The sequence below is a fragment of the Nitrospirota bacterium genome, from assembly GCA_015233895.1.
Lineage (GTDB): Bacteria > Nitrospirota > Thermodesulfovibrionia > Thermodesulfovibrionales > Magnetobacteriaceae > Magnetomonas.
Genome location: JADFXG010000001.1, coordinates 1 through 57,671, shown reverse-complemented (window position 1 = coordinate 57,671; position 57,671 = coordinate 1). Strand labels below are relative to the sequence as shown.

The following is a 57,671-nucleotide window of genomic DNA, read 5'->3' as shown; positions in this document are numbered from 1 at the left end:
CGGCTCCAAATGTTCTGCCGGCCATAGCACCTATAAAAAGTGAAGGGGCAAAGATACCACCGGCAGAGCCTGAGCCAAGAGTCACACTTGTTGCAAACATCTTTAAGAACACAAGAGCCAGGCAAAGCAAAACAGTATATCGTCCGCTTAATACGTTTGTAATGTGTTCATAGCCATCACTCATTATCTGAGGAAAGAAGATCCCAATCGCTCCAACAAGTATCCCTCCAAGTACCGGCTTTAAATATGGGTTTACAGGGATGTCTTTGAAATAATCCTGGATGCTATAAAACACTTTTATAAAAAACACGGCAAGCACTCCGATAAAGATACCAAAGACAAGAAAGACCGGAGTTTCTGAAATGCCTATAAATACGTGCTGTGGAACTATAAAGATGTTAGACTCGCCAAAATGAGACTGAGAAACAGCAGTTGCCATTCCGGCAGATATTACTATTGCTCCAAAGGAAATCATTTCATAGTTACCGAGCAGGATTATTTCTATGGCAAACATAACGCCTGCTATGGGAGCATTAAATATGGCTGCTATTGCGCCTGCCGCCCCTGAGGCGATAAAAAGAGTCACCCTTTTTTCCGAAACTCCCAGCCATCTGCCAACTATTGAACCAATGCCGCCGCCTATTACCGCCGCAGGTCCCTCCACTCCGGCAGAACCTCCGGAACCAATCGTTATAGAGGGAGCCACTATGCGTAGTAATATGGTTTTTATACCGATTATGCCGCCTTTGACATTCACCTGCGCAAGAAAGTTCGGGAATGTATAGCCTCCGACCCTCCCGGGGAACTTTTTTTCCAGAGGAATCAACAACGCCCCGCCTATGGCTGGAATCAGTGGAAGCAGAAGTCTGCTGCTTAAGTTCTCTCCCACCCCAAGAAGCTGTCCTCCATCCATCAGCAAATACTCTTTCATTGTATCTAATATACTGCGAAATAAGATTACGGCTGTGGCACTTAATATCCCTATAAACATGGATATTAAAATTGTTGAGGTATGCTTATCCATTAAAAACCTTAAAACTCCTCTGCTCAGAAACCTTCTTACCTTATGGTTTATGTACCAAAAATTCCTTAAAAGAGTGAATGTGGTTTTTTTCATCTAAAGTAAAGCAACACTTTTTTTGTTATAAAGCGACACACTTAACCCTGCAATTGTAAAGGGTTCGTCACAGATTAAAATCTCAGATGATTCTGACCCTGCTCCTGCCCATTCAGCAGCAGCCGAACAGAAAAACCTCTCCCACGCCTCAAGTCCGTTTAAAGACATTTGTACGTTATCCTTATTAAAATTAAAAATGCACAACACACTGTTTGCGTCATCATTACTAAGATGTCTTCTTATAATCACTACTTTTTGTTTTTCACGGCCATCCACATATACATTTACTGAGTTAATACAAGAAAAAACAGGGATTTCTTTTCTTATCTTTATGAGCGCCTTATAAAATTCAAGCAGGATTTTGTGATTCCCCTCCTGCCGTTTTTCCCAGATGAGTTTAGAGCGTAAAAAGGTGCCAAGGTCCTGAGGGTCAGGCGGAGTGCCTTTTTTATGAAACTCTCTGTACTCTCTTTTTCTCCCCTTTCTGATATTTTCTATCAGAGCATTGCCGGAGAAATTTACAAAAAACTGAAATGGCGCATCCTCACCATACTCCTCTCCCATAAAGAGCATAGGGACGTAAGGAGAGAGAATCACCGTTGCCGCCGCTAATTTCAGAGCCTCAAAAGAGACAAGAGCGCTAAGTCTTTCACCCATCAGCCGGTTTCCAACCTGATCGTGGTTTTGAGAAAACACAACAAACTGCTCTCTGTGACAACCCCTTGCGCTGTTACCGTGGCTTCTTTTTCTGTAATTAGAGTATTCACCCGTGTAAGCATAACCCTCTCTCAGGGTCCTGGCAAGGTGGCCAACTGTTCCAAAATCAAGATAGTACCCTGATGTTTCTGCCGTTAGAAGGGTGTGAAGGCAGTGGTGGTAATCATCAGACCATTGAGCGTCTATCCCAAAGCCGCCAAGTGCGGCAGGTTTTATAATGTTTGAATCATTAAGGTCACTTTCGGCTATAAGGTAGTGTTTTTTTCTGTGCTGCCGTGAGTATGCATCAACTGCTTCTGCAAGCTGCTCTAAAAACGTTTTTGCCCCATAATCAAAAATTGCATGAACTGCATCAAGCCTCAGTGCATCAATATGGTAGCGGTCAAACCAGTAAATCGCGTTTTCAATAAAAAAAAGCTTAACGTTATCGCTCATGGGGCCGTCAAAGTTAATGGCGTTTCCCCATGGAGTACGGTATGTGTTGGTGAAATAAGACCCAAGTCCCCACAGATAATTTCCCTCCGGGCCAAGGTGATTGTACACAACATCAAGTATTACGGCGATGCCTTTTTTATGGCATTCATTAACCAGTTTTTTTAAGCCAGCGGGGCCGCCATAGGAGTTTTGTACCCCGTAGGGATAAACTCCGTCGTAACCCCAGTTGCGGCTGCCGGGAAATTGGGCAACAGGCATAAGCTCAATAGCGTTAATGCCGAGACTCAATAAGTCGTCAAGCTGTTCTGTGACAGCCTCAAATGTTCCGGCAGTGGTGAAAGTCCCGACGTGGAGTTCGTACATTATCATTTCTGATAAATCAATACCAGAAAAGGAGCTGTCCTCCCATATAAAATCCTCATGGCACACCACCTGAGACGGCTCGTGTACGCCACGAGGTTGATAATGTGAGGCAGGGTCGGGAATTTCACGGTCACTGTTTAGACGAAACTTATAGGTGGTGTCAGGTGAAATGTCATCAAGCGTTACACTCCAAAACCCACTGTTGTCTTTTTTCATAAGAAAATAACTTTCCAGCGGCATGCAAATTTTTAGTTCCACAGATTGGAAATCCGGCGCCCATAGAGAAAAATGACAGTTGCTGTCTTTGGAGTAATGAGCTCCGTTATTAAAAATAGGTTCTTTCATATTTCTACATAATCTACACAGGCCTTAGGCTTAGACATTGGCATTCCATTATCCTTGCAGTCACATTATAACGCCTGAATGGAGAGGAAAGTCAAGGTTGTTTCAAAGTGGCATTAAAGCAAAGGACTAAAAATTTGACAGATAAGTTTGTCATGGATTATAGTTTTTCTATGAATGGAGATGGGAATTATAAATTATCTTTATGATAAAGAGAACAGCTTGAATAATCGACTGATACTTTTGTGTTTCTTAGTTTTGTACTTTGTGGTGTTTCGTTATGTATTCATTCAGTTAAATGATTATTCAATAACCTGCAAGGTTTTCGGAGTTTACTCGTCAATACCGGCTAATGATTTACACGTTATAGCCTGTAGCATGGAATGTCTTAGAAAAGGCATGGATATCCAGAGTAAAGAGGTAAATGACCTCTGCGGCGGGTACTTTAACTACACGAGGTTTGCGCGTCTTTTAGTTTATACCGGTATAATGGACAGCCACACTAAAATAATAGCCATAGTTCTTATCATTTTGTATTTTTTCGTACTTTTCAGGTTTATCGGTGAAATTGACGTATTCGGGCTCATTGTTTACATCATATTGCTTTACTCACCAGCTCTGATGTTGCTGATTGAACGAGTGAATATTGATATGCCGATATTTATTGCATTATATATATCACTCTATTTTCTAAGAAGGAACAAGTCGGCAATATCAGCTTTAATAATATTATTTGTTTCTTTTATAAAATTATATCCTATATGCGCACTTTCTATGTATTTAAATAAAAACTTTAAAAATAACATTAAAATACTTATATTCACATTATTAGCCTATCTGCTTTATATTTTTCTAATTAGAGGCGAGTTTACTGCTATCTACAATCTTACCGGACGCGGACTTGAATATTCGTATGGTGCACAGATTTTTATTGATAGTATGTATCCTTTTCTAAAAGGCTGGGGAGTTACAAGATATGTCCCGTTTAGTTTAGAGCAGTTCCATGTTTTGTTTTTTCTGATGGCGTTGCTCATGGTATCATTAGGAGTATCAATGGGTCTAAGGCAACAGATCAATGATGAGGATACTGTACATATTGATGGACTGCGGGTTGGGGCAGGGATTTATATAGGGACTTTTCTCATAGGCAATAACTGGGTTTACAGATTATGTTTTCTATTATTCACAGTGCCTCAAATTCTTAAGTGGTGTAAAAAGCAAAAAGCCATGAGGAGCCTTTCAATTATAGCATTAATGTGTATTACTGTTTATATATACAATGACTATTGGGCTATTAGAATGCTTGTTAATTTCACATTGTTATTTTATGCCAAGGAGTTAGCAGCATGGTTTTTGCTTTTTTATTACAGTTATGCCTTTTCATTAACAATTCCCTTTTCAACAAGAAGTTTATTTAGCCCTGGGACTACCTTTAAAGCCACAGTATATGAGCCACCCCCTTAAGCGGTATAATCAGCCATTCGGGACGATTATTGAGTTCATAGCCCAATTCATAAACTGCCTTTTCAAGCATCAATACTCTGAGGAGATTTTCAAATTCCACTCGCCCTGAGGGTATAAACTCCATGGTTTTTACCCTGTTTAAGTATGAGCTAAGAAATATCCCGCTCATATAAAAGTACCACAGGTCTGCCCACGGGGTTAATTCCAGTATGTCTTTCTGCGTAAAAATTGCGGTTTTTAACAAAGTGCTGTAGGTGGCATAGTGTAGGGAGCGGATCATGCCTGCCAGGTCTCTTAAAGGAGATCTTTTTAATCTTCTGTCAGAAAGAGAGCGCAGAGGTTCACCCTCAAAGTCTATGATTACAAGTTCATTCCCCCTCCACAGCACCTGCCCCAGGTGGTAGTCGCCATGTATCCGTATTTTTGATGCTGTGATTTTCATCTCTACCATTAATTTAAAAAGCTGAAGCACTTCCTTTTCATGATTCAAAATATTTTCGGATTCTTCTTTAACAGGGTCAGGCAGGGTTTTTAAGTTTTTTCTGAGAAGTTCTAAATTCCTCTTAGCCATGCTGTGCATGGATTGATACAGTGAGCGCTGATAGAGGGTGCTGAAAGGCTCAGGTGTAAAGTCCGGGTTATCGTTGTGTAAGGCTAAGGTAAGGTGTAAATCTCCCGTGGTTTTGCCAAGCTTTGAAACCATCGCTAAAAACCTGATACCTATAAGGTCAACTAAAATTTTAGGAATGTTTTCATAGTTGCCATCGAGCAAACTTTTGTGCAGCACCTTGATTTCACCAGCATTGGGTTTTGAAGACAGAATGTCTTCATAAAACCTTGTTATATTGCCAACAGTATAGTTCCAGGCGTCTCCCTCGTTTTGGACATAACTCTGGAGATTTGCAATAAAAATCGGCTCTGACGACTGATTATGTTTATACTCCAGCGAGCCCATAAAAATGGGTATATTTTCAGCTATAGGGCTTTTATCGTTCTTTTCCGCTATAAAGCGTAACAGTTCGATATCTGGGTTTATACCCTCCTCAAGTTTTCTGAAAAGTTTCATGATAAGCTTCTTTTCATACAACAGTGAACTGTTGCTCTGGTCTGCTTTAAGCACCTGTGAGGACTCAATGTCGTAGTAACTGTCGCCATGATGTTTCATCCTTCTTTCATAAAAAGCGCTCAAGTGTCCGTTTAAGCCCTTGGCTGATTTCCTTTTTATGATAAATGACAGAATGGCACGCCTGAAGGCATCATCATAGGTGGCATCGTAAAGTATACCCTCACTGTGCTCAGTTGTAACATTTGCAATCACTGCAAATGGGTAATCATCCAACAGAGCTTTGGACGCAGGGGCGGTAGCATAAGAAACCGGCAGAAGGTAAATTTCCGGCAGTCCGTCTGTGTAGGTTACCCTAATTAATAAGATATGGGCAGGGGGTCCATCAAGAAAAACATCTTCTATAATTTCCACATCCTGAACCTTTTTTGCTTTACCGGCAAACCATCTGCAAGACATCAGGTATGAGGGCAGCACCTCTTTTTCAAGTAACTTTTTAGTTTTACAGGAAAAAACCTCTTCAAATTCAATGGTCATTTCCAATTACATGACCTTACTTTTATATGTTTATTTGGCAAACAATATGGAGGATTAAAAATGTTATTTACAGTGCTGCCTTAAAGTCATCGTCTGTAATTCTGGCATCCATTTCAAGATAAGTTCTTATAGCATCTTTAATGTTTTCCTGAGCATCTTCAAGGGTATCACCCTGGCTATGGCAACCCCGCAGAACAGGACAATGGGCATCATAACCGTACTCAGTTTTATTTATAATTACTGGAAACTCCATTTTTACACCCTCCGTTATCTGCCTGATAACACACAGCTATATATAAATTATACGTAATATATTCAAAAAAAAGAAACTTATCAGAGATAGCCAATATCCGTAATGTTCAAAAATTCTCTAACTCAGAGTGTTATAGAGAAATCGTGTTTAAGATGAGGATTGTGGTAAGGGTCTTTGAAAGACCTTACGTTCCATCTGCTTTGAAGTAAATCCACTTCATAAACAAATAAGGACTTATTTCGGTGTGTCTCATCAAGTGTTCCAACCGATATGGATTCATGATGGTAGAGCCTTGCGTGGGGTGTGTAAATGTTCGTATATCCCGCTTTCCAAATCTTCAGACAAAAATCAATATCATTAAAGGCAATCTTAAAGTCAGGATCAAAACCGTTAACCTCATCATAGACCGCTCTTCTAACCATAAGACAAGCACCGGTTACGGCCGTTACATCTCTTACTAAGTCTTTTGCATGATGAAATGGGGATCCCATAAGTATCTTATCATTGTAATGTTTACAAATGTGCGCGGCGCCTCCGGAAATTCCAACGACAACCCCCATGTGCTGAATTGTGTCATCCGGATACAAAAGCTTAGAGCCAACCACTCCTATCTTATCCATCATGGCATAACCAACCATATGCTCTAACCAGTTGCCGTTTATTACCTCCGTGTCGTTGTTCAAAAACAGAAGTACCTCGCCTGTTGAGTTATTTACGCCAAAATTGTTAGCATCCGAATAATTAAATTCCGGTCTCTCAAATTGAACTATCTTAAGTTTTGGATTGTCTTTAACACTGCCGTAAAAATTAAAAGTGCTCTCATCCACGCTCCCAGTGTCAACAACGATAATTTCATAGTTATCATAAGTGGTTTTCTCTAAAATTGAACTGACACACACGCTTATATATTCAACCTTGTCCTTTGTTGGAATTATGATTGAAATCTTTGGTTTTATTCTCAAGTGATGTCTCAGGCGGTAACATCCTAAAATGTCAGTAAATTCCACATCTGCATCGATGGAGTTTCTTTGTAGATATTGCGTCAGTGCAGTTTTAGCATTTTCGTAGGCATAGTGTTTACTTTCAGAAGCACTGGCAACTGAACCATGTATCATTCTCCAGTGGTATAGAATCTCAGGAATGTGCGCTATACGTTTTGGCGAGGTCTGCTCTATAAACCTTAAGGTCATGTCGTAGTCCTGAGAGCCGTCAAAACCCTCCCTGTAGCCTCCGATCTTATCCACAACAGATTTTCTGTAAGCACTCAGGTGTCCTGTAAACATCATGCTGAGAAATAAAAACAAAGACCAGTCAGGCTTAAAAAAAGGCACATCACGTCTCCCCTCCTCATCAAGCTTATCCTCATCGCTGTATATAAAATCAAGTTCAGGGTTATCGTTAAGCAGTTTTGCAAATTCTAAAAGGGCATGGGGTGCGAGCTCATCATCGTTATCCAAAGGAGCGATAAAATCACCGGTTGCAAGCCTTAGTGCTTCATTTGATGCTCCGGCTATATGCAGATTTTTCTTACCGTAAGAGATTTTTATCCGCTTGTCTTTTCCCTCCCAGCCTCTTAAGCACTCCAGAGTCTCAGCTGCCGTTGAAGCATCGTCATAGAGACACAACTCCCAGTTTTCATAAAGTTGATTTAAAACAGACTCTATGCACTTGTTTAGCCACTGCGGTTCTACGTTGTAAACGGGAGTTATTACTGAAAACTTTGGGTTATAGGAAAATCTCTTCATTTCATTCTGCGCCATTTTAACAGTAGGAATCTCCAGCTTGGAGAGATACTCAAAGTATGAATCACTCCGGGTTGCACACCGCTTTTCATTTATTAACCCGTCCTTTGATTTAGCCCTTACTGTAACCGTATGATTAACGTCATCCAGAGGGGTAAGGAGTCCTATATTAAATGAAAATCCACAATTCATCACATCCTCATACCCCTGAAAGCTCCTTGCAACATCTGGTCTTGAAAGCACTGGAACTACACGTCCGTAAACAATATCATCTACCAATATCTCAACATCTGAAATTCCATTGGGAAACACAGCCCATCCTACTACGTGGAGATGTCTGCTTGTAATACTGGCAGAGTCAATGAACAATAATCTTTCAAACAAATTTTCTCTGAGGTATTGTTCAAAAGTCTGCGAGACTTCTGTTATTTGCGAGAATTCCTTGACAAACCCGCCGTTTGTCAGCACCTTTAGTGTTGCTGTGTACGTACCCTTAGGCATACTTTCCTTTGGTTCCCTTAAAAGATACATGCCTGATTCCAATGTGTTGGTTTTGCAGGGAAAGTGCATTGCAACATCCATTCTTTCCAGTCCTAAAGTGAGTTTGTCTATAAATTCACCATTTATGTAAAGTTCAACATCTTTAATGCCGTCATTAGAAAATGCCCAGCCATTTACATACACCTTATCCGTGCATAATTCAGAGTCAAAATGAATATTTATTTCCGGCGTATTTGCTGAAGATGAAATGTACTGTCCGTAAGTTAAAGAGACATCCTTAAACTGTGAAGTTTCTTTTATATATCCGGAATTTGTCAAAATTCTCAGCGTTAAGCAGTGGCTGCCTTTGGAAAGCTTATTAGTAAGGTCTTTTAAAATACACATCCCGGACTTTAGTGCATTAATCTTACAAGGTAAAAGAGACTCAACATCCGGTCTTTCTAAACCAAATATGAGTTTGTCTGTAAATTCACCATCAATATAAAGATCCACGTTTTTAATGCCGTCATCAGAAAAAGCCCAGCCATTTATATACACCTTATCGATGCAGAGGTTGGATTCAAACTCTTCATACACTCCATGTGCAATTGCCGGTATCAGGTGGTAATATTGTTTAGCTGCCTGCTGCTCTATATTAATTTCCTTTATAAACTCACAACTGCTTACAGCCCTGAGTGTGACAACATGTTTACCGGCAGGAATCGGCTTCTCAAATTCCTTCATAAAACAAAAGCAGCCTTTTTCTATGTTTTCCATACACTGGTATGTTGACCTTACATCCGCACGAGTTGTAACAAAGTCAGCCTCACCTGCATACACCTTGTCAATGTAAACCTCAAGGGCCGCTATTCCGTTTTCAGACAACGCCCACCCATAAATATAAATAACGCCAGTGCCCAAAATCAGATTATCATAATGTAACATTATTTCCGGCGGGGAGTTTTTCACTACGGACTCATAGCGTTCGGTGATAGTTACAGTCTTACTGCAGCAAGTTATGACGCCATGCTCTGTGACGGCTCTTATTTCCAGAGTGTGAGTTCCCTGTGACAGATTGGTCTCTGTAGTGTCTCTGTAGCAAAATCCTGATAACAAACTGTTTTTATAGCCTGGAAACTTTCGGGAAACATCTCCCCTTGTTAATTTATATTTTGCGTTTCCAACAAGTGTGTCATCAATATATATCTGAATACTTTTAATATCGCAGGAGGAGAACGCCCATCCTGAGACACTTATATAATCCAGGTTAACTATGGTTTTTTCGCAATTAGCGTGTACAGTGAAATCAGTTTCTGATGTCTGTGATTCAATCTTTTCAGTCAGCTTGAATCGCGTTTTAATGGTTGAAAAGTCACCAGCTTTTGAAATAGCTGTGATTGAGGCAACATGCCGTCCTGGCTGCAAGGGCTCATCCAGGTGCTTAAAAAATGAAAACCCTCCTTCTTTACTATCTTCTATCTCAGGATAGGCCAAAGCCAGGTCTATTCGTGTTACCCCTAAAGCTGCAACACCGGTTAGTTTGCCGTCAATTGAAACTTCTACTCTGTCAACTGCGTCTTTGGATAGAGCCCAGCCCGTTATCTTTATTGTGTCAGATTCAAACAGCGCCTCATCACAGTAGACAATTACCTTCTTATAAAGGAGCACATCGAGGGCTTTTTTGACTGAAGGCAGCTTTTTGACTTTTTTTAGCAGCCCCTTCGCTTTTGCCTTCATCAGGTTATAAGGCATAGCTTTCAGTCAAAGAAAACATACTCTGTTCCTCCTTGTATAATATCAAACTCTGAAATAAGTAAAAAACGATGTGGAATAAGGGTAAGATGATACCCTTAGTTCCACAATCTGTTTAAACTATTTTTTTTTTGTTAAAGCAGCAACACCAGGAAGCACCTTACCCTCAAGAAGTTCCAAAGAGGCGCCGCCACCGGTTGATATAAACGATACCTTATCAGCTACCCCTGCCCGATTGACAGCCAACACGGAGTCACCGCCGCCGATTATACTGGTACCGCCTGAGGCTGCTACAGCTTTTGCCAGTGCAAAAGTTCCGGCAGAAAACGCCTCAATTTCAAACAAACCCATAGGGCCGTTCCAGACTATGGTTTTGGATGCCTTAACGGCATCGGCATAAATCTTTGAAGACTCAGGGCCGATGTCAAGAATTCGCCATCCTGCCGGTACATCTTTTACGGAGACCACTTTGGTCTGTGTCCCAGGTTCGGTGTTTTGTGCTATTACGCAGTCAACAGGCAGCAGTAATTCCACATTGTTGGCTTTCATCTTAGCCATAATGCTCTTTGCCGTGTCAAGCATTTCGTCTTCGCACAGTGAATCTCCGATTTCAAAGCCCTGTGCTTTAAAGAAAGTGTTAGCCATACCGCCGCCAACTATAATCTTATTGACTTTATTGCTAAGATGCTCCAGTACCCCTATCTTCCCTGATACTTTTGCGCCTCCCACTATGGCCGTAAATGGCCTTGTCGGATTCTCTACTGCATTTATAAGGTAGTCAAGCTCCTTTTTCATAAGGAATCCGGCTGCCGCCTTAGAAACGTGTTTTGTGATACCCTCTGTGGTGGCATGGGCTCTGTGGGCTGTGCCAAAGGCGTCATTTACATAGACATCGGCAAGCTTTGCCAATGATTTTGCAAACTCAGCGTCGTTTTTTTCCTCTTCAGCGTAAAACCTCACGTTTTCAAGGAGCAGCACATCGCCATCCTTAAGGGCTGACACCATTTTCTCAACCTCAGGGCCAATACAGTCCGGTGCAAATGCCACAGGTTTTCCGAGGATTTCCTGCAGGCGGACAGCCACCGGTTTGAGGCTGTACTTAGGGTTGGGTTTACCCTTGGGTCTGCCAAGGTGTGAGGCCAGGATAACCCTGGCTCCCATTTCAATTGCCTTTTTTATCGTTGGAACAGCGCTCCGAATTCTTGTGTCGTCCGTAATGGCTCCGGCATCGTCAAATGGAACGTTAAAATCCACTCTTATAAAGGTTCTTTTACCCTTCAGTTCTAAGTCGCTTATTACCAGTGTTTCAAGTGCCATCGCGCTTACCTCTTTGATACGAGGTACATAAGCAGGTCTTTTACACGGTTGCTATAACCCCACTCGTTGTCATACCATGAGATAACCTTCACCATATTGCCACCGATTACCTTTGTAAGAGCAGGGTCAAAGATAGAGGAATGTGGATTACCCTTGAAGTCTGCCGATACCAAAGGCTCGTCACAGTACTGAAGCACTCCCTTCATTGGGCCCTCTGCCGCTGCTTTAACGGTTGCATTTATGGATTCTATTGTAGCCTCTTTTTTTAGCTCCGCCACTAAGTCCACAACTGACACGTTAGGGGTCGGCACTCGCAGTGAAAAGCCGTCCAGTTTACCCTTTAAGTCAGGCAGAACAAGGCCGATTGCCTTAGCTGCGCCGGTGCTTGAGGGAATTATGGAAAGAGCCGCTGCTCTTGCCCTTCTGAGGTCTTTGTGTGGAAGGTCTAACAGTCTCTGATCGTTTGTGTAGGAGTGGACTGTGGTCATAAGACCCTTGACGATTCCAAATTCATTGTGGATTGCCTTAGCTATAGGAGAAAGGCAGTTTGTGGTGCAGGATGCGTTAGAGATAATCTTGTGCTTTGCCGGATCCAAAAGCTCGTTGTTAACGCCCATACATATAGTGATGTCCTCATCGGAGGCAGGGGCAGAGATAATAACCCAGCCGGCTCCTGCTGCCAGATGTTTTGAGGCGCCTTCTCTTTTTGTGAATAAGCCGGTTGACTCCACAACAATTTCCACACCAAAGCTCTTCCATGGAATATTGCCCGGATCCCTTTCAGCGGTAATCTTAGTGGCTTTGCCGTTTACCACGATAGAATCACCCTGCACTGATACGTCTGCCGTGAGATTTCCCACAACTGAGTCATATTTTAGCAAATGGGCAAGCGTCTTTGTGTCAGTTATATCGTTTACAGCCACTATTTCTATGTCAGGGTTACCCATACACGCCCTGTAGAAATTTCTGCCAATTCTACCAAAACCGTTTACGCCTACTTTAACTGCCATAAGTAAACCTCCAGATATGTAATAAATTATCAGGAGACGAAGTCTCCTCACTTTCTATATCCGGGGCCGGACTCTTTTAATGTCCGCCCAGATAATTGATAACTATTCCAGTGGGAATTTTCGGGTAAAAATAGGTGGATTTTGGGGGCATCCGCACTCCTTGTTTCGCCGAAAGTTCCACATCCTCAACCCTCGTGGGGTTCAAAAATATGGCGGCTTCAAACCTCCCGTCTCTTACGCTTTCCACCGTCTTTTCAACACTCATTTCATATGCAAACCCACCGGCATTATTATAGACCTTTCCAAACACTGTGTCATGCAGCACCATAACGTCTATACCACTGACGCCATCCGGTCTGACACCCTTATATGTAAGGGTATAGAATCCGCCGCCACCACCAAGGTAAAGCCCAAAAGAAAGTGCTTTGCCTCTTATATGAGCTGTTATGTCGGCACTCTGGCCAATGTGTTCTACGTCAAAATACTGTTTAAGATGCTCCAGATTCCCAGCCGTTATTCCGTTAACCATCCTGTGTGTAGGCAAAATAGTGATACCGCCATCTCTTATATTTGTTATAAGCATCAGTACGTAGTCAAAGCTTTGTAACTTCTCTGTGTGAGCACCGCTTTCCTCTCTCATAAGCCTTTGGTACTCAAGGGCTGTTTCATATCTGTGATGCCCGTCTGCAATATAAAAGCTTTCACCCTCAAGTGCATTGGTTATTTTTGCAACATCCGCCTCATTCTCTATAATCCAGCACCTGTGGGACATTTTCTTGTCAGAATCTGTGTACTCAAAATATGGGGCTGTTGCGTTATAAGCATTAAGGACGCCTATAAGAGCATTGTTACTGCTGTTATAAAGTGAAAATATTGGACTTGTGTTAGCTCCTGAGGAGTGCATCAGGTTAAGCCTGTCCTGTTTGGGTTTAGAGTGGGTCATTTCATGCGGGTAAACGCCAGCCCCAGGTTTAACCAGTTTAACGGCTGCAAAAATCCCGCGCATCGTATTTAGCAAACCCCCAAATTCGTAAGAAACCTCATACAAGAAATAAGCCGGCTTGTCTCTGAACTTCATAGTGCCGTCATCAATCCAGTCTTTGAGGGCTTTAGCGGCACGAATGTATTTATTGTTTTTATCGTTATCTCCGGGCTGTTCCTCTGCCCAGTCAACTCTGACTATGTTATAAGGGCTCTTGTTGTACAGACCTGCCTGCATCTCTGGCGTTATGATGTCATATGGCGGTGCAGTAACATCCGCAAGTGACACCCGCTGCGGGTCATACATAAGTCCTATAAATGGAGCTGTTCCAGTCATTTACCTTCCTAAAACTAAAATCAAATCTCGATAGCTTAACATTTTTGCTTTTATTAATTCAAATATATGTTAAGTTTATTTATGAAAATTTTATGTTCCTGACTAAAACAGCATCGGTACTTTTAAGTTAAAAGATGCCATCGTATAAATAAACATGGGTTAAATAAAATATTTTTAAAAATGTAGATGAATTTTATTGACAAGTTGTGATAAACTCAATGGTGGAGGGTATAAAGATTGAATAATACGTATAAAAATATATTTGTATGGCTGTTAATCGGTTCGCTTATGATAGTGCTTTTCAACATGCTGAGTTTTCAGAAGCCTCAGCAGGAGGAGATGATTCTTTCGGATTTTCTCGAAAAGCTTGACAGTGCGGCGGTAGATGAGGTTTCTATAAGGGAAAATGAAATCAACGGCAAACTCAAAGACGGCAAGAGTTTCCGTACATACACTATGGAGTACCCTGATCTGGTAAAAGAGTTAAGAGCCAAAAACGTTAAAATCACGGTAAAACCCCCAACGCAAAGCCCATGGTATGTGAATTTCTTTTTTTCGTGGGGACCGATAATTTTCCTTGCGCTTATCTGGGTGTTTTTTATGAGACAGATGCAGGTAGGGGGCAATAAGGCCATGTCGTTTGGTAAGTCGAGGGCACGCCTTGTCTCTGACAAATCCAACAAGGTGACCTTTAAAGATGTTGCCGGTGTGGAGGAGGCTAAAAACGAGGTACTGGAAATAATAGAGTTTTTAAGAGACCCTCAAAAGTTTACAAAACTCGGAGGCAGAATTCCGCGTGGAGTGCTTCTTGTGGGGCCCCCCGGAACCGGAAAGACTCTCCTTGCAAGAGCCATAGCAGGTGAGGCCGATGTCCCTTTTTATTCCATCTCAGGATCGGATTTTGTAGAGATGTTTGTTGGCGTTGGAGCTTCAAGAGTTAGGGATTTGTTTGAGCAGGCAAAAAAGAATGCGCCGTGTCTTATCTTTATAGATGAAATAGACGCCGTAGGGCGGCACCGTGGGGCAGGGTTAGGCGGCGGTCATGACGAAAGAGAGCAGACCCTTAACCAGTTGCTTGTGGAAATGGACGGCTTTGAAGGAAAAGAGGGACGGATTGTTATAGCGGCAACAAACAGACCGGATGTTCTTGACCCGGCACTCCTGAGACCGGGCAGATTTGACAGACAGGTGATAGTCTCTCATCCCGATGTACGGGGACGTGAGGAGATTCTAAAAGTGCACACAAAGACTATACCCATGTCACCGGATGTGGAATTAGCTGTGATAGCAAGAGGCACACCTGGGTTCACCGGAGCAGACCTGGCAAATCTTGTCAATGAAGCGGCACTTGTTGCGGCAAGAGCGTCAAAGGAGACTGTGGATATGGTTGACTTTGACCACGCTAAGGATAAGGTGCTTATGGGAGTGGAGCGAAAGAGCATGATAATTAATGACGAGGAAAAGCGAAACACCGCCTATCATGAGTCAGGACATGCGCTTGTAGCTAAACTTACGCCCGGAACCGACCCAGTTCATAAGGTCAGCATAATACCGCGAGGGCGCGCTCTTGGCGTTACCCAGCAGCTTCCCATAGATGACAGGTATACGTACTCTAAGGAGTTTTTGACAAACACGCTAAAAGTGCTTTTGGGCGGTCGTGCTGCCGAGGAGCTGGCCCTTAATCACATGACCACGGGGGCTGGCAATGATCTTGAAAGGGCTACCGATCTGTCCAGAAAAATGGTGACCGAATGGGGCATGTCGGATAAACTGGGGCCCCTGACCTTTGGTAAGAAAGAGGAACAGATTTTTCTTGGACGTGAAATTGCCAAGCACAGAGACTACAGCGAACGAACTGCCGAGTTGATAGACGAGGAGGTGCAGTCGCTTGTGTTTAACGCTTATCAGGAGAGTAAGGAGGTTTTAAGGGCAAATTATGACACTCTTGAGGCTATGGCCAAGCTGTTGCTTGAGAAAGAAACCATCGAAAACACAGAAATAGAACAACTTATAGAAGAGGTCAAGCTTAAAAGAAATCCCGGCCTTGAAACTAGTTCTTAAAAACCACACACTGGATTTATCGCACAAAACCCTCATAATGGGGGTACTCAATGTAACCCCTGATTCATTTTCCGATAGCGGTGTTTTTTTTGAAAAAAATCGCGCAATAGAGGGCGCTCTTAAAATGGTTGAAGACGGCGCCGATATTATAGATGTTGGAGGGGAGTCAACCCGTCCTGGTGCAGAACAAATCACAGTACATGAGGAGTTAAAGCGGGTAATTCCTGTTATAGAGGCAATCACTGAACACATAAGCGTACCGATTTCAGTTGATACTTATAAGGCAGCGGTGGCACATGAGGCGTTAAACGCAGGGGCCTCTATGGTTAACGACATAAGCGGCCTCAGATTTGACAATGATATGGCTAAAACCATTGCAGAAGCGCAGGGAGCAGTCTGTATCATGCACATATTGGGCACGCCAAAAAACATGCAGAATAACCCGCACTATGACGACATATTTGTTCAGATCGGAGAGTATCTCAATGAGGGAATTAATATGGCTAAGTCTGCCGGAATCTCTGATATCAGCATTGTGATAGACCCTGGTATAGGATTTGGTAAAACCCTTGACCATAATCTTCAGATTCTAAGAGGACTTGACAGATTTAAACAGCCTGGAAAACCGGTTATGGTTGGCACATCCCGTAAATCCTTTATCAGCATGATTCTTGGCGGACGCGCAGTTGACAAAAGACTTATGGGAACTGCCGCAACTGTAGCTATTTCAATTTTTAACGGTGCATCAATTGTACGGGTGCACGATGTTAAGGAGATAGCCGATGTGGTGCGTGTTTCTGATGCTATAGTGCGGGGGGAGAACCACTGATTTGAAAGCATACGTTTTGATGGGCCCAACCTGTGTAGGCAAGACCGAATCTTCGCTTTTACTTGCTGAGGCACTTAAGAGCGAAATCATAAGTGCCGACTCTATGCAGGTCTATAAGTACATGGATATTGGGACAGCCAAACCCTCTTTGGATAAGCTCCGTGCAGTGCCCCATCATATGATAGATGTGGCATTACCGACTGAGGAGTTCAGTGCCGGCAGGTTTGTGGCTGAGGCAGTGCCGATAATAGAAGAGCTTTGTAAAGGCGGGAAACATCCGGTGATAGCCGGAGGCACAGGGTTTTATATCAGGGCGCTGTCTGAGGGACTTTTTGAGGGCCCAGAGGCTGACTGGCAGTTGCGGCAGCAGTTAGACTCTGATGAGGCCAATTGTGAGGGGTTTCTGTATAATCTCCTGTGTTATATTGATCCCGTTACCGCTTTAAAAATAAAACAAGGCGACAAGAGACGAATAATACGGGCACTTGAGGTGATATTTAAACTGGGTGTGCCGATGTCGGAGGCTCAAAAAAATACAACCCCTTCAGTAAACTGCGGCTTTGTAAAAATCTGTTTGACACGGGAGCGCACAGAGCTCTACCGGATGATAGAGGACAGGGTGGATGTGATGGTGCACGATGGGCTTTTTGAAGAGGCGAGGGTACTTTTTGATATGCCGCTCTCTAAGACCACATCACGGGCAATTGGGTACAGGGAGGCATTTTCATATTTCAGAGGAGAGGTGGGGCGTGATGAGGCCGTATTAAACATAAAGCAGGCCACACGGCGCTATGCAAAGCGCCAAATGACATGGTTCCGGGCTGAGAAGGACATCAACTGGATTGATATAACAGGTATTTTTGATCCCAAAAAAATTTATGATAAAATTATTTCGTTGACAAGTACTAATTAGCTTGAATTACTTAGGCGAAATTCTTTATTGTATATAGGACAGCCTGTTATTTTTTAAAACCACATAAAGGAGACATAAGATGGGTGGCGTAAAAACGACAAGCCTGCAGGATGCTTTCCTAAATCAACTGAGGAAAGACAAGATGCCGGTTGTTGTATATTTGACAAACGGCGTGAGGCTAAAGGGAACAGTGAGAGCATTTGACAACTTTGTTATAATTTTGAAAGATGCCAGGCAGCAGTTGATTTACAAACATTCCATCTCGTCCATAGTGCCTGAGGATGACGTAAGCGTTAAATATGACGAGCCTCAGCAAGAGCAATAAGTCGAAATCCCCGCTGCCTACGGTTGACATAATCATAAGGTATCGGGAAGGGGTGGTGCTGATTAAAAGAAAGAATGAACCTCACGGGTGGGCTATCCCCGGCGGGTTTGTGGATTATGGGGAATCGCTTGAAACGGCGGCCTGCAGAGAGGCTAAAGAGGAGACTAGCCTTGATGTTAAACTTCTGCGGCAGTTTCATACCTACTCCGACCCGGAAAGAGACAAGCGGATGCACACGATAACGACTGTGTATGTGGCGGAGGCTCAGGGAGAGGCTCAGGCCGGAGACGATGCCGCAGAGTACGGTGTGTTTACGCCGTCCAACTTGCCAAATCCCATAGTGTTTGACCATAAGAGGATTCTTGCGGATTATTTCAATCAGGTATATTAATATTAGGAGGTTTTTTTAGATGATAAAGTTTATGCACAAACATGCTAAGTTTTTCTATGTGTTTTTCTTTTTGATTATTATATCGTTTATATTTTTCTATGTGGGGCCTATAGATAAGTCCTCATCGGTTGCGCTGATTGAAATCGGCGACAAGAAGATTTATTCAGAGGAGTACTGGAGAGTTTATGACAATATAAAGAACTACTACTCAAGCATCCTTAAGGATAAATTTAACTCCGAGATGGAAAAGACGCTGAATCTCAAAAAAGTTGCGCTTGATGCAATCGTGGAGCATGAGCTTATGCTTGAGGCGGCAAAGCAGCTTGGAATTAATGTGTCGGACAGAGAGGTGAGTGAGACGATACTACATGATCCGACCTTTAATAGGGATGGCGCCTTCAGACAGGATATATATATGAGATACATAGAGCTAAACCGCATGACGCCTGCTGTTTTTGAGGCAAAAAGACGTGAAGATTTAATAGTGTCCAAAGTAAGAGCGCTTATTGAACTCACTGCCGGAAAACTTGAGGAGCCCTCCGAGGATTTAAAAAATCAGGACAAGCAGAAAATCCTTGAAAAACTCTATGCCAACATGGACAGAGAAAGAAAAGCAAAACTCGTAAAGTCCTACATTGACGGACTTAAGAAAACGATACATTTTAAGGTCAAAGAAGATTTAATCGGGTAGGGGGGTGCATCAGAGCATTGAGAGTTGCATCCCGAAAGATAAAAAGATAAGGAATAATCCGCAGATGACGCAGATGAACACAGATGAAAGAAATATCAATCTGCGAAAATCTGCGTAATCTGCGGATAAATATTTTTTCTTTACCCCTTATTCATGATTTTGGATGTTAGTCAAAAATATAGCATAATTATATCATTGACTGCAACATGATATAATGAGGGCAAATATGAGCATGTTTGATGAAGAAACAATTAAAGAATTTCAATTCATTGACAAAATAATAGGAGAAGCAGTATTTGTTTGTTCATAAATGCATTTTTTAAAATCGTTATACTATTGATGCAAAAGCAGTTAAAACCTGCATAACGGATGAAATTCCCTTTAGTGCAAGACTTGCGCCAACGATAAGCCCAAAGACAGTTAAAGACCCTGAGGGAATGGATGTCAAACAAAATCAGCCTCTGTTGTCAAATAGAAATTGTGTCTTCCAACTTTACCATGTCCTAAACGATTATAATTTTGTAATCTCGACTTATAAAAAAATATTGAAAAAAGTACAGTGCATTATGTTAGAATTATCAGAGTCTGTAACTGATAAGCGACTGAATAAAGAAAGGAGCGAATAGATAATGAAGGTAATATTGAGAGAGGACATAAGTAATGTAGGTGATATGGGGATGATTGTAAATGTAGCCCGCGGGTATGCAAGAAACTATCTAATCCCTAAGAAATTTGCAGTTGAAGCAAACCCCAAGAACATGAAACTTTTGCAGCATGAGACGCGTATAATTGCGGAGAAAGTTAAAAAGTTGAAAGTAAGCGCCGAGGATTTTGCCAAAAAGATTGTGGCAACCGCGGTTAACATTTCAGCAAAAGCTGGTGAGGAGGGGAAGCTCTTCGGTTCAGTTACCAATAAGGACATTGCAGATGCACTTGAGGCAATGGGCTTTAGCATTGACAAGAGAAAAATCCTCCTTGATGCTCCCATAAAACGGACAGGTGAACACATAGTAAAAGTCAGAATACACCCCGAGGTGCAGGCTGATTTGAAAGTGGATGTAGTGCCGGAATAAAGCGCCTGAGAATATATTTTTACACATATACAGCCTCTTAATAGTGGATATTAGGAGGTTTTTTTGTTGGCAGGAGACATAATGAAAACAGAAGATAAAGCGCCAGATAAAGTACAACCACAAAACGTTGAGGCTGAAATGTTCGTTCTTGGCGCTATCATGCTTGACAACGAGGCTATATATAAAGTCCTGGATTTAATAACATCAGCGGATTTCTATAAAGATGAGCATCGCCGCATTTTCTCTGCAATTATCACCCTGCTTGATAAAACTGAACCTGTTGACTACGTAACAGTATCAAATTATCTTAGAAATAAAAAAGAAATGGAACTGGCAGGCGGGGAATCATATTTATCGTTGCTGCTAAACTCTGTACCAACTGCTGCTAACATTGTTTATCACGCTAAAATTCTGAGAGAAAAAGCCCTTATGAGAAACCTTATAAGAGCGTCAACAGATATAATCTCAAGAGTTTACACTCACGACGGTGAGGTGGATGAATTAGTGGATTTTGCAGAAAAATCCGTATTTGAGATAGCTGAGTTTAGAATCAAGCCGTCCTTTTCCTCTTTTAACGAAGTGTTAAAAGACAGCATGTCAATGATAGAGAAGCTCCATGACCGAAAAGAGACTATAACCGGTCTGCCCTCTGGGTTTAAGGACCTTGACGATTTAACAACCGGATTTCAGCCTGGAGATTTAATAATAATTGGAGGGCGTCCCTCGATGGGTAAAACCGCCTTTTGCTTAAACATAGCGCAGCACGTGGGAATCAACGTAAAGGAGCCGGTGGCTATTTTTAGTCTTGAGATGTCTAAAAAGCAGTTAGCTGTGAGGATGCTCTGTGCCGAGGCGATGGTGGACGCTAACCGGATAAGAAAAGCCCGTATGGAGAAAAGTGATTGGCCAAAACTCACTGCGGCAGCAGGCAGATTAGCTGATGCGCCGATATTCATAGATGATTCATCAGACATTGGAGCGCTTGAGATGCGCTCAAAGGCAAGGAGATTAAAAAAGGAGCGTGGGCTGGGGCTTGTTGTGGTTGACTATCTTCAGCTTATGAGGGGGCGCTCCGGGGTGGACAGAAGAGAACAGGAGATTTCAGAAATCTCACGCTCCTTAAAAGGGCTTGCCAAAGAGTTGGACTTACCAGTCATAGCGCTTAGCCAGCTTAACAGGCTTGTTGAGCAGCGCCGTCCTCCCATTCCCACACTTGCAGACTTACGCGAATCTGGAGCTATTGAACAGGATGCGGATGTTATACTTTTTCTATACCGTGAAGAGGTGTATAACCGTAACGACGAGGCGGTTAAGGGGAAGGTTGAACTACATATAGCTAAGCAGCGTAATGGTCCAGCCGGTGTCCATGTGAATTTGTCCTTTCTTGCGGCATACACCAAATTTGCCAATAACACTGAGGGCTTTTACGAGGAAACTGATGAGACATTCTAATACACTAATTAATGATGGAGGTGTGTGCTATGAAAAGATCGCCTGTTGTAGCTGGCCAGTTTTATAAGGGGGGTGCAGCGGCTTTAGAGGCCGAAGTCAGTGGTTACACAGCAGAGGTTAGCAAAAAAATCAGAGCCATAGGCATAATAAGTCCTCATGCCGGCCTTATGTACTCAGGAGCAGTAGCCGGGCTTGTTTACTCAAGGATAGAATTTCCTGACACTTTTATTTTGCTTGGACCAAATCACACCGGATTAGGCCAGAAGGCAGCAGTTATGAAAGAGGGCAGGTGGGAAATTCCAACAAATTCCTTTGAAATTGATACTGATATAGCTGCGGCAGTTTTAGATAGCACGCCTCTTTTTACTGAGGATATACAAGCACACCGGTATGAGCACTCACTTGAGGTGCAGTTACCGTTTATCGCGCATTTTTCAAAAACGGTAAAAATCGTTCCGGTTTGTTTTATGTACGCTTCTGCTGGCCAGTGTAAGGAGGCAGGCGAGGCACTTGCCAAAGTTATACAGAATTCAGGAAAATCCGTGACAATAGTTGCAAGCTCTGATATGAGCCACTACTTACCGGATGCCGTAACCAGACAAAAGGATAAGCTGGCAATGGAGAAAATCTTAGCGCTTGACCCGGCAGGACTCTATGATGTTGTAAAGAAAGAGGATATAACCATGTGCGGAGTGATACCGGCAACCGTGATGATGTATGCCGCACTTAAGCTGGGAGCTAAGAGCGCTGAGGTCGTTAAGTATGCCACATCGGGAGACGTAAGCGGAGACTATGAAAGAGTTGTAGGCTATGCCGGTGTCGTAATCAGATAGCCGTAATTTTAACTTATACACGCTGCGTTTAATATCCCTGTTAACATGGAAATTACACCGAGAAACATTCCTGTTGAAACCTGATTTGATGAAATATCATTAACGAGTGTTGGAAATACAAGTCTTACTGCTAAAAAGGAAATTACCTGAACAACAAGCGCCACACCTGCCCAGATAAACATATCAAGCAGGTCTGCGCTATGCGTTATGGCGCTTGCCATTGGCAGCACAAAACCTATCAAAGCTCCGCTAAAACTCAATGCTGCGGCAGTGTTTCCCTCATGTATCAGCTTAAACTCGTTGTAAGGTGTTATGCGCTTATAGATGATACTGAAGAGAAACAAAAAAACCACTGAAGAGATAAAATAACTCATAAAGGCTTTAAGTCCGTTAATTAACATTGTTGTTTTCTCCTTTTTGCTTAAATTGTCATGGTATGAAGTAGTGAGGAACAAATCTGCTTGTATTTTTAGTGATAGCAGAGTCGTCCTCTCTGATTCCAAGACCTGCGGGCTGTCCGTTTATGACCCATGAGCCGACAACCGCATGGTTTCCGGAAAACTCAGGGAGTGCCCTGATTTCCTGATATACAAATCCCTCCGAGCCATAGGTGCCATCCGTGGTTTCAGTCATGCTGCCCCCTCTGAACACTGACACATTGGCTCCTTCCCGGGAAAAAATCGGTTTCTTTACGTAGTTACCCCTTAAGCTCCGCGCACCGTGATATGTGGGGATTAGATTAGGATGGTTTGGGTACATTTCCCAAAGCAGGGCAAGCATCGCCTTGTTGGAAAGAACCATTTTCCAGGGTGGCTCATATAATCTTATAGTACCCTTTAACACATTCGGCCCAAACTCATCGGCAAGCAGCCATTCCCACGGATAGAGCTTAAACATGTGCTCTATGACCTCGCCACTTTGATCATAAAACATTCCATTGTCAGAGGAATATCCGATATCCTCTATGAATATGTGTCTGCCATCAATGCCCGTCTGAATTGCCACATCCTGCAGATACTGCACCGTCACAAGGTCCTCCTCGTAGTCTTTCACACAGCTAAAAAACATCGGAGCATTGACCGCCATTGCTCTTGACACAGCCTTAAAAGCGTCAAGAAGCTTTTCGTGAATTGAATTAAACTGATCATACTCTGGAAACAGCTCCTCCAGCCACATCCACTGTACAACGCTTGATTCAAAAAGAGACGTTGGTGTATCGGCGTTGTATTCAAGCAGACAGGGATTTCCGTCCTTGTCAAAAGAAAAATCAAATCGCCCGTAAATGGAAATCTGTTGATGTTTTAAAACTGTCTTTATATAATCTTCGTATGCCTCAGGGATATGGAGTCTCCTAAACAGGTTCTTGTCTGCTACAACTCTGACTGCCTCTATGCACATTTCGTGCAGAAGCAGAGTGACGCGTTCAATCTCATCTATCTCTTCAGTGGTAAACTCATAACAGACTCCCTCGTTCCAGTACGTGCCGTCGGCTGAGTGAAATGTAAAGCCGATTTCGTCCATATGTGTTTGCCAGTTATCTCGTTGCCGTACTATTTGCCGTTTCATGATACAGATGAGTGATGCGACGATGATGAGCCAAATCCACCGCGCACGATGTGGGAGGAGGAAAACGTGGAGGTTGAGTGAGTGGAACGTACGCCGAGACTTGACTGGGAAAAAACCATAGACTTACTCATCGGACTTGGTTTATCTGTGCCATGAGGGATGTACCACGAGTTACCATGATAGAAAAAATAGCTTGGTCCGTAGTAACCTCCGCCGGCAAGCCGTTGTTCACAATTATCTGCGCTGTCCCAGTCCCTGGCGCAATCCTCTTTAGTCTTGTATATTTCTCTATTTGTGTCTTTCCAGCCTGTCTCATCGCCGCAAGAGACGAGTGTCGCTGTGGTAATCAGCACCAATGAAATAAGCTTAGACCTTTTCATAACTATTAAGCTCCATAAATACGTAAACATTACATTATACAATAAATCCGGTTCTGCTACACAAAAATATTCGGTTCTGCTGTATTTTCAGGGTGGATGCACTTTCCATTAAAGCTCCTGCGTAAATAAATTTAGGAAAGTTACTAATTCTGCCAACGCCGAAACAGTGCAAAAAATAATCTAATTTTAACTGCTATGTACGCCTGTACACAAACCCATAAAATAGGTTATAATAGTCATGGTTTTTTAGTGGAATATTTTTTTATTTTTTTGCTAAAATTAATGTTAGACATAAGTAAACAGGCACAGGAGGTTTAAGAGCCAAATGAAGGATCGTGTAGCGTTGATAACTGGTTCAGCCAGAGGGATAGGAAAGGCTATAGCCGAGGTGTTGGCTCAAAGAGGGGCCAATGTGGTGATTTCTGACGTTAATCTTGAAGAGGCACAAAAGACTGCCGCTGAAATTGCCTCCCTTGGCGTAAAAACAATGGCCGTTAAATTTGATGTGTCTAATTCTAAAGAGGTCACTGAGGCATTTTCTACCATTATAGCTGAGTTTGGCCAACTTGATATACTTATCAACAATGCCGGTATCACCAAAGACTCTCTTATAATGAGAATGAAGGACGAGGACTGGGATGCCGTTATAAATGTAAACCTAAAGAGCGTGTTTTTGTGCTCTAAAGAGGCTCTTAAAACCATGTCTAAGCAGAGATATGGCAGAATTGTTAACATTGCCTCAATAGTTGCCTTTATCGGAAATGCCGGACAGGCTAACTACAGCGCCTCGAAGGCCGGTATCATAGGGCTTACGAAGACTACCGCTAAAGAGTATGCTAAAAGAAATATAACCGTTAATGCTGTGGCGCCCGGGTTTATTAAAACCGCAATGACTGAAGCGCTGCCGGATAAAGTGAAAGAGGATATGTTTAACGCTATCCCTATGGGACGCTTTGGCGAGGTCTCTGATGTTGCTAATGCAGTAGCATTTCTTGCCTCAGAGTCGGCTATGTATATTACCGGGAATGTCATACACGTAAATGGTGGAATGTATATGTAGATTCCACGCACACAGGTGAGTATAACGAACTGAAATTAATACATAAACAAACGGAGGTTAATTTAATGTCAGTAAATGTAGAGGAAAAAGTAAAAGAGATAATATCCAAGCAGCTGGGCGTGGACATGGCTCAAATAAAACCGGAGGCTTCGTTTGTAGAAGACCTCGGGGCAGACTCACTGGATACCGTGGAGCTTGTAATGGCCTTTGAGGAGGCTTTTTCAGTTCAAATACCGGATGAAGATGCAGAGAAGATCACCAAAGTCGAGGATGCCGTCAACTACATAAAGAAAAAGCTTGGTCAATAGGTAAAGTTCGGTTAAATTTGCAGCCGCCGGAATTTACGTAAAAGGAGGCATATGGCAAAGGCAAGAGTTGTAGTAACAGGGCTTGGGCTGATATCCCCACTTGGTACAGGGGTGGAGAAATCCTGGGAGGCGCTTGTTGCCGGTAAATCCGGTATTGGGCGGATCACACGTTTTGATGACCCGGCTATTCCTGTACAAATTGCAGGTGAAGTAGATGACTTTAATCCTGAAGCCTACATCCATCCAAAGGAAATCAAAAAGATGGACAGATTTATCCACTTTGCCATCGGCGCTTCTGATATGGCGGTTAAAGATTCAGGGCTTAAAATAACTGAGGAAAACGCCGACAGAGCAGGTGTCTATATAGGTTCAGGCATTGGCGGTTTACCAGCTATTGAGCACTATTACAAGGGCTATCTCGATGGCGGTTATAAAAAAGTGTCTCCATTTTTTATCCCTATGTTGATAATTAACCTGGCTGCCGGAAATGTTTCTATGCTTACAGGAGCAAAGGGTCCTAACTCTGCTGTGGCAACAGCATGTGCCTCCGGTAATCACGCTATTGGGGATGCTTTTAAAATAATTCAGCGCGGGGATGCTGATGTTATGATAGCTGGCGGAGCAGAGTCAGTAATAACTCCCCTTTCAATATCAGGCTTTACAGTGATGAAAGCGCTCTCACGGAGAAACGATGAACCGCAAAAGGCCAGCCGTCCATTTGAACTAAATCGCGACGGATTTGTCATGGGTGAAGGGGCAGGGATACTCGTTCTCGAAAATCTGGAGCATGCAATTAAAAGAGATGCTAAAATATACGCCGAGATAGTTGGTTACGCTATGACAGGCGATGCCTACCACATAACCTCCCCTGCGCCTGAGGGCGAGGGAGCGCGCAGGTGTATGGCGGCTGCCGTTAAAGATGCCGGCGTACCGTATGAAAAAATTGACTATATAAATGCTCATGGAACATCCACTAAGTTTAACGATGAGCTTGAATCTATGGCGATAAAATATGTTTTTAAAGACCATGCCTATAAACTGATGGTAAGTTCTACAAAATCTATGACCGGACATCTGTTAGGGGCGTCAGGCGGAGTTGAGGCCGTGTTTTGTTCTCTCAGTTTACATAGAGGAATTGTACTTCCTACTATAAATCTTGATGAGCCAGACCCTGAGTGCGACCTTGATTATGTGCCACACACCACACGGGACGCTAAAATTGAATATGCCATGTCAAACTCATTTGGTTTTGGCGGCACTAACGCTTGCTTAGTATTTAAAAAGTTTTCTCAGGGTAGGACATAACCGGTTACAAATGCTTGAAGAGGCGCTAATCTATCATTTTGTAAACAAAAAACTCCTTGAAGAGGCCATAACTCACAGGTCATACTATCATGAGTGTTCGGACAAGAGCCGCAAGTATAATGAACGGATAGAGTTTCTCGGCGACTCTGTCCTGGGGCTTACCATAACAGAGGCGTTGTTTAATGAAGCCGCCATTTTCACTGAATCTGAGATGTCTAAGATGAAATCATATCTCGTATCAAAAAAGATGCTTCACCGGATAGCCACAGGGCTTAACCTCGGTAGTTACCTGAGACTTGGAAAAGGTGAGGAGATGACAGGGGGACGTGAAAAGGCGTCATTACTGGCAAACTCCATGGAGGCCATAATAGGAGCCGTATTTCTTGACTCTGACTATAACAAAGCTAAAGAGGTAGTCCTTAACCTTTATAAAAAGGAAATAGAAGAGCTTGTGGTTAAACAGCGGTGTTTTGACTATAAGACAGAACTTCAGGAGCTTGGCCAAAAACTTTACTCAGAGCTCCCGGAGTACGTGCTTGCAGATGAATGCGGCACTGACCACGATAAGTCCTTTACCTATGAGGTAAGGCTAAACGGCAGGTGTTTTGGTACGGGCGAGGGCAAAAACAAGAAATCGGCACAATCAGAAGCTGCCCGCACAGCCCTTGAGGCAATTAAGGATGTTGTTGTGCTGCTTCAAAAAAGAAATGAAAAAACCACAAACTTATAAAAACGCTGGGGTTGATATAGAGGCTGGGGATGCCTTCGTAAAACGTATCACCCCTCATGCGGCAAAAACTCTGCGGAAAGAGGTGCTTACAGGGATTGGGCCCTTTAGTGCACTGTTTAAACTTGACCTAAAAAAATATCACTCTCCGGTGCTGGTAAGCGGCACTGATGGTGTTGGCACTAAGTTAAAACTTGCCTTTATGACAGGCATTCATGACACTGTGGGCATAGATCTTGTTGCGATGTGTGTTAACGATGTGCTAACAACCTCAGCTGAGCCACTTTTTTTCCTTGATTATCTATCGGTGTCAAACTTGCAGCCGGAGGTGCTTGAGCAGGTTATAAAGGGGATAGCCGAGGGTTGTTTGCAGGCGGGATGTTCGTTAATTGGCGGAGAGACGGCAGAGATGCCGGGGTTCTATGAAAGCGGTGAATATGACATGGCGGGGTTTTGCGTTGGTGTTGTTAACTCCGATGAAATAACAGATGGTTCTGTTATCATGCCGAGCGACTCCATTATTGGGCTACCCTCAAGTGGCATCCACAGTAACGGGTATTCACTTGTCAGAAAAGTGTTTTTTGAAATTGCGGGCTTAAAAGTTGATTCATATGTAAAAGAGCTTGGAAAAACCATTGGTGAGGAGCTATTGACTCCTACGGCAATATATGTAAAGAGCATCCTTGAGCTTAAGACAACTGTGAAAATAAAAGGTATGGCGCATATAACCGGAGGCGGCATAACCGGAAACATTCCGCGGGTTTTGCCTGATGGATACGGCGCCCGTATTGATAAATCCACATGGCAGCGTCCTGCCGTGTTTGACCTTATAAAAGATATCGGCAATGTTCCTGAAGACGAAATGTACAGCACCTTTAACCAGGGGATAGGCTATGTGGTTGTAACATGTAAAGAGGACTCGGCAGCTGCTCTGAAAAAATTAAACGCTTTGGGACATAAGGCTTTTATTATAGGTGAGGTTGTAGAGGGCGAGAGAGTTAGTTATAGTAATTAAGGAGCAGCTTCAGGCCCCTTCAAAGACCTTACGAACGGTAATGAAATTGACTGAAAAAATAAGGACAGGCTCTAAAATAACTAAAAAATACGATAAGCCTATAACTCCTTATCAAAGAGTCTTAATGTCACCGCAAGTGCCACAAGAGAATAAGGACAGACTTCTCAATATACCGTACTAAACCCGGCAGAGCTCAAAAGAAACATTACACGGTTACAGGAAAAGCTTCAGGAACTCACTCTCTTGAAGGAGGAAGTCATTAAAAACAAAAATCTGACAAAAGCAAAAGCTTGACTAATACCAAAAACTCAGGTTCTAATAATAATGCTTACAGATAGATTATACTATGAGGCAACTATTATACTTTCGTATAGATTTTCTATTGAGGCAACACGCACAGCTCTGTAAAGGTAAAGTTGTCAACATCAAAAAGCCCTTTATCGCTGATTTTCAAGGATGGGATAACAATCAGGGCCATAAAAGAAAGGAGCATAAAGGGCGACCGCAAAGGACTGCCCATTTTCTCCTTTACTATGCTGCTGATATAGCTATACCTTTTGGCTGTCTCATAGCCGTTAGCATTGGTCATGATGCCTCCAAAAGGAAGCGGCATAATGTCCTCTTTGCCGCCACACACTGCAGCTATCCCGCCACGGCTTTCTAAGACTAAATTTACAGCCCGGCAGATGTCTGAATCACGCACCCCTATGGCAATTATGTTATGGGAGTCATGAGCTATAGATGAGGCGATAGCGCCGGTTTTTAGTCCAAAATTCTTTATAAATCCAACCGCTGGCGCTGCATTTTCATATCTGTTAACCACTGCTATTTTAAGTAAATCTCTGCTTGTGTCGGAAATTGCATATAACCCTTCTATTTTAGGTGTAACCAACTCCATCTTAGTGGTAATTTGCCCGTCCTCAACTACAATAGCTTTAATCGTTCCGGATTTAGCTTCTATAGCGAAATCCTTTTTTGATTTTACTTGTGTGCTGAAATTATTTAACGGCTTCGCTTGTACACTTTTTATCAGTGTTTTACCGTCTTTAGCTACAAGGTTTCCGTTTATATAAGTCTCAAGGACATTAAACTCCGTGAGGTTATCTACAACGATAAAATCAGCATAATCACCCTCTCTTAAAAGTCCGACATCAAGGCCATAGTGCTTAACAGGATTTAAAGAGGTAGCTCTCAGTATCCTCATTATATCGATGCCGTGTTTTATCGCCCTTTTAACCATATCATTAATGTGGCTTTTAACCAGGTCGTCTGGGTGTTTATCGTCACTACACAACATAACTGTATCCGGATGGGTACGAATAAGCGGGACAAGCTCATCAAAATTTCTGGCAGCAGAGCCCTCCCGGATATGGATTTTCATGCCATAAGAGAGCTTTTCCAACGCCTCCTCAATTGTGACACACTCGTGGTCTGTGCTTATGCCGGCATCAATGTATTTCTTGCAACTCTCACCTCTTAATCCTGGTGCATGGCCATCTATTGGTTTTCCATACGACTTAGCCAGATTCAGGATAGCTATGACATCGGGAGAATCATTAATTACGCCCGGGAAATTCATCATCTCACTGAGATATTTAATATTATCCGACATCAACAATTCTCTGATTTCATTAATCCCCAAAGAACTGCCAGCGGTTTCAAACGGGGTAGCAGGAACGCATGAAGGTGCTCCAAAGTAAAATTTAAACGGCACACTGTCTCCGTTTTCTATCATAAATCTCACCCCCTCAACTCCGCACACATTTGCTATCTCATGGGGGTCGGAGACTGTGGCGACCGTGCCACAAACGACGGCAAGACGGGCAAACTCAGAAGGAATCAACATTGAGCTCTCTATATGAATGTGTGAATCTATTAAGCCCGGGACAATGTATCTGTTGAAGGGCACATGTTCCCGTTTTATTGAAACAATCCGAGCGTTGTTGACTGTTATGGTTGCAGGATACACCGTTTCACTAAAAATATCCACAATTTTGCCGGAGATTTGCAAAACAGTATGCCTCCTTTATCTACTGCTGGTATTGTCTTTCAACCGGTTAATGTCTATCGAGTGTTCTTTAATCTTTAGTTGTAACCGTTGTCTGTGTATGTTCAAAAGTCTTGCAGCCTTAGAAATATTGCCACAGGCTGCTGCAAGAGCGTTAACGAGAAGGCTTCGTTCGTACTCCTCCATTGCGCTTTTCAATGGTTTTAACCCCTCAGTATGATTTTGGCTTATATGTGTTTTGCGAATAATCGGGGGCAGGTCATTTATGGTAATTTTATCGCCTATAGCAACAGCTACGGCGTATTCTATGAAGTTTTCGAGCTCTCGTATATTGCCCGGAAAGTCATAACCTAATAAAGCGTTCATTGCATCTGTAGTTATTTCGATTACGGATTTATTTTCGTATTTTGAGGATGCTTTTTTTAGAAAGTGCATAGCAAGAAGAGGTATATCGTCCCGTCTTTCCCTGAGGGGAGGTATGTGGATAGCAATAACGTTAAGCCTGTAGTACAGGTCTTCCCGGAATGAGCCCTCAGAGACAGCCTTTTTAATGTCGCGGTTTGTCGCGGCTATTACCCTTACGTTTGACTTTACCGGGCTATTGCTGCCGACTTTGTAAAACTCGCCGTCCTGAAGTGTCCTTAAAAGCTTTACCTGGAAATCAGGCATAGTTTCGCCTATCTCATCAAGAAAGAGGGTGCCCATGGAGGCCGCTTCAAAAAAGCCGTTCTTATCCCTTATAGCTCCTGTAAAAGCACCTTTTACGTGTCCAAAGAGTTCTGATTCTATCAAACTTTGCGATATGGCGCCGCAGTTTACAGCGACGAAACGGTTGTTGCACCTCTTTGAATTATAGTGTATTGCCCTTGCAACAAGCTCTTTGCCGGTGCCGCTCTCTCCGGTTATAAAGACGTTACTGTCACTTTCCTCGGTTTGTTTGATTATTTTGAAAATCTGCTCGATGCTGCTGCTTTTACCAACTATGTTTTCAAAAGAGCCGTGGAGCTCCCTGCGCAGCATGTTTATCTCCTCAGTCAGTTTAATTGTCTCAATAGCGTGTTTGCAGGTAATCCTGATCTTATCCAGAGACAGGGGTTTTGTTAAAAAGTCGTAAGCGCCGCCTTTTATAGCCTCCACGGCAGTCTCTATCGTCCCATATCCTGTTATGACAATAATTTGCGCATTGGGGAGCTTTTCTTTTACAAATCTGACAATTTCAATACCGCTCATATCCGGAAGCTTTAAATCCGTTACTATAAGCTTGAAATCCTGTTGAGAAATAAGTTCGGCAGCAGAATTGCCGGTTATGGCGGTTGTAACGTCATAGCCCTCTTTTGTTAAAACCAATTCTAAAAACCGGCATATGTCTTTTTCATCGTCTATTACGAGGGTTCTTATCATTATGCCGTTTTGCAGGCGCTTTTTAAGGTCTTAATCAGGACATCTATTTCGGGCGGCTTTCTCAGAATCTCAAAAACTCCAAGTTTTCTGGCTTCTTTCTCTTCTTTTTCCGAGCTGTAGCCGGTTAGTATGATTACAGGTACTGAGGAGAGGTTTTGCTTAATCCACTTAAATACTTCTAAACCGTCCATCCCGGGCATTTTCATGTCAAGAACTATTACCTGAGGTGTATAGCTTTTCAGCCGCTCAATGGCCTCAGCTCCGCAATAAGCAATCTCAACCACGTATCTTCTCATGGCAAGCCGCTGGGCAAGGATTTCCACAAAGGCTTTTTCATCGTCTATTAAAAACACCTTTAAGGCACCCATATTTCATGCCTCCTTTGTACTAATATGCCTGGGAATCAGTATTTCCACTGACTGTTCCAGCCACTGGATTTTATAACCTGTTTGTGAGAGAATAAAATCAATCAGAACATTATCTATACAAGCTACATCCAAAGGCAAAATAGTGACAGACACATCGTTGACGGAATATTTGGTTTTGATTTTTATTACGCTGTTTGGTTTAATTGCTGTTATGGTTTTGTAAAGAAAAAGAAATATCAAAAATTGAAACAACGATGGGTTCGTAAACACTGGTTTAAGGGTTGGTTCAAATTCTGTTTCAAGAATGACCCTGTTTTGTACCGCAGCCTTATGCAGTAAAGTAACAAGCTCTTCAAGTGCATCGTTTACTCCAAACAGAGTGTGCTCAGTATCCATTCTGTGGCCGAAATGATTTAGAAAACTTGTAAACTGAGATGAAGCTTTTATTTGAGACTTTGTTTTTTGTCCCAGTTCAAGAATCTGAACAGAATCTATTTCAGAGCTTTCCCCAGAAAACTCAATTATGTCACCCATAAGCCCTACCGACTCATTTATGATAGCCATGTGGTTTTTTATCTCATGAGTATAGAGGGATAGTATTTTGGCAATGAAGTGCAGGCGTTCATTCGTTAGTTCATGTTCTAAGTCTTTATTTTCCATTTCACATTCCTTTGAGAAGTTGGTGCTATTGCGGTATATTTATAGATAATTAGCCGATTTTACCGGCAAATCTATTGAAAATTCCGTCCACTTTCCTTCCTCGCTTTCTACGTGAATCTTACCACCTATTTTTTCCATTATACCATAAGATATGAAAAGTCCAAGCCCTGTGCCCTTACCACGCTCCTTAGTTGTAAAGAAAGGCTCGAATATATGTTGTATTTGTCCTGCAGGTATGCCCGGGCCGTTGTCTTTAATGGAAACATATACAGTTTCCTTGTCCTTAAAACCGGTTGATAATTCTATTATGCCGCCGTGTGAGACGGCATCCACAGCGTTATTGATTATGTTAAGCAATACCTGCTGAAGCTGCCCTTTGTCTGTTAATATGTGGGGCAGGTTTTCGTCGAAATTTTTAGCAAGATGAATGTCCCTGAAAAGGATTTCCTTTTCGAGGAAACTAACTACCTCATGTACGGTATCGTTTAGGTCAGTAGGTTCGTTGGTTACGTCAAGGTGGCGGGCAAATCCCAGCAGGCGATGGGTTATAGTGCGGCACCGGTTTACTGCATCCATTATACCATTTGTGAGGGTGATAAATTTATCCTTCATACGTGTGTTGTCGGTGAAAGACCGGGACTGTTCTTTCTCCCCCGATTCTAAGGACATTTCGAGCATATCTTTCATCAGTCCGGCGTTTTGGCTTATAATTGACATCGGGTTGTTGATTTCGTGAGCAACGCCTGCTGAAAGCCTGCCTATGGAGGCGAGTTTGCTGGATTGCTCTATCTCTAAAAATGCTATATCTCTTTTTTGGTCTGAATCCTTAATCCAGTTGACCATAACGTGAGCCATACGAAGCGTCACGGCAACAATAATCATAAGACACAGGACATATACTATAAGCAGTTCGCTCAGAAAAGATTTTGAAATCGTTGTATCCTCCCTGGACTTTACATGGGCAATGAGTATCCATGGGGAGTTTTTAATGTAGGTATATCCTAAAATTCCATTGGAGCCCGGTGTCTCCTCATCGGCCTGAAGAATCACCCCATGCTGGTTTAAAGGGATTTTACCTGTATAACGCATCAGTTCTTTTCCGTAAAATCTGGATGGTGTTTGCAAGATACCTTTGGTGTTAATTATAAAAACATCGTCGTTTTCCGTAAGGTTGACGTAGGATAAAAGTTGAACGAGTTTCTCCATATCTATTGTAGCCCTGAGCACCCAAAAGCCATTTTTACCAGGCAGGGTTTTTTTTACCGCAAAGGCAAAATGCGGTATTTTTCTGTACCCTTTGAATACATCGCTTATGTAGAAGTCTCTGACGTTTATTTTATAAAACCATTCCTGTTCTGAGTAATCATACCCTTTAAGTTTGTACGGCCCGGCGTATGACCTCATTATACCAAGCGAGTCAATAACACCAAGGTCAACGATAACGTCGCCAAAGTTCTTTTTGAAGTTCATAAAGCATTCATTAAATTTATCCTCCTGAAGGAGCTGTTCAAAGGAATATTCAGACGCTATAAAATAAAGAGCTGAAAGTTTCACATCCAAAAAATATTCCATGGAAAGCTTAGTGCTTTCAAGCTGCCAGGAAAGCTGGTTTTTAGTTTCCTCCTTTAAAACGTTTTTAAGCCACATACGGCCAACCACAATGACGATAAGAAGGAAAAAGGTGGAAATAACCGTCATAAGAAGTGTAATCGAGATTTTCATCCGTTTGTATCTGGCCTCACCAGATTCACCGGAATGGGAAAAATGCTTAAACACAGGGAGATTCTTAAAATAACCTCCAGGACTTTTTAACACAGTGGGCAGTCTTTCTCAGTACAGATGAGTATCTTTTTCACGGTAGATTTCCCTGTAGGCATCCTGCATGGTCTCTACGAGAAGTTCGATCTCAACCGGTTTTTCAAGATATGCAAAGGCGCCATATTTCATCGCATCGGCTTTATCCTGAGGTGTACCCTGTCCGGTAAGTATGATGACTTTAACGTGAGGGTGTTTACCTATTACCATCTTCAGCACTTCCATACCGTCCATTCCTGGCATTTTGAGATCAAGCACAAGTACGTCTGGCACCTCGGTGTCTAAGGAACTCATAGCATCCTCTCCGCTAAATACCGCAGAGGAACCTATTTCATGCAGAGAGAGCCGCTTGGAAAGGGTCAGAGCGAAATCCTTTTCGTCGTCAACTACGAGCACTTTAGAGAGCGTATCAAAATCAAACCTACTGTAATAGCCGCCGCTTTTAAAGTTCGGTCCAAAGGTGAAATCAATGTCACTTACACCGCTAATTGTAACTGCAATTTCTTTAAGCTCTTTTTTCAGTTTCTCAAGCCTTACCACGTTTTTCTCTATGGTTATAATTACTTTGCCATCTGTACATGCAACCCTAACGTCGTGCCCTTTTTGAGCAAGAGCAAGGTTAACCCTTGAAGCTAAAACAAAGTTATCTGCCGCCTTTTTCGATTTGTTGGTAAGGTGCAATGTTATTTTACCAAGATTTTCTGAAACCAGCTTCAATATTTCATCGGGTGAGATCTTATCTACCGGTATGAGCATGTCGTAAAGAGAGGCATCCCACGGTATCTTTTTGAAAAGATACTGAGTCCATGTGTTAATCTCATTATCATGTTTTGTAATGGTTTTGACAGCGTCTTTTTCTGAAAATTTTTCCTTCGACTCCATATTCTGCATCTTTGCTATTCTGTAGTTTATGTCTGCTATAAGGCAAACCCTTAAGACGTGGGTTATGTCCTGAGGAATAAGAAGAGCTGAAAACCCAGAATAAAGGATATTATCCTGTTTGAAGGTTTCAGCCAATACACTTTGTACATAAGCAAGATGGCGTTGCTTTTCATGTGTGAATTCGTTAAGTACTGCAGGAGCATGGTATAAATCCCTGATAAGCTTTTTCACCGGCACGTTAAAGCTCTCTGAGGTTCTCTGCAGTATTTCGTTTTCAGTTACGTAAACGAGGCCCAACTCTTTAACCAAATCATTTGAAATAACATCCTCGCCGCAAAATGTGCCGCTAAATAAAGCCACCACAGACATATTATCTCTCCTCAATAAACAATTTCCACTCCAAACCAGCCTGAAAGAGCATTCTTTTTAGGTCTGCCCTCAGTTCCGTAAATTACCATTTCCTAACAAAAAAGTCAACACGTTTACTGAAACACTTAGGGGTGTTTAAATGCTTATTTTGCTTGACAAAAAAGAAATCTTTAAACTACAATCACACCTGCGAGGATTGTTGTAAATTATTTTGCATAGGGAAGTGTTTTTATACAGGGCTGGTTTACAATTATAAAACAGTTTATCTGCATTTATAAGATTGCTTTGTATTATATTTCCATAAGATAGATTTAAAGCACGGGAGGTTTGTAATGCCAAAAATAGTACGAGTAGATATGGGAGGCGGTAAGACTGTTTTAATTGAGTCAAGTGATGAGGATTATGATTTGTCATTATTTGATTTTACTAAAGCCAATGGTGACGAACTCGAATCAAAAAGTTCTAAACCTAAATTAAAAATGGCTATTGATACCTTTAAAGATATTCAAGAAACAATACAGAACTTCACAAACTATACTATCAATGCTTTTAAAGAAGTGGCATTTGCAAATGTAAGTAAGGTTAAGTTAGAGTTTGGACTGAAACTTGCCGGTGAAGCGGGTATTCCACTCGTTACTAGCGGTTCAGCCGAAGGTACTATTAAAATAACCGTTGAATGTGATTTTCCTAAAAACGACAAAACATAACGATTAGTTAAGGTAATATCTATGAGCCGTAAAGCCCTTGTTGTTGGTATAAGCAACTATAAGAATAGTGCAGAGTTTAGAGAATTGGGTTCAGCTGCTAATGATGCACAAGTAATATATGAATTACTTTGTGGTAGTGGCTTTAACACTGTAACACCTTTACCCGCAGCTAAGGCTGATTCAGAAAGTCATTTTCAAGCTAAAGTTAAAAAAGACGGTGAAGTTAAAGCTAATGATCTCATAAGTGAAATGAAAGACTTATTCTGTGGTGAGAGTGCAAAGTCTACTGAAACAGCCTTATTATTTTTTTCAGGCCATGGCACTTCTGTCTATGATGTAGGGTATCTTGTGGTAACAGAAACGAATGGTGCTAATAAAGCTGTGCCATTTTCAACACTAATAGATATCTTAAATGATAGCCCTGTTCATAACAAAATAGTCTTTCTCGATTGTTGTTATAGTGGTTTAATAGCCTTGGAACTTCATAAGCATCAACTAACAGGGAATAATATCTTCATTATAGCAGCGTCAAATAAAAAAGCATTTGTAGATAAATCAGGTATACATGGGCTGTTGAGCGAAGCATTAATAGAGGGACTTGACCCTGTTAAGCAACAAAAAGAAGAGATAACCTTATCTTACCTTCAACATATTATAGAGAAAAAGATGGATGGTAAAATGCAGGAGCCTATTTTCTTAGGTTCAAAATCAAATTTAGTCATTACACGGGCTAAACTAAACAACACATATCCTAAACCAAATAACACTGATTTAAAAAAAAGTGTTGCACAGACACTACTTCCATACATGCCTGATCGCGATAAACAAGAAGGTAAAATAGAAAGAGCAATAAGAAATATTCAAAAATCAGATTCCAAACATCCTCTCTTATGTGTCACCCATGGTGATGAACAACAGTCCCACGATAAGTTTGTAGAGCGTCTGGAGGAGAGACTTAAAATGAGTATTGATTTGCCCAAGGGTAAAGTCAAAATTTATGTTTGGCCAGTTCCTTTACAAGAACCGTTTAAAGACTATGATAGTTTTTATAAAGTGTTGCTAAATGGTTTGAGCAAAGTAATAGTTAAACAAAGTTTGAAATCACCTGAAGAGATAAATGAAATACTGAACTGTTATGATATGGGTATCACTTATACAGTTTTTGATATTGATGGTTCACCGAGTGATAAAAAAGATGACTATCTCAAGATTTTGAAGTATTATGTAGAATTTTGGGGAAAATGGCCAAAAGAGAATCTCAAAACGTTATTTTTATCATGTTTATTATTTAAGTACAAGAGACAAAAGACAAGTTTTTTTAGTGGTATTTTCAAAAAAAATAAAACTGATAACATAGAAAATATAATAGAGACTAAATTAACAAAGCTGTGTTCAGAGTTTACAAAAGAATGTACTCTTGCAGACCCTGATTTCTTGTGTCTTGGAGGCTGTACTTTTAGTTTATTACCACCACTTACTGATGTCACGAAGGGTGAAGCAGAAGATTGGGCACGCAGTGAATATGTGAGGAATGATTATGATGTAGAGAATTCGAGACTGATAATTAGAAGAATCTATGACGAATGGGAAGCTAAACATAAATCTGACAAAATTCCCATGGAGCATCTTGCTAAGTTATTGAGAGAGAAAATACTCTAAAAATTTCTATTTTACCGGAGGTTTAAATTATGAGTTTTCCTTATTACAATGGCAACGGGCAAAAAAGAAGTGAACCTTATGGAGGGCTGCCAAAACCGCTGAAGCTTACAGAATTTCCGGATCCGGAAAATTATTTACCCGATGAGAAACTTAAAGACGCTTGCAATGCTGCTTTACTGCTTGGGCAGCCGCTTCTAATTACAGGTGAGCCGGGTACCGGTAAGACCATGTTTGCCTATAGTCTTGCAGCGGAGCTGGGCTTTGATGAACCTCTGAAGTTTGAAACTAAATCTACAAGTGTAGCCAAAGACTTATTCTACTCTTACGATACTTTAAGAAGATTTCATGACTCCCGCTCTAACGATAAAAACGTTGAAAGCGTCAAATACATCTCGTTCAATGCGCTTGGAGAGGCTATTCTCCGAACCAGAGAAAAAGACTATGTTCAGAAATACATTCCAGATTACTCCCAAGACAAAGCGAGCAGATCTGTTGTTTTGATAGATGAGGTGGATAAAGCTTCCAGGGATTTTCCTAATGATATATTAAATGAGTTAGAACATATGTATTTTAAAATTCCTGAATTAGAAAATTGTAAAATTGAGGCAGACCATAAACACCATCCAATAGTAATAATTACAAGCAATACTGAAAAGGATCTGCCCAACGCTTTTTTACGCCGCTGTGTTTATTACAACATTCCTTTTCCAAAATCTGATGTATTATCTGATATAATCTCGCTTCGTTTGGGACATCGAGTTAACACAAAAGACGAATTCTTTAGAATTGCATTGAGTGTTTTTAATAAATTACGTGAAGATCGCAACATTCACAAAAAGCCATCCACAGCAGAGCTCTTGGGTTGGATAGTGGCACTCAGAGAAATTATAGGAAACGGGAAAAACACATCCATAACAAAAGAGATAGTATTGAAAACTATCGGTATTGTTGTTAAAACAGAAAATGATCAGAAAAGGGCGGAGGAGGTTATAAAAGCAGGTTTCGAGCGGAAAGAGTCATGGTTAATACAACAACAGGAGAAATAGTATTAGATAGGTTTAATTTTGAAGAGCTTGTCAGTTTTATAGATGAGCTAAGAAAAGAAGGGTTTAATATTGGAATATCGCAGTACCTTGCAGTTCAGGACTTGATGCTGTCACTGGCTGCAATTGGGAAAGGAATTGGCTCAGTACATAAACTTGGAAATCTTATTGGCCCCATCCTCTGCTCCAAACCATCCGAACAGGACATTTTCCTCATTCGTTTTAATGATTGGATTAAACTAAAGGGACTCACAGAAAGAAAAGGACTTGCAGAGAAAATAATAGATACGAGAAGTGAAAAAACGCAATACTTAGAAAATGAATTAAAGAAATATCCTAAGTGGAAAAAATATACAGACTTAATACGTTTAATTCTTTCAATACTTTTGGTTATCTCTGCATTTTTATTGGGTTATTACTACTATGTAACCTATAACCCAGACTTGAGTATAGCTGACAAAACTACTACAAAAAGTGTCATAGTCAACGGCAGTAATACTAAAACAGAGTATACACAGACAAATGCACAGACAGTGCAAGTGAATGTAACAGGAATACCTTTTGAAAAACAACCTGAAAAGACTACGCAACTAAAGCTATCAATTTCTATGTATATGACATCCGCACCTCTCATCCTGGCTTTTTGCCTGGCTTTATCGTGGTATTTATTTATGTACTATCGTGCGCACATATTTCTTAAGCGTTTTGCAACGGAAAAAAAACATGATACTGACCGTTTCTCAATAAAAACTTCATTAAATGATTTATTCCCTGATGTACTGCGTTTTTTTGGTATAGCCGCTAAGCTCAGACGGCGAACGGAAATATCATCCATCGAACTTAAAATCGATAAAACAGTGGATGAGACAGTGCGAAATGGCGGTTACTTCACTCCGTTTTACGACACAAGACAGGTTTTGCCGGAATATCTGGTATTAATAGATCGTGTGCATTACGGCGACCATCAGGCAAAATTTATCGAGGAATTTATTGAGCAACTTGAGCGAAATCACGTATTTGTGACAGTATATCATTTTGACCGTGACCCGCGTTTATGTTTTTCTTACGATGGTAAAAAACCACCCGCTAAAATTTCCGAGCTTGCCACTCAACACAACCAGTCACGGCTAATAGTGTTTTCAGACATTATAGATTTTTTTAATCCATTGTCAGGAGACCTTGAACCGTGGGTTGAAACACTGTTAAACTGGAAAAAAGAAAAAGCGGTCTTCACTCCAAACCCACGTGAACTTTGGGGCTACAGGGAACATGAACTGTCTGAACATATGGAGGTTTACCATGCCTCACTCGATGGGTTAAATTCTTTCATCAAAAAGATTCTCAAATTTAACTACACCTTGCCTGTAACCGGCGAGAAAAAACTTTATCCTGAGGAACTGAAATATTTCCCGCAGCGGTGGTTAGAACGCATATCTCCAGAACAGTCTCTGGTAGATGAGGTTTTGGGTTCACTACGGATTTATCTTGGTAAAGATGGTTATCTCTGGCTGTGCGCATGTGCTGTTTACCCTGAGATAAACTGGGACTTAACCGTCTATCTTGGCAACAATATAACAGACAGCGGAGAACGAAAATTAATAGAGACAGATAATCGTCTTATGGATATTGTCAAACTGCCATGGTTTCGATACAGCTATATGCCTGACTGGTTACGGAAAATATTTATTTCTGAACTTGACCGGCAACAAGAAAAAAAAATCAGGAATGCAATTACTGCTTTGCTTTTAACAGCAGTCAGTGCAGATGATGTGGATGTTTCGACTTTTGAGATAGCAAAACAAAATGTTAATAGTCTCTCATATTTGTCAAAATATTTATATCACTTAATTAAAAGAGAAGCGTCGAAGGATTCTCCTCTTCATGACTACATATTTAAAACTTTTATGACAGGAAGATTGAAAACTAATCTGGCAATACGGCTTACCAAAGCATTAGAGAGGATATTGTCAAATAATAATTCTAAAGAAGTGAAAACATTCGTATTTAGCTGGACACTGACAAATACTCTTATATTACCTTTTGTGTTTTTGGCTTACACGATAATACTAAATAGCGGTAGTGTATTAAAAAATGATTATTTTTTATTTTCAGTTATTTTCTCCATAACTGTTACAGGCAGTTTATTTGTTGGTTGTAAACAATGGAAATTTTTGTTCGGGCATATACAACTATCCAGGTATTGGATACTTACTACTGTACTAAGTGTAAATTTGCTTTTAAGCATGGGATTATTTGTTGACAAGTTGTTAGTTGATTACGATGTAATTCCTTTCAGCTTTTTTATTATAGGTTTCGTTTTGTGGAGCATCTTGTGCGCTTGTCAGTGGTTAATCCTGAAAAAAAATATTTATTTCTCAAGGTTTTGGGTATTGTCAAGCACAATAACGGTTTCTGCAGCTTCAGCAATATTTTACTTTGTTGCAAAATATTTGTTTGAAGTATTATTATTCAGCCTCGGTGAGCCTTATAGAGAGATTTTATCTTTTTTTACGGCTTCATTTATTTTCTCAATTATATACGAGACTTTTACCGGATTTACATTAGCATTGTCATTACTTAAAAAGAAGGTGTAATGTAAGCGAAGATAAAATCCCTAATTACTTCAGCAATACGTAGTGTTGAGACTTTTAGATTAATTTGTAATTTTTCATGTTAATCGAACATTATGCCTTCCGTTTCCTTTTCTATAGCTTTTTCTCAGCTCTCCTTAATAAATCCTCTGTACGTTTTGTGGAGGGATGGTTACTTCCTAATTGTGTCTCATATATACTTAAAGCTTGTTTAAGCAATGGTATAACTTTCTCATAATTGCCAAGTGCAAAATAAGCGTCTCCCAGATTGTTAAGATCTCTTGCAACATTTGGGTGGTTATCACCTAAATTCTTTCTGTCAATGGCCAAAGACAGTCCAAAGTATTCAATAGCTTTCTTATATTCGCCCATAGCCCCCCAAGCCATTCCCAGATTGTTAAGATCTCTTGCAATGTTAGGGTGGTTATCGCCAAAATTCTTTTTGTCAATGGTTAAAGCCTGTTCAAGGTAGTAAAGAGACTTCTGATACTGCCCTAGAGAAACATAAGCCTCTCCCAGATTGTTAAGACTTATTGCAACATTAGGGTAGTTATCGCCAAGTTCATTTTTATATATTGCCAAAGCCTGCTCAAAGTAGTAAATCGCCTTCTGATACTGCCCTAGAGAAACATAAGCCATTCCCAGATTGTTAAGATCTCTTGCAATGTTAGGGTGGTTATCGCCAAAATTCTTTTTGTCAATTTTTAACGCCTGCTCATAATACTCAATCGCATTTTGATACTGACCTAAAGTGTCATACATAAATCCAGCTTCATTTAAATATAAAGTATTTTGAGGGTCTAATTCTACGGCCTTTTCATAATAATCGAGGGCTTCTTGATACTTGATTTCCAAACTCTTTAACTTGGCAAGCGAAAAGGTGTCTGATGCCGCTGCTTTAACTCTTGCTTCTGCCAATTCTTTACTTTTATTTTCCGCTTCTTTTAAATTATGTTCCATAGATAGCTTTAACAGCCGCTCGGCTTCAGGTAAATCACCGCTGTCCAATTTTGCTTTTGCTTGTGTCGCTAAGGTATCTATTTCAGGAGGTTTTGCTAATTGCTTTTCAAGTTCTTTATATTTCTTTGACAACTCTTGTAATTGTGCTTCCACTTCAGCAATATTTAGATATTTGTTTTGCAGTTGATTAGAAAGGGCTTTAACAAGATATCTGGCAGTTTGTATTGGGATATTGTACTTATTTGCTAGAATTTTTATGCTATCAGTGGATGTAACTGATACATTTCCATCGCCATTGATATTAACGTTATTTTTTTGAATTGTATCTACGGGTTGATTTGTAGTTATAGATGGTGTTGCTGTTGGTGTTGGTGATATTGTTGTCGGTGTTGCTGTTGTATCAGATGTTTGTGTTTGAGCTATTGGTGTAGGAAGCACACGATATAGTTGAGCAGTTGTTAAAGGAAGTGTAAATAATCTTTGCTCATAAAAACGTATTTTTGAATAATTAAACAAAAAAATGCTTGAAAAGACACAAGCAATGACGGCTATTGAATAAATAGCAATGTTATGTATTATCTGTCTGTTGTTTTTAATCACGTTAACGCTTGGCGCCAAAACACCATAAGATCAAATGGTGGTTCTATTCATTGCTGAACTTACGTGACAAGGCACTTTAACCGCAGATTCTTATAACCTCTTTTGCGATCTTGTCAAGGGGTAGTATTTTATCTACGCCGCCATGCTTAATTGCCTCGTTAGGCATTCCAAACACAACACAGGAGGCCTCATCCTGAGCAATATTAAATGCTCCGGATTCTTTCATCTCCATCATTCCGCGTGCTCCGTCATCGCCCATACCGGTCATAATAACCCCCACTGCGTTTTTACCGGCATAACGCGAGGCTGACCGAAACAGCACATCTACCGACGGTCTGTGTCTGCTGACAAGCGGGCCGTCCTTTACTTCAACATAGTACCGTGCACCGCTTCGCTTTATCATTGTGTGCTTGTTGCCGGGAGCAATCAGTGCCCGGCCACGTATTACTGAGTCGTTATCTGCAGCCTCTTTTACGTTTATTGTGCATATACTGTCCAAACGTTTTGCAAAGGCTGCCGTAAAATGCTCCGGCATATGTTGCACTATGACTATACCAGGGCAATCCATTGGGAAATCCTCTAAAAACACTTTTAATGCCTCTGTGCCACCCGTTGAGGCTCCCACTATAACCACTTTTTCCGTAGTTTGTATCATAGCCTGAGAGGGCGCTCTTGAAATCACAGCATCCGCTGTAAGCTTTGGCGCCACTTTTTGCTCTACAGCCGATATTTTTCTCAACCGGGACGATGCTGCTGCCTTTACTGTATCACATATCTGCACACGAGAGTCCTCCAAAAACTGTTTAGTGCCCACACGAGGCTTACTAATTATATCCACAGCTCCGAACTCAAGAGCCTTTAGCGCTGTCTCAGACCCTTTGTCCGTAAGTGATGAACACATCACAACCGGTATCGGATACTGAGTCATTATTTTTTTGAGGAACGTTATCCCATCCATCCGCGGCATTTCTACGTCAAGAGTGATTACATCCGGCGGAGCCTCATGTATCTTATTTACCGCAGCATACGGATCCGATGCAGTGCCTATAACCTCAATCATTGGATCTGAGGATAGTATTGTCAAAAGTGTCTGCCTTACCACTGCAGAGTCATCCACAATTAACACTTTTATTTTCTTTGCGAAACCTAAGGCCATATAAACTCCATTATATTTAATAAGCCATCTGCGTTTGGCTTGAAGTACATCTCTTTTTAATTTTTCTTAGTAACACCTCACCGTTATCTGTGAAAAAAAACATCTTTCTGCCTAAACTCCCCCCAATATCTTTTGCACTTATCTTAAAGCCTGCCTCATTAAGCACCTTTAGAGCAGCCTCTATGTTTTGGCTTCCCACACTCTGTCTTTTCCTTGCCGGAGGGAGAATGTTGACACAGCTGCCCTTAGAATAATCAAGCACATCACCGCCGCCAAATACCTTAGTTTCAATCTGTGACTTATCAACTCCGAATTTTTTAAACCAATCAATCATGTGTACTATGGAACATTCCACGTATTTCATTTTTTCCGGGCAGTTTCCACACTCAGAGCCGCAGTGAGGCAGCAAACCATGACACATTGCTGAGAGCCCTGATTGTGGATTATACATGGTTACGGAAACACACGATCCCAGTACCGTATGCACTGCTACGTGTTCAGTCCCCATATGGAGCTCGCCCGGTTTTAAAAACACTATCGGAAGCCGTATCTCGGATATTTTCAAGAGGCAACCCTATACACAGTAGGCGCCACCTGCACAAACGGTACGTTTAATCCGGCTATTGTTTCCGAGTGCCCCATAAACAGATAACCACCAGGAACCAAATAGCGGCTGAATTTGTTCAGAAGTTTCTCCTGCGTTTGTTTATCAAAATATATAACTACATTTCTGCAAAAAATTATATCCATCTCTTCTCTGAATCCAAAATCACCCTCCATAAAATTAAGACGGCGAAACTTTATCATAGACCTTAGTTCAGGCACTATTTTTACAATTTTCTTACTCCTGTCTTTGCTCCTTAACAGATACCGCTTTTTCATCTCAATTGGGATAGGAGCCACTTTTTCCTCTTCATACACGCCGCTTTGCGCTTTTTCAAGCACTCTTGAGGAAATATCCGTTGCTATTATTACATAACCGAAAGCTCCGTTGTATTGTTTAAGTCCATAATTATCAAGTACCATAGTAAGCGTGTAGGGCTCCTCTCCGGTTGAACACCCGGCACTCCAGACCATGAGTTTACGCCTTACGCCTGCCCCGTGAGTTCTGATAAGGGTTGGTAAAGCAGTAGAGGTCAGGTACTCGAAATGGTTGGGCTCTCTGAAAAAGTCAGTTTTATTTGTTGTTACAACATCGATAAAATTTATAATTTCGGCATCACGCCCCTTAGGGCTAAACACATACTCTATGTACTGATTGAAGGTGTTAAAGCCAAGTGCTTTTAGTCTTTTCTGGAGACGGGCCTCAAGCATGGTTTTTTTAATATCAGGCATCTTTATTCCGACCTCTGAGTGAACGAAATCACCCAGCCGCCGAAATTCCTTATCCGTCAGTGTAGCTCTTTGAAACTGATTATCTTCTGCTCTTTCAGCCACAGGCATCTATTATAATCTCCTCACAAATAAAGATAACATATAACTCATAATAGCCACTCGTAAACAAACATGACGGCTTCGTATTTTTACTGCCCAACCCCCCCAAAAACTACTTATCGGAAAGCATCTCTTTTTCAGTAGGCGTTTCTTTTTCAGAAAGCCTCTTTTTTATAGACTTTCCTATCTTAGCAATAGCATCTATTAAATCGTCTTTTGTAGCCATGTTAGCGATATCGTCTTTTGTTACCATGTTAGCGACAGCATTTTTCAAGTCGTCTTTTGTAGCCATTGTAGTTTCTATTTTATCCAACCGTTCTTCAATACTGCCAAGTTTTTGTTTTATGGCTGCCAATTCGCTTTCTATACGAATTTTAAATGCTTCCATATCTCTTACATGCAACAGTAACAGAGTAGCTAACTCACTATGCGGCTGAGTTGCATCTGCCCCGGATGATGCGGCAAGCGCCTCCTTTAACGTCTCAAGCACCACTTGACGGATATACGTTTTTACCTCAGGGCTTTCCAGCTCAACTGTAACCACAATCCAACCTCCAACCTTCTTTACTTCAGTAAGGTTTACCTCTCATTATATCATAATATATTAAAATGTTGTAAATTTATTTTTAGCAATTGTACAGTAGTTCAGGTTTTTTCTGACAAAAAACAAATTAGTTATGTTGACAAGATATTTGCTCTTGTGTTTAAATACGTGATGTTGAAAAAGGCAATACTTCCGGCAGCGGGCTTAGGCACAAGGTTTTTGCCTGTTACGAAAGCCTCGCCCAAAGAGATGCTCCCTATAGTAGATAAGCCGCTGATACAATATTCTGTTGAGGAATGTGTCAGGTGTAATATAGATGAGTTTATAATTATTACCGGTAGAAATAAGCGGGCTATTGAAGACCACTTTGACTATAACTGCGAACTTGAGGAAAATCTCAGGATAAAAGGCAAGGATGCAAACATACCGGAGTTGAATCTTCATACGGAACTGAATTTTGCTTTTATAAGACAGAGCAAGCCTCTTGGTTTAGGAGATGCAATAAACTGTGCCAGGGCTTTTGTTAAAGATGAGCCTTTTGCCGTGCTTTTAGGTGATGATATTATAGACCCTGAGGATACGCTTCTTGCCGATATGATAGCTATATATAACCAGTATAAATCGCCGGTGATAGCCCTGCAGGAGGTGCCGATTGATGAGGTCTCTATGTATGGTGTTATATCAGGGGAACTTGTTTCCGGACAGTTATACAAGATCAATGGCCTTGTAGAAAAGCCAAAAGTGGATGAGGCGCCGTCGAGGCTTGCCGTTATTGGGCGCTATATATTGACGCCGGATATTTTTGCCGAACTTGACATTATCCCTCCAGGACGCGGAGGTGAGTATCAGTTAACAGATGCTCTCAACCTCTTACTTAAAAAGCGCACCATTTATGGCTATCTTTTTAAAGGACAGCGGTACGATGCCGGAGATAAATTCGGTTTTCTAAAAGCTACAATAAGTCTTTCTCTAAAGCGCCCTGAATTTGCTGACAAACTAAAAAGTTACATAAAAGAATTAGCTTCAGGTTTCTAATTTTTATCTGTCTGTAATAGCTGTGCTCAGTAACTCCCAATGCAACAACGGATAACTTATGGATAACCAGTCATTAATGAAAAAGGCTCTCATGGAACTTAAAGATATGAGAGGCCGTTTAGAAAATATAGAGTACCAGCAGCGTGAGCCGATAGCTATTATAGGTGTAGGGTGCCGGCTGCCTGGCGGTGTTATCAACCCCGATACCTACTGGAAAATGCTTGAAAGTGGAACTGACGCCATAACTACTGTCCCAGCTAACCGATGGAATATTGATGATTATTATTCCTCCGACCCAGATGCTCCGGGCAAGATGTATTGCCGCTACGGCGGTTTTTTGGATTCCGTTGATACATTTGATGCACACCTTTTTGGCATTTCCCCAAAGGAGACGGTCAACATTGACCCCCAGCACCGTGTTCTTTTAGAGGTTACATGGGAGGCTATTGAAAATGCCTCAATTGCTGCGGATGCTCTATATGGCAGTAACACTGGTGTTTTTGTTGGTATAAGCGGATTTGAGTATGGGGCGCTTCAGTTTACCGATTTGGATGCCCGTTTGATAAATGCCTATAGCGGCGTAGGCGCCGGTCTTTGTGCAGCAGCAGGCCGTCTGTCCTATACTTTTGGTCTGACAGGGCCCTGTATGTCCATTGATACTGCCTGTTCATCATCCCTGGTTGCCATGCATCTTGCCGTACAAAGCCTCAGACGCAGGGAATGCAATATGAGCATTGCTGCAGGCGTAAACCTTATTCTCATACCTGCGCCTAATATTATTTTTTCTAGAGCGCGGATGCTCTCCTCCGATGGCCGTTGTAAAACTTTTGATGCGGCAGCGGATGGTTATGTGCGTGGAGAGGGTTGTGGTGTTATAGTGCTCAAGCGTTTTTCCGATGCGCTTTCTGACGGGGATAATGTGCTTGCTATAATAAGAGGCAGCGCTGTTAATCAGGACGGGCCAAGCGGGGGACTCACTGTGCCTAGCGGGCCTGCCCAGGAGCGTGTGATACGCAGTGCTCTTGCTGATGGCAGAGTGGAGCCGGGAGAGATCAGCTATATAGAAGCACATGGCACAGGCACTGCTTTAGGTGATCCTATAGAGGTCAGAGCTCTTGGCGCAGTATTTAGTACAGTAAAGAGTAAGGCCTCCCCACTTATAATAGGCACGGTAAAGACAAACCTCGGACATCTGGAGGCTGCTGCAGGTGTGGCAGGACTGATAAAAGTGGTGCTTTCAATGCAGCACGGGACAATTCCCCCGCATCTGCACTTTAAAACTCCAAATCCGCACATTGACTGGGCGGCAATACCTATTGAGGTAGCCTCAGGACGCTCATGGAACGGTAAAAAGATTGCCGGAGTAAGTTCTTTTGGTTTTAGCGGAACAAATGCCCATGTTGTGTTAGAGGAGGCGCCTATACATAAGAGAGTTGAGTCCGAGCTTAATCGTCCTGTTCACATACTGACACTTTCAGCTAAGACTGATGAATCCCTTTCTGAGCTCTCTGACCGATATAAAGAGTTGTTAGCTTCACAACCCGACATTTTAGTTTCTGACATCTGTTACACATCAAACATTGGACGGAATCATTTTAATAAGCGCAGATTTGCTATAGGACAAACCTCTGAGGAGATTTTTAAAGGGTTGTCTGAGGCACAAGAAATACTGTTACCAGAGCGGCATCCTAAGATTGCATTTCTTTTTACCGGACAGGGCGGACTTTCACAAAACATGGGACGCAGCCTTTACGAAAGCAGTCCTGTCTTCAGAGATACCCTCACAGAATGCGGCAAGATACTGCAAAAACACATGGATGTGCCTCTTTTGGAATTGATGTATGGCGGCATATCGGCTAAGGTTCTCAATGAAACCCGATATGCTCAGCCTGTGTTATTTTCTCTTGAGTATAGTTTGTACAAGTTATGGCAATCCTGGGGAATTGAGCCGGGAGCTCTTTTAGGCCACAGTATAGGTGAATACACTGCTGCATGTATTTCCGGAGTGTTTTCGCTTGAGGATGCTCTAATGCTTGTATCTGAGCGCGGACGCTTGATGTGGGAGGCTTTAGGAGAGGGCACAATGGCAGCAGTGTTTGCAAGTGAAACATTGGTGCAAGAAGAATTATTTTCTGATGATGTTTCCATAGCAGCGGTTAACGGGCATGACAGCGTTGTGATTTCAGGGGTGCGGGATACTGTAATGGAAACGTGCAAACGTCTCTCAGAGCGTGGGATAAAGAGCAAAGAACTTTTAGTATCACACGGATTCCATTCGCGGCTGATGGAGCCTGTGTTGGAAAGCTTTGCTCTTACTGCTAATAAAGTTGTCTATCACAGAGGCAAAATACCGGTTGTATCAAACGTTAGCGGAGATTATTACTGCGGCGGGGAGTCAACCAGCTACTGGGTAAAGCACCTTAGAGGGACAGTGAGGTTTTTAGCAGGTATTGAGACACTGTATAGAGACGGTTACAGGGTGTTTGTGGAACTGGGCCCGGGAGCAGTGCTTCTTGGCATGGGCAAAAGGTGTGTTGATGACAAAGCAAATGCATGGCTCCCATCTCTGTTGTCAGCGACCACCGGCGTTAAGAGGACAGATCAAAATGACTGGAGACAGATACTAAAAACCCTTGGCGGACTCTACGTCTGCGGCATGGACATTAACTGGAGAGAGTTTAACGCTCCATATGGCTATAAAAAAGTTGCAGTGCTGCCAAACTATCCATTTGTACGCAAACGATATTGGATTGATATTAAACCAAGAGCATTTATGCCGGATGCTTCACATTCGCTTTTAGGCGTAAGGCGTCCTTTAGCAACAGGGGAGGTAGTTTTTGAAAACGAGTTTTCTTATGAATCCCCTGATTTTATAAAACAACACCGCATTTACGGCTATGCAGTTGTACCTGCCGCAGTATTTATCGAGATGGCTCTTACTGCTGCTAAATTTTTACTGAAAACTGAGACAATAGCCATAAAAGACTTTAATATTTTACAGCCCTTAATAATTTCGGAAACTGACGACAAGATAAAAATTCAAACTCTTATTATGCCTGAAAAAAACGGAGAGTTTGCCTTTAAAATATTCAGTGCTTTAGAAAACACTGATGGCAACCTTCAGTGGGTTTTACACGTAAACGGGACAGTTTACAATAGTAGTTTTGATATAACTGAATCGCTGGAGTCCGTGAAAAAACGTTGCATTAAAGAACACGATGTAGCAAATATATACAAGCAGTTTTCATCACAAGGACTGGAGTATGGAACTGATTTTCGGGCAATTCAAAAGTTGTGGAGTAAAGATGAGGAAGCTCTTGGCTTGATAATTCTTTCTGATACTGCGGCAATGGATTCATCCAAATACAATATACATCCTATAGCGATAGATGCCGTACTGCAGACAGCCTCTGCATTAATAGATATGAAAGAAACATTCCTTCCTGTGGGCTTTGGCGCATTACATGCAACCCTCCAAAGTGTTACGAAACTGTGGAGCCATGCCAAAATAACATTAAAAACTGACAATGAAATAAAACTCAACTTTACTGTATATACAGAGGATGGAACACCTTTAATGTTTATAGAAGGACTTACGGCTAAAAAGGCAGACCGCACTAAACTTCTCTCTAAGACCAGGCACAATGATTTTCTTTATGATATTAACTGGGAAAGGAAAGATGCAAATCAGGTTGCAGAATTATCAATACACAGTGGTTTATGGGCGATATTTACTAACAAAGACGGTGTTGGAGGGCAGCTTTCATCTTATTTTAAGGAAAACGGTTTAGAAAGTGTTTATGTTAGACCTGGGAACGCATACAGTGAACTTCCCGATAATAAAGGCTATGAGATAAACCCTCAGTCTGCGGGTGATTTTGAAAAATTGTTTGCCTCCATAAGCAGACTTAATGGTGTTGTTTATTTATGGAGCGCCGGAGTTTCTGGCTCTGAGTTCGGCGTTAACCATCTCGGAGTTATTGGGCTACTTCATACAGTGCAGACGCTTGTGAAACATGAAAACGTAAAACTTATGATAATAACCCGCGGGGTATGGCCTGTTGGGAATGATGAGGGGATAAATGTAATCCCATACCAATCGCCGGTGTGGGGATTTGGCCGGGTTCTGTTTCTTGAGCATCCGGAGCTTGCCGCACAACTGATTGATTTACCCGCAACAATCGAACAGAACGAAAGTTTGTTTATTTATAATGAGTTGTTTAATGAAGACAAAGAACAGCAGGTGGCAATGAGAAATGATGGCAGGTATGTCTGCCGTCTTAAGAGACGCAATGCGAAAGAATTCAGTGCTGAGGCACTACAGAATGCCGAAAAAACAGCGTTAAGACTCACTGAGTACGGTAGTTTGGATGCACTGGAGTTGAAACCGGCAACTCGGGAAAATCCCTCTGAAAACGAGGTGGAGATAGAGGTAAAGGCAGCAGGGCTTAATTTCCGTGATGTGCTGAACGCTCTTGGAATGCTCAGGGAATACAGCGGTAATAAGGCTCCACAGGATGTGGTATTTGGCTTTGAGTGCTCAGGGGTTGTCAGCCGTATTGGCACAGGTGTAAAAGACAAAAAGCCCGGTGATTCGGTTATAGCGGCTCCGGTTAACGGGACATTTTCAACCTATACGACAGTAAACAGTGATTTCGTGTCACTGATGCCTGAAAACCTGAGTTACACCGAGGCTGCCACAGTGCCGCTAACCTATCTGACCGCATGGTATGGTCTCATAGTGTGTGGCGGGCTTAAGGCTGGCGAGAAGATACTGATTCATGCAGCGGCAGGGGGTGTGGGGCTTGCTGCAGTAAACATTGCAAAGATGGCTGGAGCGGATATTTATGCAACTGCAAGCCGCGGCAAGTGGGATTTTTTAAGGGCTCAGGGTGTTAGTCAAATAATGGATTCACGGAGCCTTGATTTTTCGGATGAGTTGATGGCTCTAACTCAAGGGCGCGGCGTAAACATGGTATTAAACAGCCTTAACGGCGAATACATTCCCAAAAGTCTGAGTGTGCTTTCCAAAGGGGGGCGTTTCATTGAAATTGGTAAAATCGGCATATGGACGATTGATGAGGTAAAACGTTACCGGCCTGATGTCTCATATCATAGCTTTGATATGGGCGAGGTATCGAAGCAAACGCCTCTCATTATAAAAGAAACGTTAAAAACAGTCACATCGCATTTAAACTCAGGTGCGTTAAAGCCACTGGTTCATAAGGTGTTTCCGATAACTGACGCCTCATCAGCCTATAGATACATGGCGGCAGCCAAACACGTTGGCAAGGTAGTGCTTAAGATAGATAGTGTTTCAGCCTCGCTTATCCGTAATGACGCAACCTACGTAATAACAGGCGGACTGGGCGCACTGGGTCTTGAGTTATCACAGTGGCTTGTTGAAAAAGGGGCGCGGTATATCGTGCTGACGGGCAGGCATGAGGCAAGTGTGGAGGCGCGGGAAAAAATATCGCGGCTTGAAGCACAAGGGGTCATTGTGAGGGTGATGTCAGCCGATGTTGCTGTCACAGAGGATGTTGAGCGGCTCTTTAGAGCTATAGATACAGAGATGCCGCAGGTTCGGGGAGTGTTTCATGCCGCAGGTGTTTTAGATGACAGTGTGATAGTAAATCAGGATGCGGAGAGATTTAGAAAAGTTATGGAGCCAAAAGTAACCGGCACATGGAATCTTTATAATATTATAGAAAACAGAGAAATTGATTTCTTTGTCCTTTTTTCCTCGGCTGCATCTGTATTAGGAAGCGCCGGGCAGTCTAACTACGCCTCCGCTAATGCTTTCCTTAACTCAGCGGCACATTATTTCTCAGGTTGTGGCATCAGGACTATTGTAATTAATTGGGGCCTTTGGGCAAACACTGGGATGGCTGCAAAAAGACCTGAAAACACTGAGGCAATTGGCTTTAACAAAATAGAAGTAAAAGACGGACTATCAATTTTAGAAAAACTTCTCTATGACAAGCACACAAACACGTGTGTCATAGATATAAATTGGCATACGTACTTAACACGGCTTCCTCAAGGGATAAACTCAGGATTTTTAGAATATTTCTACCGGGAAATATCCGATGGTGCTTCACCAGAGATTTTAAATACTGGAGATGTGCCAGAATCGGACATCCTTAAAAATCTTAGAGCCGCATCCGCCGAAAGCAGGGGAGAACTTATTGTTTCCTATATAAAGGGCGCAGTTAACCGGATACTTGGCTATGATAGAGACGCTAATATTTTGATAGAAGAGCCACTAATGGATCAGGGTTTTGATTCTCTAATGACTGTGGAGTTTCGTAATCTCATTTCAAAAGAGCTTAACATTGCGCTCCCTGTGGGGTTTCTCTTTAGTTACCCCACGATAAGGGCTATATCTGATAATTTGAAAAATGAGTTTTTTGCAAATGATGAATCTGCAAAGAGTAATGAAACGACAGGCATATCAGGTAAAAAGTCAGACAACCTTGATTACATAGATGACTTAAACGATGACGACCTTGAAAGGTTAATAAAAGATGAGCTGGGTTAAAACGTAGTAATGTAATAACTTAAAATGCTTTTTTAATTGAGTTCTCTTATGAAAATCTATTATCTGCTTTAAACAACAGACATTACCGGGTAATCTTGTGCCAGCTCATTCTGGATAATAATTTTCGGATTTAGGTTTTTGGGTGGTATTGGTAAGCCAGTTTCTCGCAGCAAATCAATATGTTCTTTCATTGCATATTTTGCTTTATACAAACAATCTTCAACTGAATGCCCAATCCCTGTAAATCCTTCTAACTCATGGGAGTAAAATCCAAAATAGTCCGGCTCTTTTGTTGCCTCAATTATTAAGGAATACTCTAATTCTATCATGATATCCCTCCGGTCTTTAAACCTGCTGATTTTAATATAGCATTGCACGTCCCTTTAGGGACTTCTTTTGAACCATGATAGTCTATTCTAAGCAATTTAGGCCAACTTGATTTACTATAATACCTTATAGAACCTTTTTCTTTTACAATCCTAAATCCATCGGCCTCAAGTAATCTTACTAATTCGCTAAACTTCATGTTTCTACTTTATTATAGCATTGAATCATTATCGATAAAAAGAGGTATTAAAGCAAGGGGAAACATATTTCAGCGGAAAAATAATATACTGCTCACACGTTTAACTCCTGTAAAAGGTTTTTTATTAACTGAGTTAATTGCAAAGGCAATTTATGATATAATAATTGAAATGCTTTAAGGAGTTTTCTTTGCAAAAACAACATAATTTAGCATTTCAGGATGCTTTGGAAATTGTCGAATCATTGTCTGAATCTCAGCAAGAAGAACTTATTGTTATCATTCGCAGCAGGCTGTTAGAGCATAGGCGTGACCAATTAGCAGAAAGTATCAAAGAAGCAAAAGAAGATTATTTAAATGGAGAAGTAAAAAAAGGTTCTGTTGATGACTTAATGAAAGACCTTTATAAATGAGAGAGCTTATTTGGGGTAAAACATTTATAAAGGCCCTGAAACGTCACCTCAAGAGAAATCCTGATTCAATCAAAGATATTGAAAGAGTTTTAGACTTACTTATAAATGACCCATTCAAACCAAACTTGTCAACTCATAAACTCAAAGGGAAGTTAACAGGTTCATGGGCATGTTGTGTGGGTTACGACCTACGTATAATATTTGATTTTGTGGAGAGTAATAAGAACGAAAAAGATATCTTGCTAATAGAAATAGGATCTCACGAGGAAGTCTATTAATACAGGTAAACATTTCCCATATTCTGCGGACAGAGTACTTTGCCCTAAAGAAAAAGCATCTGTCCACAGTTGAGCTTTTTTAGTACGAATTCGGTGGATATGCCGAGTTTATTGTATCCATACACATATAACCTACAAGGTTTCTCCTTGGAGTTGTGGTGCCTTGAAAACATGCCATAGTGAGTGTCTGACAGGTAAGTGGTACTGTCGTGTAGCCACTGTCAACATCTATGTAAGTTCCATTTCTTAATTGAGCGCTTTTAGCAAATGTATAAATAGGAGCTAAATTCCCAAAATTTTTACGGGCATTATCATTATATTCTCTGAAACCTGCTGTAACATAGTCGGTGTACCATACACCTGATGTTGAGGCTTTGGTATTGGCGCCTGCGAAAGTTATCATTGCAGAATATGCGTTGGAACCAGAAGATACGTATGGCGAAATATCTGCGGATCCTGAACCACCTGTTACTGACGTTCCGGACATGGTAAGCATAACCGACTGCTTTGAATATACAACAGTAGAAAGCGCTACCGGTGTCCAGTTAAGTGTATAACCGGTTGGATTTGTAAGAACGGTTACACTTACAGTAGCATTGTCGGTTGACATGTTGGTAGCAACACAGTAAACCACATTATTTGTATGAGTATGCAAAAAAGGCATAAAGTATGTAACGTTATCGGAAGCGGAGACATATCTGTGCCCCTCGTTAACCGTAACTGCTGCAACAATAAGAACCAACGCTGTAATGTATATAAATTTTCTCTTAATCATAGTTATATTCTCCTTTTCTCTAATAACTGAGAGGTTTTATAAAAGTATTGATAGTATCCATACACGTATAACCTACAAGGTTACGTTTAGGTGATGTGGTACCTTGATAACAAGCCAAGCCGACAGATAAACAACTTGCGGCAACGGTTGGTTTCCCGTTTTTTGACATGGTTGTCGTTGTTTGCGGCCCGAATACAATATATGGTAAAGGTGAGCATAGAAAAGCATTAGCAACGTTGAATAATTGATTGCCGTCTTCATTATTTATGATTGGAGTAATTTGCGAATACCTTGCTGTTGTAGTAACTCCTGTGTATGAACCGAAGAATGTCAGGTGGATACCATACATGTCAGAGGAATTCGTACCTACATTTTGAGAAAGGTCAGCCACGGCTGAACCCAGAGTTGCTGTAGAGCCCGTAAATGTAATCATTTGGGTTTGTTTGGCATATATAATAACACCGCCGAGCATTGCTACGTCTTGAGCAGGTTTAGTGGATCCAGAGGTGCCCATTACGGATACACCCACTGACACATTGTCTGTAGAAGCATTGGATGCAAAACAATAAACTACGTTGTTTGTACTAACTCCCAGAAACGGCAGGGTGTAAGTAACATTGTCATAAGCTTTTACGGAATGCCCCGACATTAAGAGAAATAATGTCAAAGCAAGAGCTGACATAAGCACAAATAACCTTCCCTTATTCATATTCACTCCTGTTAAAGCGTATCATTATACCCTCTGAACGAGGGTATGAACATATTCTTTTTGTAAAAAGCGATTTAGTTTAACACACACACACACACACACATTGCAATGATTAAAATCACCCAAACGATTGATTCAGCCGACAAAGATATTTATAAGGATGGTGTAGAGAAGGGATGACTTAAAGGGATTTTTGGGAAAGAGTGTGTAAACACCTCTAAAATCTGAATCCCAGAGAGTGTTCAAAAAACTGTGTCATGAAGTCTAATTAGAGAGCATTTTTTGGAAAGTATATTTTCAGAAACTGCCTAACTGAATTATATTATCAGTTATAACAAAAAGGAGGCATGACACAATGAGT

General features: G+C 41.5%; 49 protein-coding genes (1 of these 49 running past the window's edge). 23 read left to right on the top strand and 26 right to left on the bottom strand.

Annotation, left to right across the window (positions count from 1 at the left end):
• Together HQK88_00245 and treZ are read right to left on the bottom strand one after the other, a co-directional pair.
• Positions 1 to 1,024: the 5' portion of a chloride channel protein gene (locus HQK88_00245; protein ID MBF0615227.1), read on the bottom strand. The gene continues 686 nt to the left of window position 1, outside the view; 1,024 of the gene's 1,710 nt are visible here — the first part of the coding sequence; the start codon lies at positions 1,022 to 1,024; its stop codon lies beyond the left edge, outside the window.
• A 93-nt stretch (positions 1,025 to 1,117) separates the two neighbouring features.
• On the bottom strand, positions 1,118 to 2,977 hold the full coding sequence (gene treZ / locus HQK88_00240) for a malto-oligosyltrehalose trehalohydrolase (GenBank protein ID MBF0615226.1): 1,860 nt from the start codon (positions 2,975 to 2,977) through the stop codon (positions 1,118 to 1,120).
• Between the two features lie 219 nt (positions 2,978 to 3,196).
• Here treZ and HQK88_00235 point away from each other — a divergent pair, with 219 nt between their 5' ends.
• Entirely contained in the window at positions 3,197 to 4,438 is a 1,242-nt protein-coding gene (locus tag HQK88_00235) for a hypothetical protein (GenBank protein MBF0615225.1), read from the top strand.
• On the opposite strand, the gene HQK88_00230 is transcribed toward HQK88_00235, so the two are convergent.
• The 6 genes from HQK88_00230 to HQK88_00205 all read right to left on the bottom strand — a co-directional run bounded on the left by HQK88_00230 (position 4,407) and on the right by HQK88_00205 (position 13,910).
• On the bottom strand, positions 4,407 to 6,044 hold the full coding sequence (locus tag HQK88_00230) for a putative maltokinase (GenBank protein ID MBF0615224.1): 1,638 nt from the start codon (positions 6,042 to 6,044) through the stop codon (positions 4,407 to 4,409). The genes HQK88_00235 and HQK88_00230 overlap by 32 nt on opposite strands.
• Positions 6,045 to 6,105: 61 nt before the next feature.
• A complete protein-coding gene (locus tag HQK88_00225) occupies positions 6,106 to 6,291 on the bottom strand; it encodes a type II toxin-antitoxin system HicB family antitoxin (protein ID MBF0615223.1) in 186 nt (61 codons plus the stop codon).
• A 122-nt stretch (positions 6,292 to 6,413) separates the two neighbouring features.
• A complete protein-coding gene (locus tag HQK88_00220; GenBank protein ID MBF0615222.1) occupies positions 6,414 to 10,250 on the bottom strand; it encodes a glycosyltransferase in 3,837 nt (1,278 codons plus the stop codon).
• 135 nt (positions 10,251 to 10,385) lie between these two features.
• The gene (locus tag HQK88_00215; protein MBF0615221.1) at positions 10,386 to 11,582 is read right to left on the bottom strand and encodes a phosphoglycerate kinase; all 1,197 of its coding nucleotides are present in this window, start codon (positions 11,580 to 11,582) and stop codon (positions 10,386 to 10,388) included.
• 5 nt (positions 11,583 to 11,587) lie between these two features.
• Complete coding sequence (gene gap / locus HQK88_00210; GenBank protein ID MBF0615220.1) at positions 11,588 to 12,592, bottom strand: type I glyceraldehyde-3-phosphate dehydrogenase; 1,005 nt, start codon at positions 12,590 to 12,592, stop codon at positions 11,588 to 11,590.
• Positions 12,593 to 12,668: 76 nt separating this feature from the next.
• Complete coding sequence (locus tag HQK88_00205; GenBank protein ID MBF0615219.1) at positions 12,669 to 13,910, bottom strand: DUF1015 domain-containing protein; 1,242 nt, start codon at positions 13,908 to 13,910, stop codon at positions 12,669 to 12,671.
• A 288-nt stretch (positions 13,911 to 14,198) separates the two neighbouring features.
• On the opposite strand from HQK88_00205, the gene ftsH reads away from it, so the two are divergent.
• The 9 genes from ftsH (at position 14,199) to amrB (ending at position 22,478) form a co-directional block, all read left to right on the top strand.
• Positions 14,199 to 15,971, top strand: a complete 1,773-nt coding sequence (gene ftsH, locus HQK88_00200; GenBank protein MBF0615218.1) for an ATP-dependent zinc metalloprotease FtsH — start codon at positions 14,199 to 14,201, stop codon at positions 15,969 to 15,971.
• Between the two features lie 37 nt (positions 15,972 to 16,008).
• Positions 16,009 to 16,800, top strand: coding sequence for a dihydropteroate synthase (folP, locus tag HQK88_00195; protein MBF0615217.1), 792 nt, complete (start codon positions 16,009 to 16,011; stop codon positions 16,798 to 16,800).
• A 1-nt stretch (position 16,801) separates the two neighbouring features.
• A complete protein-coding gene (miaA, locus tag HQK88_00190) occupies positions 16,802 to 17,713 on the top strand; it encodes a tRNA (adenosine(37)-N6)-dimethylallyltransferase MiaA (GenBank protein MBF0615216.1) in 912 nt (303 codons plus the stop codon).
• Positions 17,714 to 17,792: 79 nt separating this feature from the next.
• A complete protein-coding gene (gene hfq, locus HQK88_00185) occupies positions 17,793 to 18,038 on the top strand; it encodes an RNA chaperone Hfq (GenBank protein MBF0615215.1) in 246 nt (81 codons plus the stop codon).
• Positions 18,013 to 18,429, top strand: coding sequence for an NUDIX hydrolase (locus HQK88_00180; protein MBF0615214.1), 417 nt, complete (start codon positions 18,013 to 18,015; stop codon positions 18,427 to 18,429). Before hfq ends, HQK88_00180 begins: the two co-directional genes overlap by 26 nt.
• A gap of 19 nt (positions 18,430 to 18,448) precedes the next feature.
• Complete coding sequence (locus HQK88_00175) at positions 18,449 to 19,120, top strand: SurA N-terminal domain-containing protein (protein MBF0615213.1); 672 nt, start codon at positions 18,449 to 18,451, stop codon at positions 19,118 to 19,120.
• 629 nt (positions 19,121 to 19,749) lie between these two features.
• Positions 19,750 to 20,193, top strand: a complete 444-nt coding sequence (locus tag HQK88_00170; GenBank protein MBF0615212.1) for a 50S ribosomal protein L9 — start codon at positions 19,750 to 19,752, stop codon at positions 20,191 to 20,193.
• Positions 20,194 to 20,274: 81 nt separating this feature from the next.
• On the top strand, positions 20,275 to 21,645 hold the full coding sequence (dnaB, locus tag HQK88_00165; GenBank protein ID MBF0615211.1) for a replicative DNA helicase: 1,371 nt from the start codon (positions 20,275 to 20,277) through the stop codon (positions 21,643 to 21,645).
• Between the two features lie 29 nt (positions 21,646 to 21,674).
• On the top strand, positions 21,675 to 22,478 hold the full coding sequence (gene amrB, locus HQK88_00160; GenBank protein ID MBF0615210.1) for an AmmeMemoRadiSam system protein B: 804 nt from the start codon (positions 21,675 to 21,677) through the stop codon (positions 22,476 to 22,478).
• An 8-nt stretch (positions 22,479 to 22,486) separates the two neighbouring features.
• On the opposite strand, the gene HQK88_00155 is transcribed toward amrB, so the two are convergent.
• Genes HQK88_00155 through HQK88_00145 form a run of 3 tightly spaced genes read right to left on the bottom strand, consistent with a single transcriptional unit; the run spans position 22,487 to position 24,424 of the window.
• Entirely contained in the window at positions 22,487 to 22,879 is a 393-nt protein-coding gene (locus HQK88_00155; protein ID MBF0615209.1) for a DUF350 domain-containing protein, read from the bottom strand.
• Between the two features lie 28 nt (positions 22,880 to 22,907).
• Positions 22,908 to 24,044: a glutathionylspermidine synthase family protein gene (locus HQK88_00150; protein ID MBF0615208.1), complete on the bottom strand. Its 1,137-nt coding sequence runs from the start codon at positions 24,042 to 24,044 to the stop codon at positions 22,908 to 22,910.
• The gene (locus tag HQK88_00145; protein ID MBF0615207.1) at positions 24,041 to 24,424 is read right to left on the bottom strand and encodes a hypothetical protein; all 384 of its coding nucleotides are present in this window, start codon (positions 24,422 to 24,424) and stop codon (positions 24,041 to 24,043) included. Before HQK88_00145 ends, HQK88_00150 begins: the two co-directional genes overlap by 4 nt.
• A gap of 325 nt (positions 24,425 to 24,749) precedes the next feature.
• On the opposite strand from HQK88_00145, the gene fabG reads away from it, so the two are divergent.
• From fabG to HQK88_00120, 5 genes are all read left to right on the top strand, one after another.
• On the top strand, positions 24,750 to 25,484 hold the full coding sequence (gene fabG / locus HQK88_00140; protein MBF0615206.1) for a 3-oxoacyl-[acyl-carrier-protein] reductase: 735 nt from the start codon (positions 24,750 to 24,752) through the stop codon (positions 25,482 to 25,484).
• Positions 25,485 to 25,549: 65 nt separating this feature from the next.
• Positions 25,550 to 25,792: an acyl carrier protein gene (gene acpP / locus HQK88_00135; protein MBF0615205.1), complete on the top strand. Its 243-nt coding sequence runs from the start codon at positions 25,550 to 25,552 to the stop codon at positions 25,790 to 25,792.
• 51 nt (positions 25,793 to 25,843) lie between these two features.
• On the top strand, positions 25,844 to 27,097 hold the full coding sequence (gene fabF, locus HQK88_00130) for a beta-ketoacyl-ACP synthase II (GenBank protein MBF0615204.1): 1,254 nt from the start codon (positions 25,844 to 25,846) through the stop codon (positions 27,095 to 27,097).
• A gap of 10 nt (positions 27,098 to 27,107) precedes the next feature.
• Positions 27,108 to 27,827, top strand: coding sequence for a ribonuclease III (gene rnc, locus HQK88_00125; protein MBF0615203.1), 720 nt, complete (start codon positions 27,108 to 27,110; stop codon positions 27,825 to 27,827).
• Positions 27,805 to 28,839 (top strand): phosphoribosylformylglycinamidine cyclo-ligase, encoded by a 1,035-nt coding sequence (locus tag HQK88_00120; GenBank protein ID MBF0615202.1) that lies wholly within the window; start codon positions 27,805 to 27,807, stop codon positions 28,837 to 28,839. The genes rnc and HQK88_00120 overlap by 23 nt, the downstream gene beginning before the upstream one ends.
• A 379-nt stretch (positions 28,840 to 29,218) precedes the next feature.
• Here HQK88_00120 and ade read toward each other — a convergent pair whose 3' ends face one another.
• The 6 genes from ade to HQK88_00090 are packed head-to-tail and all read right to left on the bottom strand — an operon-like array spanning position 29,219 to position 36,342.
• Positions 29,219 to 30,850 carry an adenine deaminase gene (gene ade, locus HQK88_00115; GenBank protein ID MBF0615201.1) on the bottom strand — a complete coding sequence of 544 codons (1,632 nt, stop codon included), beginning with the start codon at positions 30,848 to 30,850 and terminating at the stop codon, positions 29,219 to 29,221.
• Positions 30,851 to 30,865: 15 nt separating this feature from the next.
• Positions 30,866 to 32,248: a sigma-54-dependent Fis family transcriptional regulator gene (locus HQK88_00110; GenBank protein MBF0615200.1), complete on the bottom strand. Its 1,383-nt coding sequence runs from the start codon at positions 32,246 to 32,248 to the stop codon at positions 30,866 to 30,868.
• A complete protein-coding gene (locus HQK88_00105; protein MBF0615199.1) occupies positions 32,248 to 32,616 on the bottom strand; it encodes a response regulator in 369 nt (122 codons plus the stop codon). The genes HQK88_00110 and HQK88_00105 overlap by 1 nt, the downstream gene beginning before the upstream one ends.
• 3 nt (positions 32,617 to 32,619) lie before the next feature.
• Positions 32,620 to 33,276 carry a hypothetical protein gene (locus HQK88_00100; protein ID MBF0615198.1) on the bottom strand — a complete coding sequence of 219 codons (657 nt, stop codon included), beginning with the start codon at positions 33,274 to 33,276 and terminating at the stop codon, positions 32,620 to 32,622.
• Between the two features lie 39 nt (positions 33,277 to 33,315).
• Positions 33,316 to 35,091: an ATP-binding protein gene (locus tag HQK88_00095; GenBank protein MBF0615197.1), complete on the bottom strand. Its 1,776-nt coding sequence runs from the start codon at positions 35,089 to 35,091 to the stop codon at positions 33,316 to 33,318.
• Between the two features lie 15 nt (positions 35,092 to 35,106).
• Positions 35,107 to 36,342 (bottom strand): response regulator, encoded by a 1,236-nt coding sequence (locus HQK88_00090; GenBank protein ID MBF0615196.1) that lies wholly within the window; start codon positions 36,340 to 36,342, stop codon positions 35,107 to 35,109.
• Positions 36,343 to 36,674: 332 nt separating this feature from the next.
• Here HQK88_00090 and HQK88_00085 point away from each other — a divergent pair, with 332 nt between their 5' ends.
• The 4 genes from HQK88_00085 to HQK88_00070 are packed head-to-tail and all read left to right on the top strand — an operon-like array spanning position 36,675 to position 42,345.
• The gene (locus tag HQK88_00085) at positions 36,675 to 37,049 is read left to right on the top strand and encodes a hypothetical protein (protein MBF0615195.1); all 375 of its coding nucleotides are present in this window, start codon (positions 36,675 to 36,677) and stop codon (positions 37,047 to 37,049) included.
• Between the two features lie 21 nt (positions 37,050 to 37,070).
• A complete protein-coding gene (locus HQK88_00080) occupies positions 37,071 to 38,708 on the top strand; it encodes a caspase family protein (GenBank protein ID MBF0615194.1) in 1,638 nt (545 codons plus the stop codon).
• Positions 38,709 to 38,737: 29 nt separating this feature from the next.
• Complete coding sequence (locus tag HQK88_00075; protein MBF0615193.1) at positions 38,738 to 39,754, top strand: MoxR family ATPase; 1,017 nt, start codon at positions 38,738 to 38,740, stop codon at positions 39,752 to 39,754.
• Positions 39,727 to 42,345: a hypothetical protein gene (locus HQK88_00070; GenBank protein MBF0615192.1), complete on the top strand. Its 2,619-nt coding sequence runs from the start codon at positions 39,727 to 39,729 to the stop codon at positions 42,343 to 42,345. Before HQK88_00075 ends, HQK88_00070 begins: the two co-directional genes overlap by 28 nt.
• Before the next feature lie 111 nt (positions 42,346 to 42,456).
• Here the strand turns inward: HQK88_00070 and HQK88_00065 are convergent, their stop codons facing one another.
• The 5 genes from HQK88_00065 to HQK88_00045 form a co-directional block, all read right to left on the bottom strand.
• Positions 42,457 to 43,902 carry a tetratricopeptide repeat protein gene (locus tag HQK88_00065; GenBank protein MBF0615191.1) on the bottom strand — a complete coding sequence of 482 codons (1,446 nt, stop codon included), beginning with the start codon at positions 43,900 to 43,902 and terminating at the stop codon, positions 42,457 to 42,459.
• A gap of 76 nt (positions 43,903 to 43,978) precedes the next feature.
• The gene (locus HQK88_00060) at positions 43,979 to 45,058 is read right to left on the bottom strand and encodes a chemotaxis response regulator protein-glutamate methylesterase (GenBank protein ID MBF0615190.1); all 1,080 of its coding nucleotides are present in this window, start codon (positions 45,056 to 45,058) and stop codon (positions 43,979 to 43,981) included.
• 16 nt (positions 45,059 to 45,074) lie between these two features.
• Positions 45,075 to 45,623, bottom strand: a complete 549-nt coding sequence (locus tag HQK88_00055; GenBank protein MBF0615189.1) for a chemotaxis protein CheD — start codon at positions 45,621 to 45,623, stop codon at positions 45,075 to 45,077.
• Entirely contained in the window at positions 45,620 to 46,501 is an 882-nt protein-coding gene (locus tag HQK88_00050; GenBank protein MBF0615188.1) for a protein-glutamate O-methyltransferase, read from the bottom strand. The genes HQK88_00055 and HQK88_00050 overlap by 4 nt, the downstream gene beginning before the upstream one ends.
• A gap of 103 nt (positions 46,502 to 46,604) precedes the next feature.
• Positions 46,605 to 47,036 (bottom strand): hypothetical protein, encoded by a 432-nt coding sequence (locus HQK88_00045; GenBank protein ID MBF0615187.1) that lies wholly within the window; start codon positions 47,034 to 47,036, stop codon positions 46,605 to 46,607.
• Positions 47,037 to 47,207: 171 nt separating this feature from the next.
• Here HQK88_00045 and galU point away from each other — a divergent pair, with 171 nt between their 5' ends.
• Both galU and HQK88_00035 read left to right on the top strand, forming a co-directional pair.
• Positions 47,208 to 48,071 carry a UTP--glucose-1-phosphate uridylyltransferase GalU gene (gene galU / locus HQK88_00040; GenBank protein MBF0615186.1) on the top strand — a complete coding sequence of 288 codons (864 nt, stop codon included), beginning with the start codon at positions 47,208 to 47,210 and terminating at the stop codon, positions 48,069 to 48,071.
• A 58-nt stretch (positions 48,072 to 48,129) separates the two neighbouring features.
• Positions 48,130 to 54,612 carry a type I polyketide synthase gene (locus HQK88_00035; GenBank protein ID MBF0615185.1) on the top strand — a complete coding sequence of 2,161 codons (6,483 nt, stop codon included), beginning with the start codon at positions 48,130 to 48,132 and terminating at the stop codon, positions 54,610 to 54,612.
• A gap of 68 nt (positions 54,613 to 54,680) precedes the next feature.
• Here HQK88_00035 and HQK88_00030 read toward each other — a convergent pair whose 3' ends face one another.
• The gene (locus tag HQK88_00030; protein MBF0615184.1) at positions 54,681 to 54,941 is read right to left on the bottom strand and encodes a type II toxin-antitoxin system HicB family antitoxin; all 261 of its coding nucleotides are present in this window, start codon (positions 54,939 to 54,941) and stop codon (positions 54,681 to 54,683) included.
• Entirely contained in the window at positions 54,938 to 55,138 is a 201-nt protein-coding gene (locus HQK88_00025; GenBank protein MBF0615183.1) for a type II toxin-antitoxin system HicA family toxin, read from the bottom strand. Before HQK88_00025 ends, HQK88_00030 begins: the two co-directional genes overlap by 4 nt.
• A 188-nt stretch (positions 55,139 to 55,326) precedes the next feature.
• Between HQK88_00025 and HQK88_00020 the strand changes: the two genes are divergently transcribed.
• Both HQK88_00020 and HQK88_00015 read left to right on the top strand, forming a co-directional pair.
• Positions 55,327 to 55,548, top strand: coding sequence for a hypothetical protein (locus tag HQK88_00020; GenBank protein MBF0615182.1), 222 nt, complete (start codon positions 55,327 to 55,329; stop codon positions 55,546 to 55,548).
• Positions 55,545 to 55,826 carry a type II toxin-antitoxin system mRNA interferase toxin, RelE/StbE family gene (locus tag HQK88_00015; protein ID MBF0615181.1) on the top strand — a complete coding sequence of 94 codons (282 nt, stop codon included), beginning with the start codon at positions 55,545 to 55,547 and terminating at the stop codon, positions 55,824 to 55,826. The genes HQK88_00020 and HQK88_00015 overlap by 4 nt, the downstream gene beginning before the upstream one ends.
• 79 nt (positions 55,827 to 55,905) lie before the next feature.
• Here the strand turns inward: HQK88_00015 and HQK88_00010 are convergent, their stop codons facing one another.
• Together HQK88_00010 and HQK88_00005 are read right to left on the bottom strand one after the other, a co-directional pair.
• Positions 55,906 to 56,601 (bottom strand): hypothetical protein, encoded by a 696-nt coding sequence (locus HQK88_00010; GenBank protein MBF0615180.1) that lies wholly within the window; start codon positions 56,599 to 56,601, stop codon positions 55,906 to 55,908.
• Between the two features lie 19 nt (positions 56,602 to 56,620).
• On the bottom strand, positions 56,621 to 57,310 hold the full coding sequence (locus HQK88_00005) for a hypothetical protein (protein ID MBF0615179.1): 690 nt from the start codon (positions 57,308 to 57,310) through the stop codon (positions 56,621 to 56,623).
• Positions 57,311 to 57,671 lie beyond the last annotated feature (361 nt).

Coding starts and splice junctions, on each gene's coding strand:
- HQK88_00010 (MBF0615180.1), bottom strand. CDS start 56,601: ATGATTAAGAGAAAATTTATATACATTACAGCGTTGGTTCTTATTGTT.
- HQK88_00225 (MBF0615223.1), bottom strand. CDS start 6,291: ATGGAGTTTCCAGTAATTATAAATAAAACTGAGTACGGTTATGATGCC.
- galU (MBF0615186.1), top strand. CDS start 47,208: ATGTTGAAAAAGGCAATACTTCCGGCAGCGGGCTTAGGCACAAGGTTT.
- HQK88_00070 (MBF0615192.1), top strand. CDS start 39,727: ATGGTTAATACAACAACAGGAGAAATAGTATTAGATAGGTTTAATTTT.
- HQK88_00150 (MBF0615208.1), bottom strand. CDS start 24,044: ATGAAACGGCAAATAGTACGGCAACGAGATAACTGGCAAACACATATG.
- fabG (MBF0615206.1), top strand. CDS start 24,750: ATGAAGGATCGTGTAGCGTTGATAACTGGTTCAGCCAGAGGGATAGGA.
- gap (MBF0615220.1), bottom strand. CDS start 12,592: ATGGCAGTTAAAGTAGGCGTAAACGGTTTTGGTAGAATTGGCAGAAAT.
- HQK88_00085 (MBF0615195.1), top strand. CDS start 36,675: ATGCCAAAAATAGTACGAGTAGATATGGGAGGCGGTAAGACTGTTTTA.
- HQK88_00100 (MBF0615198.1), bottom strand. CDS start 33,276: ATGGAAAATAAAGACTTAGAACATGAACTAACGAATGAACGCCTGCAC.
- HQK88_00060 (MBF0615190.1), bottom strand. CDS start 45,058: ATGGCCTTAGGTTTCGCAAAGAAAATAAAAGTGTTAATTGTGGATGAC.
- HQK88_00205 (MBF0615219.1), bottom strand. CDS start 13,910: ATGACTGGAACAGCTCCATTTATAGGACTTATGTATGACCCGCAGCGG.
- acpP (MBF0615205.1), top strand. CDS start 25,550: ATGTCAGTAAATGTAGAGGAAAAAGTAAAAGAGATAATATCCAAGCAG.
- HQK88_00105 (MBF0615199.1), bottom strand. CDS start 32,616: ATGGGTGCCTTAAAGGTGTTTTTAATAGACGATGAAAAAGCCTTTGTG.
- HQK88_00050 (MBF0615188.1), bottom strand. CDS start 46,501: ATGCCTGTGGCTGAAAGAGCAGAAGATAATCAGTTTCAAAGAGCTACA.
- HQK88_00030 (MBF0615184.1), bottom strand. CDS start 54,941: ATGATAGAATTAGAGTATTCCTTAATAATTGAGGCAACAAAAGAGCCG.
- HQK88_00175 (MBF0615213.1), top strand. CDS start 18,449: ATGATAAAGTTTATGCACAAACATGCTAAGTTTTTCTATGTGTTTTTC.
- HQK88_00215 (MBF0615221.1), bottom strand. CDS start 11,582: ATGGCACTTGAAACACTGGTAATAAGCGACTTAGAACTGAAGGGTAAA.
- HQK88_00180 (MBF0615214.1), top strand. CDS start 18,013: ATGACGAGCCTCAGCAAGAGCAATAAGTCGAAATCCCCGCTGCCTACG.
- HQK88_00120 (MBF0615202.1), top strand. CDS start 27,805: ATGAAAAAACCACAAACTTATAAAAACGCTGGGGTTGATATAGAGGCT.
- HQK88_00080 (MBF0615194.1), top strand. CDS start 37,071: ATGAGCCGTAAAGCCCTTGTTGTTGGTATAAGCAACTATAAGAATAGT.
- dnaB (MBF0615211.1), top strand. CDS start 20,275: ATGAAAACAGAAGATAAAGCGCCAGATAAAGTACAACCACAAAACGTT.
- HQK88_00155 (MBF0615209.1), bottom strand. CDS start 22,879: ATGTTAATTAACGGACTTAAAGCCTTTATGAGTTATTTTATCTCTTCA.
- folP (MBF0615217.1), top strand. CDS start 16,009: ATGGGGGTACTCAATGTAACCCCTGATTCATTTTCCGATAGCGGTGTT.
- HQK88_00220 (MBF0615222.1), bottom strand. CDS start 10,250: ATGAAGGCAAAAGCGAAGGGGCTGCTAAAAAAAGTCAAAAAGCTGCCT.
- HQK88_00110 (MBF0615200.1), bottom strand. CDS start 32,248: ATGATAAGAACCCTCGTAATAGACGATGAAAAAGACATATGCCGGTTT.
- HQK88_00075 (MBF0615193.1), top strand. CDS start 38,738: ATGAGTTTTCCTTATTACAATGGCAACGGGCAAAAAAGAAGTGAACCT.
- treZ (MBF0615226.1), bottom strand. CDS start 2,977: ATGAAAGAACCTATTTTTAATAACGGAGCTCATTACTCCAAAGACAGC.
- HQK88_00015 (MBF0615181.1), top strand. CDS start 55,545: ATGAGAGAGCTTATTTGGGGTAAAACATTTATAAAGGCCCTGAAACGT.
- ftsH (MBF0615218.1), top strand. CDS start 14,199: ATGATAGTGCTTTTCAACATGCTGAGTTTTCAGAAGCCTCAGCAGGAG.
- hfq (MBF0615215.1), top strand. CDS start 17,793: ATGGGTGGCGTAAAAACGACAAGCCTGCAGGATGCTTTCCTAAATCAA.
- HQK88_00025 (MBF0615183.1), bottom strand. CDS start 55,138: ATGAAGTTTAGCGAATTAGTAAGATTACTTGAGGCCGATGGATTTAGG.
- fabF (MBF0615204.1), top strand. CDS start 25,844: ATGGCAAAGGCAAGAGTTGTAGTAACAGGGCTTGGGCTGATATCCCCA.
- HQK88_00145 (MBF0615207.1), bottom strand. CDS start 24,424: ATGAAAAGGTCTAAGCTTATTTCATTGGTGCTGATTACCACAGCGACA.
- HQK88_00170 (MBF0615212.1), top strand. CDS start 19,750: ATGAAGGTAATATTGAGAGAGGACATAAGTAATGTAGGTGATATGGGG.
- HQK88_00035 (MBF0615185.1), top strand. CDS start 48,130: ATGGATAACCAGTCATTAATGAAAAAGGCTCTCATGGAACTTAAAGAT.
- amrB (MBF0615210.1), top strand. CDS start 21,675: ATGAAAAGATCGCCTGTTGTAGCTGGCCAGTTTTATAAGGGGGGTGCA.
- rnc (MBF0615203.1), top strand. CDS start 27,108: ATGCTTGAAGAGGCGCTAATCTATCATTTTGTAAACAAAAAACTCCTT.
- HQK88_00005 (MBF0615179.1), bottom strand. CDS start 57,310: ATGAATAAGGGAAGGTTATTTGTGCTTATGTCAGCTCTTGCTTTGACA.
- HQK88_00090 (MBF0615196.1), bottom strand. CDS start 36,342: ATGTCTGTGGTGGCTTTATTTAGCGGCACATTTTGCGGCGAGGATGTT.